The organism is Lichenihabitans sp. Uapishka_5 (genome assembly GCF_033947565.1).
GTDB lineage: Bacteria > Pseudomonadota > Alphaproteobacteria > Rhizobiales > Beijerinckiaceae > Lichenihabitans.
Genome location: NZ_JARPVX010000003.1, coordinates 1 through 57671 on the forward strand (window position 1 = coordinate 1; position 57671 = coordinate 57671).

The following is a 57671-nucleotide window of genomic DNA, read 5'->3' on the forward strand; positions in this document are numbered from 1 at the left end:
ACCCTGGCCCGCGAGGCCGCGGGCCAGGGTGACGCCCGGCAGAATGCGACGCGGCTTGCCTGCCGCCACCGCGGCCGCAGGGACTGGCGAAGGCAGACCCTGCAGGGCGGCCCGCACGACATCGGCCGTGAAGGGCGGGGCACGGAACCGGATGCCGGTCGCGTCGAAGATCGCGTTGGCGATGGCGGCGGCGCTCGGCACAGCCGCCGATTCGCCCACCCCGAGGGGCGGATCATGCGGCCGCGGCATCGACACCACGTCGATGGCCGGCACCTGGGCGAAAGACAGGATCGGGTAGCTGCCCCAGTCCCGGCTCGCCACCCCGCCGTCGTCGAACTCGACCCGCTCGGCTAGGACGCGACCAGTGGATTGCAGCACGTTGCCGTGGATCTGGTGCTCGACCCCGGCCGGGTTGACGACGGCGCCCTGGTCCTGCCCCACCACGACGCGCTCGACCGCCACCTCGCCTGTGATGCGGTTGACCGCCACATCGGCCACCCAGGCCGACCAGGCGGCTGCGGTGCCCGGGAAGGTGCCGTGGACGTAGAGCGCATAGGCGAAGCCCCGCCCCCGCAGCCAGTCGCCATCGGGCGCCATCGTCTGCGGCACCGTATGGGGTTGCCAACCGGCCCGCTCCGCGACGGCGCGGATCATGTCGGCGGCGCGCGGGTCGTCGAGGTGACGCAAGCGATATTCGATCGGGTCGACGCCGGCTTCGGTGGCGAGCTCGTCGATAAAGCTTTCGTGGGCAAAGGAATTGGGCAGCGCCGACACGCCGCGAAACCACGAAGCCCGCACGATCGGCGGCATGTCGTGCACGGTGACGCGGGCATCGGCGTAGCGGTAGGGCGGCACCGCGGTGCGGTCGCCCATGGCGAAGACCTGCGGATCGGGCGCCACGATGCCGGTGAGCAGCAGCGCGAGCGTCGGCGCCCCGTTCGAGGGGTAGCGGGTCTCGAAACCGTAGCCGGCAGGGGCGCCCTCAGCGGTCAGGCCGCCCGCGACATCCATCACCTGACCGGCGCCCTTCGGCTCCCACACATGCTCCTGGGCGCGTGTCAGCTGCACCCGCACCGGGCGCCCGCAGGCGCGCGACAACAAGACGGCGTCGGCCCCGACATCGTCGGCGCAGTTGCGGCCGTAACAGCCCGCCGCCTCGTGGCGCAGCACCGCGACGCTCGCCTCCGGCACCCCGAGCAGGCGCGCCACGTCGGTTCGCATCATCAGCGGGTTCTGGGTGCCGGACCACAGCGTGACGCCGTCCGGCCGCACGTCGGCGACGGCGCAAGACGGGCCGATCGAGCCATGCAGCTGGTATGGCCAGACATAGCTGCGCCGCATCGGCGTGGCGGCTGAGGCGAGTGCCGCATCGAGATCGCCCCGATCGAGCAGACGCCGCGCCGTGGCGGGGTTCGCCCGGATGGCCCCTTCGGGCGCGTTGAGGCCCGGTGGACGGTCCCAGCCGCGCCAGTGCACCACCAGGGTGTCGGCCGCCAGCGCGGCATTCTCTTCCCGCTCGGCCACGACGCCGACGAAATCGCCCAAGGTCACCACCGCCACGAGGCCCGGGATATGGGCCACCGAGGCCTGATCGACACTGACGAGGCTGCGGCCCACGAAGGGGCCATGGTCGAGCCCGGCATAGGGTGGCCGCACCACCCGGCCGTGCAGCATGCCGGGCACCCGCACATCATGCACATAGGTGAAGCTGCCGTCCGCCTTGGCCGGGATGTCGGCGCGCGGCACCCGTTGGCCGACGACGCGATAATGCTCCACCGGCTTCACCGGCGTGGCGTCGTCGAGCGTCAGGCGGATGTGGCGGCCGCGCAGAAGATCGCCATACTGTCGCTGCTCGTTGCGGCGGCCGCAGCGGACGACGCCGTCCATAACCTCGAGTTCGTCCGGCGCGACGTCGAGTTCGACCGCCGCGAGCGCCACAAGGTGGTGGCGCGCCTGGGCGGCGGCACGGCGCAGCGGGATGGCTGTGACCTGGATGGTTTCACTGGCGATGGTGGCGCCCTGGTTGGGCACCAGCGCGCTGTGGCCCAGCACCACCGTCACCTGCTCGAAGGCGACGTCGAGCTCCTCGGCCACGATCTGGCCGAGCGCCGTGCCGATCCCGGTGCCGAGGTCGACGTGTCCGTTATAGGCCGTGACGCGCCCGTCCTGGTCGACCGCGATGAACAGTTCCAGCCCGTGGCCTTCCGGGTTCGGCGAGGCGGCGGCCGGTTCCTCGCGCGGGCCGCTGGCCGGATGAGCGCCGCGCAGCACCAGCAGGACGCCGTCCCGGCCGAGCTGGTCGCGCCAGTGCGAGCCGGGCCCTGGGGACAGGCTCACGACCGGGACTCCGGGCCGGCGCCTTGGCGCAGGGCGGCGGCCCGGCGAACGGCCCGCAGGATCTCGACATGGGTGCCGCAGCGACACAGGTTGCCTGACAATTCACGCCGGATCTCCGCCTCGTCGGGCGCCGGGTTGCGATCGAGCAGCGCCACCGTGGTCATGATCATGCCATTGAGGCAGTAGCCGCACTGGGCCGCCTGCTCGTCCACAAAGGCCTGCTGGACCGGATGGAGCGCGCCGGACGATCCAAGCCCCTCCAGCGTCACCACGTGGCGGCCGGCCGCCACCCGCAGCGGCACCACGCAGGCGCGCGCCGGCACCCCGTCGAGCAACACCGTGCAGGCGCCGCATTGCCCGAGGCCGCAGCCGTATTTGGGTCCGTTCAGCTCAAGGTCGTTGCGCAGCACGGTGAGCAGCGACACACTGCCGGGCAACACGAGGCTGACGGCGCGGCCGTTGACCGTCAGGTCGATCGGCCGTGGCGGCCCACTGGGGTGCGACGGTGATGCGGGGCGGGAAGCAACCAAGCCGGTCTCGATGCTGCAGGTCGTTCGTACACGAACACTAGACCATGGATCGCCGCGCCATAGAAGCGCTAAATCGAAGCCGAACCACAGTCTTGCAAAAGGCAAGCAACGTCCGATCGCATCGCTGCGGTTGCTACGCACTTAGCCATATAAGCAGGCGAGCGATGCCTAAACCATGGTCGATGTGCGCTCTTAATGACCAGATAGCGCTGAAACGACGAGCTGCTTTGGAAGTCTTCTTAAAAGCCGCTTGACAGTCGCCGCCCGAGGGCGCGATTTTGTTTGCGTACACACGATTTTGTCCCGACGCACGGGGGTTGCCATGTCGATGCCGGAAGCCGGGGCGACCACCGCCACCGACAAGATCCGCTGCGACGCCTGCCCGGTGATGTGCTACATCAAGCCCGGCCAGAAAGGCGCCTGCGACCGCTATGGCAACGACAACGGCGTCCTGGTGCGGGTCGATCCCCACATCGTGCTCGAGCACGCCCTTGAGGATGGCTCGGGCGTGGTGCCGTTCGGCGCCGGGACGCTCGACTGGGACGGCAACATCCTGCGCGAGCCGGCCACCTTCGTGACGGCGATCGGCGCCGGCACCACCTATCCGGACTATAAACCCGCGCCCTTCATCGTGGCCTCGGAGATCGCCGGCATCGACATGGTCACGGTGGTGACCGAGGGCATCTTCTCCTATTGCGGCGTCAAGGTGAAGATCGACACCGACCGCCACCTCGGCCCCGAACGGGCGCTGGCCCGGGTGGCGGGCGAACCCGTCGGCCATGTCACCACGGGCGAATACGGCTCGCAGATGTTGTCGCTCGGCGGTGTGCATCACCTCACGGGCGGCTCGAAGGCGGAGGGGCGCGTCACCTGCGATGCGTTGCTGAAGCTGTGCAACGGCGAGGCGGTGGAACTGGTGATCGACGAGGGCGCCACCGTGGTGGTGCAGTCGGGCCGCCCGCCGCAGGTCAACGGCGCCGTCGAGGAGCGCATGCGGGTCGGCTGCGGGTCGGCCACCATCGGCATGTTCGCCAAGCAATGGCTGGGGCTCGTCGACGAGGTGGTGGTGGTCGACGACCACATCACCGGCGTCCTCAGCGAGCATCAGGCAGGCAAGCTGCTCGGCATCCCGGATACCGGGCTGAAGATGAAGGGGCGGCGCTCGACCCCAGGACGCTACTTCCAGGTGGCCCAGCCCGGCACCGGCTGGGGCGGCACCGACATCGCCGACCCCTTGAACATCCTCGGCGCCTTCAACCCGAAGTCCGCACGCCCGGGCCTGACCCTGTTGATGGTGTCGACCACGGGCGAACATGCGGCTTATTTCGTGCTCGACGAGGCCCTGCGGCCGGTCGAGGCCACCATGCCGGACGCGCTGGCCCGCACCGTGGCGCTCATCAAGGAAAATTGCGAACCGGCGCTGTCGACCGTGTTGTTCATGGGCGGCGCAGGCGGCTCGCTCCGGGCTGGCGTCACCGACAATCCGGTGCGGCTGACCCGTTCGGTCAAGGATGCCCTGACGGTCGTGACCTGCGGTGGCGCCCCGACCTATGTGTGGCCGGGGGGCGGCATCACCTTCATGGTCGATGTGGCCAGGGTGCCGCCGAACGGCTTCGGCTCCGTGCCGACACCGGCGCTGGTTGCCCCGATCGAATTCACGCTGCGGCTCGACGACTACCGGAAGCTCGGCGGCCATATGGACCAGGTGCGCCCCCTGTCGGAGTTTCGTGGGTCCGACGAGCGTCGCCGCCAGGTGCCGCACCGCGCCGACAATCCTTGGCCGTTGTTGCCCGACGCCGTCCGGGCGTTACGCCGATGAGCCGGATGCCGCAGGCGCGCCTGCTGCCCGACGGACGCCGCTTGCACCTGCAGGACGGGCCGATCGACCTGGTGATCGGCGCCTTCGGGGGCCCGCATGCGGTCGAGGATGCCTACAGGGCGGCCCTAAGGGCGCTGACGGGGCTGCTCGACCGGCTTTGCGGCGAGCTCCCTGCCCTGCGTCAGCCGGCCGGCCCAACCGCGCCACCGCTGCACGGCACTGTGGCGCGCCGCATGGCGGCCGCCGTGGCGCTTTATGGGGCAGACACCTTCATCACCCCGATGGCGGCGGTGGCAGGCGCCGTCGCGGAAACGGTGCTGGCCGCCATGGTGGAAGCCGCCGACCTCGACCGCGCTTATGTCAACAACGGCGGCGACATCGCGCTCCATTGCGCGTCCGGCCCCGCCTTTACGCTCGGCCTCATCGACCGGCCGGATCGGCCGCACCTGTTCGGCCGGGTGGAGATCGGCCCCGCCGACGCCGTCCGGGGCGTCGCCACCAGCGGCTGGCGCGGGCGCTCGTTCTCGCTCGGCATCGCCGACAGCGTCACGGTGCTGGCCCGTACGGCCGCGGCGGCTGATGCGGCCGCCACCGTGATCGCCAATGCGGTAGACCTGCCGGGCCATCCGGCGGTGCGCCGCGTCCCAGCCCACGACCTGCAGCCCGACAGCGATCTCGGCGGCCGGCTCGTCACCCGAAACGTTGCCCCGTTGCCGCCCGACGCGATCGCCACGGCGTTGCGGGCGGGCCGCGCTTGCGCCGAGACCCTGCTCGGGCATGGCCTCATCGAGGGCGTCGCGCTGCAGCTGCAAGGCCGTGTCGCCACACTCGGCACGGCCACCCTCGGGGGTCCCGCGCCGCATCCCCTCGCCGTCCCGGCCGCGCCGGTCCCGGAGTTCGCCCACCATGCCTGACGTCCTTCTCCGCAAGCAGATCGTTTCCATCGAGGAGATCTTCCACGAAGGCGGTCCGGTGGCGGCCAAGCCGCCGCGGCGCGGCACCGTGCTGGCCGTCATCCGCAATCCCTTTGCGGGCCGCTACGTCGCCGATATCCAGCCGTTCATGAAGGACCTCGAGCCGCTTGGCGCCGCGATGGCGCAGGCTCTGGTGACGGCGCTCGGCGGCGACCCGGCGGCCATCGAAGGCTACGGCAAGGGCGCCATCGTGGGTGAGGCGGGAGAACTCGAGCACGGGGCCCTATGGCACCAGCCGGGCGGCTACGCCATGCGGGGGATCCTCAACGACGCCAAGGCCATCGTGCCCTCCACCAAGAAGGTCGGAGGCCCAGGCACACGGCTCGACGTGCCGGTGACGCACATCAACGCTTCCTATGTGCGCAGCCACTTCGATGCGATCGAGGTGGGGGTCACGGATGGCCCTCGCGCCGACGAGATCGTGCTGGCCCTGGTGATGACCACGGGCGCCCGCGTGCACAACCGGGCGGGCGGGCTTGCGGCCGCCGCCATCAAGGGCGAGGATGGCCTCCGATGAACGCGCAGATCCGCAAGATCGTCACCGTGGTCGAGGAGGTGGTGAGCGAGATGGGGCAGCCCGTGTCGCCACCGACGCGCCGCGCCGCCGCCATGGCGGTGATCGCCAACCCATTCGCCGGCACCTACGTCGAAGACCTGACGCCGCTGATCGACACCGGTGCGGAACTCGGCGCCCTCCTGGCCGCACGAGCCCTGGCGGCCCTCGGCGTTCCGGGTGACGCTGTGCAGAGCTACGGCAAGGCGGCGCTGGTGGGCGAGAACGGCGAACTCGAACATGCGGCGGCGCTGCTGCATCCGAAGCTCGGCGCGCCCTTGCGGGAGGCGCTTGGCGGTGGCGCGGCCCTGGTGCCGTCGTCGAAGAAGCGCGGCGGCCTTGGCACCGTTCTGGACATCCCGCTCGGGCACAAGGACGCGGCCTTCGTGCGCAGCCATTTCGACGGCATGGAGGTGCGGATCAACGACGCGCCACGCCGCGATGAGATCGTGGTGGCGGTGGCGTTGACCACCGGCGGCCGGCCGCTGCCGCGCGTGGGCGGCTTGGCGGTGGCCGACATCAAGGGCCAGGACGGGTTGCGCTGACGATGGCGAGGGGAAACCGCATGGATCGAAAAGTGGTGGCGCTCGGCGCCGGGTTGTTGGCGCTGGGCCTGCCGGGTGCCGCACGGGCGCTCGACGGCGAAGTGAAGATCGGCGAGATCAACTCATATTCGGCCCTGCCGTCCTTCACCGAACCCTACCGTAAGGGTTGGCAGCTCGCGGTCGAGGACATCAACGCCCATGGCGGCATCGACGGCAAGACCCTGGTGGTCGTCTCGAAGGACGACACCGGCAAGCCGGCCCAGGCCATCACGGCCGCCAACGAGCTCGTGTCGCGCGACGGGGTCGCGCTGCTGGCGGGTGGCTTCTTTTCGAACATCGGCTTGGCGCTCGCGGATTTCGCCAAGCAGAAGCACGTCCTCTACCTCGCCGGCGAGCCGCTGACCGACGCGCTCGTCTGGTCGTCCGGCAACGCCGAAACCTTCCGTCTGCGCCCGTCCAACTACATGCAGGCCGCCATCCTGGCCGACGCCGCCGCGAAGCTGCCGGCCAAGCGCTGGGCCACGATCGCGCCGAACTACGAATATGGTCAGTCGGCCGTGGCCGTGTTCAAGACGCTCCTGTCGGCCAAGCGCCCCGACATCCAATGGGTGGCCGAGCAATGGCCGCCGCAGGGCAAGATCGACGCCGGCCCCGTGACTCAGGCCATCGCGGCCGCCAATCCCGAAGCCATCCTGAATGTCGAATTCGGTCCCGACCTCGTCAAGCTGGTGCGCGAAGGCAATACGCGCGGATTGTTCAAGGACCGCAGCGTCGTCAGCTTCCTGACCGGCGAACCCGAATACCTCGATCCGCTGAAAGACGAGGCGCCGCAGGGCTGGATCGTCACCGGCTACCCCTGGTATGACCTCCACACACCAGCCCATGACGCCTTTCTGAAGAGCTATCAGGCCAAGTACGGCGACCATCCGCGGCTCGGCTCGGTTGTGGGCTACACGCTGATCGAGGCCGCGGCCGACATCCTGCGCAAGGCGAAGTCGACCGACACCGACGCCCTCATCAAGGCCGCCGAAGGCATCAATTTCGATACGCCCTTCGGCCCAGCGAGTTTCCGCACGCTCGATCACCAATCCACCATGGGCGCCTTCGTCGGCACCACGGCCGTCAAGGACGGCGCGGGCGTGATGACCGACAGCCATTACGTCGATGGCGCAAGCGTGCTGCCGACCGACGACGCTGTGCGGAAACTGCGACCGCAGCCGTGAGGGGAGCGGAACCATCCACGGCCGCAAGACCCTCATTCCGGGGCGGCGCAGCCGAACCTGGAATCGGCGGGCTCCGACCTCGATCGCCCGGGCTCCCCGGTTCCGGATCTCCGCTCCGCTGCGTCCGGAATGAGGGGGATCGGGTCGTTCATCGCGGGATGCCATAATGGGCTTTTATCTCGCACAAGCGCTGACGGGCCTCGCCCAGGCGTCGTCGCTGTTCCTCATCGCCTCGGGATTGTCGATCATCTTCGGCGTCACCCGGGTCGTGAATTTCGCCCACGGGGCCTTCACGATGCTCGGGGCCTACGTGGCCTACACGTTGGTCACGCACCTCGATGGGCCGTTCGGGTTCTGGGGCGGTCTCGTCGTCGCGAGCCTCGTGGTGGCGGCGCTGGGCGCCCTGTTGGAGATGACGCTGTTGCGCCGGCTGTATCGCGCGCCGGAGTTGTTCCAGCTGCTCGCCACCTTCGGGGTGACCCTTGTGGTCGAAGACCTCGCGGTGCTGATCTGGGGGCCCGACGACCTGCTCGGGCCCCGCGCGCCGGGCTTCAAGGGAGCCGTCACGCTGCTCGGCCAAGCCGTGCCGAGCTACGATCTGTTTCTGGTCGGCTTGGCGCCGGTCGTCTTCGGCCTGTTGACCTTGGTGTTTCATCGCACGCGCTTCGGCGTCCTGGTGCGGGCCGCCACACAGGACCGCGAGATGGTGGCGGCGCTCGGCGTCGACCAACGCTGGCTGTTCACGGCCGTCTTCGCGCTCGGCACTTTCCTGGCGGCGCTCGGTGGCGCGCTGCAGATTCCGCGCGACGCCGTCAATCACACGATGGACCTTAGGATCATCGTTGATGTCTTCGTGGTGGTGGTGATCGGCGGCCTCGGCAGCATCGGCGGCGCCCTGGTGGCCGCAATCGTGGTGGCGGAACTCAATGCCTTCGGCATCCTGGCCTTTCCGGCCGTCTCGATCGTGTTGGTCTTCCTGGTCATGGCGCTGGTGCTGACGGTCCGTCCGCATGGGCTGTTTGGCCGGGCGCAGCCGCCGGTCCGCAGCCTGCCGGCGCCGACCTCGCGCCCTTGGGCGCCTTTCGGCTGGCCCGCGCGCACCGTCGCAGCGGTCCTCGCGATCGTCGCGGCCTTGTTGCCGTTCTGGGCCGGCCCTTATGGCCTCGCAGTTGGGGCCGAGATCGCGGTGGCGGTGATCTTTGCGGCCAGCCTGCAATTGTTGATGTCGCCCGCCGGCCTCGTCAGCTTCGGCCATGCGGCTTATTTTGGCCTCGGAGTTTATGGTGCCGCCCTGGCGGTGAAGCTCGGCGGTCTGTCGATGGGTCCCGCCATCGGCTGCGGCGTGGCGCTCGGCCTTGGCGGCGCGGCGCTGTTCGGCTGGCTTTGCGTGCGGTTGTCGGGCGTTTACTTTGCCATGCTGACCCTGGCCTTTGCCCAGATCGTCTGGTCGGTTGCGTTCCAATGGACCGACGTGACGGGCGGCGACAACGGCCTGTTGGGCATCTGGCCAGCGCCCTGGGCCGCGACGCCACGGGCCTTCTACTGGCTCTGCGTCGCGGTGGCGGTCACCGTGGCGGGCCTGATCCGCGTCGTCACCTTCTCGCCCTTCGGCTTCGGGCTCAGGGCCGTGCGCGATGCGACGGGCCGCGCCGAGGCGCTCGGCTTCAGCCGCGCACGGCTGCAATGGGGTGCCTTCACGCTGGCGGGCGGGCTTGCGGCGCTGGCGGGGGGCCTCTTCGCCTTCCTGAAAGGCAGCGTCTTTCCGGACAGCTTTGGGGTCGGCACCTCGGTCGATGGACTGGTGACGGTGTTGCTCGGCGGGGTCGGCACGATCTCGGGCAGCGTCGCCGGAGCGATCCTCTACAAGGGCCTGTCGATCTGGCTCGTCAGCCAGACCGATTATTCGAAGCTCGTGCTTGGGATCGTCATCGTGGCCCTCTGCGTGGCCCTGCCGCGCGGCCTCGGCGGCCTTGCGACGTTGTTGAGCCCCCGCGGCACCAGGCACGATCGGGTGCCGGCCACACCCGGCACGCCCCGCCTCGAGGGCGCCGAATGACCCCGCCCCTCCTGGCCGTTTCGGGCCTGCGCAAGAGCTATGGCGGCGTCGAGGCCGTCCGGGACGTCTCGTTCACGCTCGCGGCCGGCGAGGTGCTGGCCCTGATCGGGCCGAACGGCGCCGGCAAGAGCACCTGCTTCAACATGTTGAACGGGCAGATCCGGCCCGATGCCGGCGAGATCGTGCTGAACGGCACCGCGGTGACGGGCCTTCGGCCGCGCCTCATGGCCCGGCGCGGTGTCGCCCGGACGTTCCAGATCACCGCCGCTTTTGCGTCCATGACGGCGCGCGAAAACGTGCAGGTTGCCTGTGTGGCGCAAGCCGGCCTCGCGTCGCGCCTTGTAGGCCGCACCGACCGCCGCTTCGTGGCCATAGCCGATGGCTGGCTCGACAAGGTCGGGTTGCTGGCCGAGGCCGACCGCCCCGCCGGGGAACTCGCCTATGGCGACCTGAAGCGCCTCGAGCTCGCCATGGTGCTGACCGGCCACCCCACCCTGTTGCTGATGGACGAGCCGACGGCCGGCATGGCGCCCCGGGAGCGCCACGCCCTGATGGATTTCGTCGTGGCCTTTGCCCGGAAGGAGGCGATCGGCCTCCTGTTCACCGAACACGACATGGATATCGTCTTCGCCCATGCGGACCGCGTGCTGGTGCTGAGCCGCGGCGCCGTGATCGCCGCCGGACCGCCTGACGCCGTGCGCCGCGACCCCCAGGTGCGGGCCAGCTACCTCGGCGAAGGCCTCGCCTATGCGAAGCAAGGAGAGCCGGCTTGATGCTCGAAGCGCGGGCGCTGACCGGCTGGTATGGCCGGGCTCAGATCCTCTTCGACATCGACCTTGCGGTGGGCACCGGCGAGGTCGTGTCGCTGCTCGGTCGCAACGGCGCCGGCAAGTCGACCACGTTCCGAGCCCTGGCGGGCCTGCTCGACCGTCGCGGCGGCGATGTCCGGTTCGACGGCGCCGACGTGTCGCGCGAGCCCGCCCATCTGCGGGCGCGCCGCGGCCTCGCTTATGTGCCGGAAGACCGGCGCATCTTTGGGGATCTGACGGTCGACGAGAATTTGGCGGTGGGCCGACAAGCGGCACGCGACGGGGCGCCGCGCTGGACGCCGGCAAGGGTGTTCGCGCTGTTCCCGAGCCTCGGCGCCATGCGGACCCGGCGCGGCGGCGCGATGAGCGGCGGCGAGCAGCAGATGTTGACCGTCGCCCGCGCCCTGATGGGCAACCCGCGCCTCGTGCTGCTCGACGAACCGTCCGAGGGCCTCGCCCCCAAGGTGGTCGAGGACATGGCCCATGCGATCCTGGCCATGAAGCGCGAGGGCCTCAGCATCCTGCTCTCCGAACAGAATCTGCATTTCGCCCGCCTCATCGCCGACCGTGCGGTTGTGCTTGACCGTGGCCACGTGCGCTTTTCCGGCACCATGGCCGCGTTAGCGGCCGACCCGGCGCTGTGCGACGCCTATCTGTCGGTGTAGAGGCCGTATCGGCCCGCGAGGCCGGCAGCGCGACGAAACTTACCGAAGCACCGTCGCCTTTACCCACCAATCGGGATGCTGGGCCCGAATGATCTGCATGGCCTGCGCTGCCGCGCGGCAGGTGTCGAACAGGCCAAAGCATGTGGCGCCCGATCCCGACATGCGGGCCAGACGGCAGCCGCGCGCGCCACCCAGCACCGCCAGCACGTCACCGATCACCGGGGCCAGGACACCGGCCGCGCCTTCCATGTCGTTGCGGCCGCGTCGCAGCAGCGGCATCAGGGCGTTAGGCGTAAGGTCGGGACCGACCTCCGGATGCGACGAACCGGCATTCGTTTCGCCGTTTCGCAACCCGATGCGGTGAAACACGCTCTTGGTTTCGAGCTTGACGCCGGGATTGATCAACAGCGCCACGAGCGGGGGCAGGCGCAGCGGCGCCCCGAGGCGCTCGCCGATGCCGCTCATCATCCGGGCGCGCGGGTCGAGACAGACCGGCACGTCGGCCCCGGTGGCCTGGGCGGCTTCGACGAGGCGTGGATCGTGGTGCGAGAGCGCATTGGCATCGGCCAGCAACCGCAACGCCGCCGCCGCATCGGATGAGCCGCCGCCAACCCCGGCCGCGACCGGCAGCCGCTTCACCAGCTTGAACGCGCCGAGCCGAAGCGCCGGAACCCGATCCCGCAAGGCGCGCGCGGCACGCAGCACGAGGTTGTCTCCAGACTCGCCGGCCGCGACCGCGGTCGGACCGACGACCTCCAGGGACAGATCGTCGCCGGGATCGAAGTGCAGCACGTCGCCGGCCCCGGTAAAGGCGACAAGACTTTCAAGCTCGTGGTAGCCATCCGCACGCCGACCCCGGATGTGGAGCGTCAGGTTGATCTTGGCGGGTGCACGCGTCACGAAACTCATGGCCGCACCTCAACCCCAGGGCAAGCCGAGGGTCAAGGCAAGGATGCAGATCGAAGACGCGTCTCGATGGGCCAATTGCGATTGCGTGCTGAACAGTAAATCAGGCCGGACGCCTGCGGCATGCGCGGCGTTGCGAGCGGCCCAGGATGGAAATGCAAGGTCTTGTCAGCCATGATCCCGGCTGGGGGAACCAAACACTTTGCCGTTTACATTTCGCGATGGAAGGGCTTGATAAGCTGCAGCCAGGCATGGTGGCCTGACTTGTCGAGGTTGTGACGATGGTCATCGGCCAGCAGACGGGGGATTGCATCGACGTGCAACGGCTGTTCGACCATGTCGTTTGATGGGGCTTTGCCGGCCGACCAGGCGTTATCGGTTAAATTCTGGGGAACGCGTGGCTCGCTTCCGCGCTGCGGTGCCGAATACCAGCGCTATGGCGGCAATACCACTTGCGTCGAAGTGCGGGTCGGCCGTCGCTTGTTCCTGATCGACGCCGGGTCGGGCATCGCAGACGCCGGCAAATCCATGATGGATGATGGTCCGCAAGGCTTCGACATCCTGTTGAGCCATCTGCATCACGACCACATATCCGGGCTACCCTTCTTCATTCCCGCTCTCAAGACACGGTGCGAGATCCGCCTGCATTGCGGCAACCTCGACGGCGTCAGCCCGCAGGCCGCCTTCGATCTGATGTTCGCGCCGCCCTTGTTCCCGGTAAGGCTGGAGGTGTTTCCCGGCCAGTTCAGCTATCACGGCTTCCATGCCGGGGCAGCGCTCGACTTCGGCGACGGGATCGTGGTCCGGACCTGCGCACTCGACCATCCTGGCGGCGCGACGGCTTACCGGTTCGATCACAAAGGCCGCAGCCTTTGCTACATTTCGGATGTCGAGCATCGGCCTGGCATCATCGACGACGCATTGGTGAGCTTCTGCCGCGACGCCGATCTGGTGGTCTACGACACGATGTTCAACGAAGCGGAGTTCCAGGATTGCCGTGGCTGGGGCCACTCGACCTGGGGGGCCGGTGTCGCCCTTTGCCGCGCCGCCAACGCCAAGCGCCTCGGTGCCACGCATCATCACATGCGTCATACGGACGACATGCTGGATGGCGTGGCGGCCCAGGTCGAGGCAGCCCTGCCGGGTTCGTTCGTGGCGCGCGAAGGACAAACCATCCGGCTCGAAGCCCGCGTGCTGGAAACGGCCGCCTGATCGGCGTCTCGCGGGTCCGCTGAAGCCGCGGCCACGCGCCGCGTTTCGATAGCGGGCCGCGATCACGCCTCGACCGAAAGGGCCTGTTTGTCCAGCGTTCGGCTGCATCTCTCGAAGGCCACCCTGCCGGCAGCCTTGCGGCGCTTCGTTCGCAGCCGCGCCAGCGGGCTCGTGCTGGTGGCCGTGCTGATCGGTCTCGTCGGTGGCCTGCTGGTCGTGGCACTGTCGGCGACGGTGCAGTTCCTGCACGAAACCCTGTTCGGGCTGGCGCGTAACCAGCACCTCAGTGCGATGCCGGCCCTGACGCCATGGCGCGGCATCCTGGTTCCCTGCATCGGTGGCGGGGTCCTGGCCCTGCTGACCGCCACCGCGCGTCCGCTCGCGGGTCGGCTTGCGGATGCGATCGAGGCCAACGCGCTTTATGGCGGTCACCTATCCATGAAGGGCAGCCTCTTCGTCACCATGCAGACCGTGCTGTCGAGCGGATGCGGAGGATCGGTCGGGCTTGAGGCCGGCTATACGCAGATCTGTGCCGCGGTCTCGTCGCGGGTCGGCATCGTCCTGGCGGCCCGGCGTGCCGACATGCGGCTGCTGGTCGCCTGCGGCGGGGCGGCCGCCATCGCGGGGGCCTTCAACGCGCCGCTCGCAGGCGCCTTCTACGGATTCGAGGTGGTGCTCGGCACCTATACGGTCGGGGCGCTGTCGCCCGTGGCGGCCAGCGCGCTCGCGGCCTGTCTCGTCACGCGCCAGTTCGTCGATCACCCCTACCTCGTGCCGCCGGGGGCCATCGGAGCCATGCATGGCGGCGAAATCGCCCATGTGGCGATGATCAGCCTCGTGGCGGCGCTGCTTGGCATCGGCCTGATGCAGGCCGTAGGCACCTGCGAAGGCTTGTTTTCGCGCTTTCGGATCGACCTGCGGCTCCGTCCGATCATCGGCGGCCTGCTGATCGGCCTGCTCAGCCTTGCCACCCCGCAGGTGCTTGGCGCCGGCCATGGGGCCCTCAGCATCGACCTGGCCGTCCCCCTGCTGCCGGCCACCCTTGCGGCGCTGTTCCTGTTGAAGGGCCTCGCCTCCGCCATCTCGCTCGGCTCCGGGTTTCGCGGCGGGCTGTTTTATGCCTCCCTGCTGCTCGGCGCGCTGGTGGGCCGGTGTTATGCGGGTGTGGCGGCAGCCTGGATGCCCAGCTTGGCGCCGGATCCCGGGCTCGCGGCATTGGCCGGCATCGCAGCCTTTGGCACCGGAGTAATCGGCGCTCCGGTGACCATGACGGCGTTGACGCTTGAGGCCACGGGCAGCTTCACGGTCGCGATCGTGTCGCTGATCGCGGCGAGCATCGCGTCGCTCGTGGTGCGCGACCTGTTCGGCTATTCTTTTGCGACATGGCGCTTTCACCTGCGGGGCGAGGCCATCCGTGGGCCGCATGATGTCGGTTGGCTACGCGACCTCACCGTGCGCAAGCTGATGCGGGCCGATGTGCGGACCGCCCCGTCGCACTGGACGGTGGACGAGGCGCGGGCGGCTTTCGCACTGGGGTCGCTAAAAAACTTCGCCCTCGCGGACGCGGCCGGTCGCTACGCCGGCCTCGTTCTGCTGGATGACCTCTACACCACCGCGTCGGAGCCCGATGAGTCCATCCTCTGTCTGGCCCGACACCGCGACGCGGTGCTGCTGCCCGGTATGGCGGTGCGTACGGCCCTCGACCTGTTCGAAGCTTCCGAAGCGGACGTCATGATCGTGGTGGACCGCGCGACGGACGGTACGATCGTCGGCGTCTTGAGCGAATCGAGCGCCCTCAGGGCCTATGGACGCGAGTTGGAGCGCCAAAGCCCCGACAACGTGACGACCATGCAGGCGAAGGGCGCCACCCTGCACTGAGCCCCGCGGCATCAGCCCTTGCCAGCGGGAGAACCCTACCTAGGTGCCGTAGCATTCCCTTTTCTGAAAAGATGATGCCGCCATGGCCCTCGACCCCTTGTTTCAACCCTTCGCGCTCGGCGATCTGACGCTGAAGAACCGTATCGTGATGGCGCCCCTGACGCGGAGCCGCGCCAGTGCCGGCACCGATGCGCCGAACGACCTCAACGTCGACTACTACCGTCAGCGCGCCGGCGCCGGCCTGATCATCGCCGAGGCCACCCAGATCTCCCAGCAGGGTCAGGGTTACGTCGCGACGCCAGGGATCTACACGAGCGAGCAGGTCGAGGGCTGGCGCAAGGTGACGAAAGCCGTGCACCAGGAAGGCGGTCGCATCTTCCTGCAGCTATGGCATGTCGGACGCATCTCCCACACCTCGCTGCAGCCCAATGGCGGCGCGCCAGTCGCGCCTTCGGCCATCAAGGCCAAGGGGCAGACCTACACCAAGCAGGGCCGGGTGGATTTTTCGATGCCGCGGGCCCTCGAGGCCGAAGAGATTCCCGGCATCATCCGCGGCTATCTGAATGCCGCGGAGAACGCCGAGAGGGCGGGGTTCGACGGGGTGGAGTTGCACGCCGCCAATGGCTATTTGCTCGACCAATTCCTGCGCGACGGCGCCAACAAGCGGCAGGATGCCTATGGCGGTTCGGTCGACAACCGCACCCGGTTGACCATCGAGGCCTTGCTGACGCTCTGCCGCGTCTTCCCGAAGGAACGAGTCGGCATCCGGCTGTCGCCTGTCAGCCATGCCAACGATCTCGAGGACAGCAATCCGACCGCCCTCTACGATTATCTGGTACGCGAACTCGACGCCCTGAAGATCGCCTACATGCATGTGATCGAAGGCGAAACCCAGGGGCCGCGCGACCCGCAGGGCTTCGACTTCGGAGCCATGCGCAAGAGCTTCCACGGTGCCTATATGGCCAACAACGGCTATGACGGCGCGCTGGCGGCCGAAGCCGTGTCCGAAGGGCGGGCCGACTTCGTGGCTTTCGGGCGCGCCTTTATATCGAATCCCGACCTGCCCGAGCGTTTGCGCCAGGGCGCACCCCTGACGCCCGACGACAAGGACACCTGGTACGGCGGAGGGGCCGAGGGCTACACCACCTATCCGACCTTGGAACAGGCAAAGGCCTGAAGCCCACGCGAAAAAGGCTCCAGTCCTTGGGACTGGAGCCTTTTTCGATTGAGTCGAAGCCCGGAGGCCTCAGTCTTATACGGCTTCCTTGGTCCGGTCGGCGCGCTTGCGCTCGTTCGGATCGAGCTTCACCTTCCGTAGGCGGATCGACTTCGGCGTCACTTCGACGAGTTCGTCGTTCTCGATGTAGGCCAGGGCCCGCTCGAGCGTCATGCGGATCGGCGGGGTGAGGCGCACCGCTTCGTCCTTGCCGGCGGCGCGGACGTTGGTGAGCTTCTTGCCCTTGAGCACGTTCACCTCGAGGTCGTTCTCGCGGGTGTGCTCGCCGATGATCATGCCCTGATACACCTTCCAGCCGGGCTCGATCATCATCGGGCCACGATCCTCGAGGTTCCACATGGCATAGGCCACGGCCTCGCCGGAATCGGTCGACAACAGCACGCCGTTGCGGCGGCCCTGGATTTCGCCCTTCCACGGCGAATAGGCGTGGAACAGCCGGTTCATGATCGCCGTGCCCTTGGTGTCGGTCATCAGTTCGCCCTGATAGCCGATGAGCCCGCGGGTCGGGGCGTGGAAGACGAGGCGCAGGCGATTGCCGCCCGACGGCCGCATCTCCATCATGTCAGCCTTGCGCTCCGACATCTTCTGCACGACGACGCCCGAGTGCTCCTCATCGACGTCGATCACCACCTCTTCGATCGGCTCGAGGCGATCGCCCGAAGCCTCGTCGGTCTGGAACACCACGCGCGGCCGCGACACGCTGAGCTCGAATCCCTCGCGCCGCATCGTCTCAATCAGGATGGCGAGTTGCAATTCACCACGACCCGCCACCACATAGGCGTCGGTGCCGGGCGACTCCGTGATCTTCAGCGCGACGTTGCCTTCGGCTTCCTTGAACAGGCGGTCGCGGATGACGCGGCTCGTCACCTTGTCGCCCTCGGTGCCGGCGAGCGGGCTGTCATTGACCAGAAAGGTCATCGACAGGGTCGGCGGATCGATCGGCTGCGCGTGCAGGGCCTCGGTCACCTCGGGGGCGCACACGGTGTCGGCCACGTTGAACTTCGACAAGCCCGCGATGGCCACGATGTCGCCTGCCTCGGCGATCTCGATCGGGGTGCGCTCGATACCGCGGAACGCCATGATCTTCGAAATGCGCCCGCTCTCGATCAGATTACCGGAATTATCCAGAACCTTCACGGTCTGGTTCGGCTTGATCGAGCCCGATTGCACGCGTCCGGTGATCATGCGACCGAGGTATGGGTTGGCTTCGAGCAGCGTCCCGAGCATGCGGAACGGCCCTTCCTCGACCTTCGGCGCCGGCACGTGCTTCATCACGAGCTCGAACAAAGGCGTCATGCCCTCCTGCGGCCCGTCGGGCGCATCGGCCATCCAGCCGTTCCTGCCCGACCCGTAGAGGATGGGAAAGTCGAGCTGGTCGTCGTTGGCGTCGAGGGCTGCGAAGAGGTCGAACACCTCGTTGACGACCTCGGTAATGCGGGCGTCGGGGCGGTCCACCTTGTTGATGGCGACGATCGGCTTCAGGCCGATCTTCAGCGCCTTGCCGACCACAAACTTGGTCTGGGGCATCGGGCCCTCGGCCGCGTCCACCAGCACGATCACGCCATCGACCATCGACAGGATGCGCTCGACCTCACCGCCGAAATCGGCGTGGCCAGGCGTATCGACGATGTTGATGCGGGTGTCGTTCCACACCACCGACGTGGCCTTGGCCAGGATGGTGATGCCGCGCTCCTTTTCGAGGTCGTTCGAGTCCATCACGCGCTCGGCGACCCGCTGGTTCTCGCGGAAGGCACCCGATTGCTGAAGGAGTTTGTCGACGAGCGTCGTCTTGCCGTGGTCGACGTGCGCGATGATGGCGATGTTGCGAAGGTCCATGAGCCGAACGGTAAAGGGGAAGACGGAGGCCTTCCTGACACGGGAACGATATGTGCGCGAGTGAAAGCGCACCGGCGCCCTACATCGGCTCCGGCACGCTCATTTCGCAACTGCGAAACGATTACAACAAAATGCTGGACTTGGGAATGGCACCAATCAGCCCCGGAAGCGCCGCCGATCGCTATCGGGATCGATTAGGACCCTTGCACGCAGTTCGACAGCCGATCGTGCAGAAAAATGCCCCGTGCGGGGCGGGTCGGAGGTGTCACTTGGCAGCCCGTAGAACCTGGGCCGCCTCCCAATCGCGGATCGCCCGGCCGCCGGAAGCGCCGATCGCAAAGCTCATCCTGATCGTCCGGGCCTGGTCCACCATGATGGGCACGTCGATCCACTGATCCACCGCCAATAGCGCCAGATCCCGTTCGGCGCTCTCGGCAACATCCGAAAGAACCATATCGAGCACGGCGGGCGGCGATGGATCGGATCGGCCCAGGAACGGATCCGGCAAGGCATGCGCGTCCTTGCGCAGTCCGGGTGCCTCGAGCGCCAGGATATGACGAAAGGGACTGCTGCCGCCATGCAGCATCCGCACCGTGAGGTGCAGCGACGGCGCCCGTCCGCTTTCCGTCCGGCTGATGCGGAAGCTGAGGGTGCCGGCATCGTCGTCGAGGCTCACGGCGGCGACAAGGTCGATGGAAGCGGGGGTATCGCTCGTGCCGGTAATGCGCTGCACGGACCATGTCGCATGGCCCCCATAGGAGGTGACCGCAGTGCCCGCCTCGTCGACCAAGGCCGCGATCTCGTGGGGCGCATTTGGATCGAGGCTGCCGGGCGGCGGTCCGACCGGCACCGGCTTGAGCTCCGTCGCAAAGACCGCACGGGGTGCGAGGTCCTCGTCATCGCCACTTGCGGTTGCCAACCGGGTGGCGGCGAGCTCGTCCGGCGTCAGCCACGACATACCGGCTGCGGGCGCGGCCCGGAGCAAGGGCATCAGCCCGGCACCAATGCCCATGCGCGTGTAATAGGAGGCGGTGTCGCCATAACTCGAGCGGGTTTGCACCGTCACGGCGGTGTCGGGCAGCGGCCTTTCGGACACGAGCGTGCGGCTGACCTCCTGGCGCACCCCATTCATCGTGCGGGTGACGATACGGTAGGTCCGCATCACCTTCACCTTGCGGGCGAAGCTCAGATATTCGTGAACGCCGACATGTGCCTGAGGGGACACGAAGCGCCGGGTGCCGGCCGCCAGGATCAGTGGGCACGCGGATGCGCAGAGAGCTTGCCGCGGGTCGGGCCGGCCCGAGGCGATGCCGTTCGGCAGCAGGGTCCCGCATGCGTCGCGATCGGCCGGGCACAAAGTCAGGATCGTCCGCGCCACGACGACATCGAGGTGCCGCTCGCGCACCATCCTGCCGATCGCCATGGCTTCGCTCACGAGGCCGCCCGGCGAATCGATGAGGACGGCGTGAGGCGCCCGGCCGGCGAGGCGCGCTATCCGGGCGAAGGCCGCCGCCGATCCCGGCCCGATCGGCCCTTCCACGGCGATCCATTCGGCGCAGCGATCCGGCGCGCAACGCGGGTCGCTGCTCCGCACGAGGCGCACGGCAACGGGCCGGTTCACTTTCGAGAGGATCTGGGCGCCGGGCTGAGCAAGCCTGGATGAAGCTTGCGCAACGGGCGCCCCGATGCCGAGGCCGCAGACGAGTCCCGCGGCCAACCATCCCGACCGCCATCGGCGCCGGCGGTCCTGAGCTACCGAAACCGCTGAAACCATCGGGCCGCGCTCAACGAGGGAGACGCTACGATAGCCGAGCCAACCCCCTTGTAAACATGCGGATGGGCGCGGCATCCGACGCGTACCCGACGCGGCGACACAGACGCGGACGGACGTCCGCTCAGCGGGCCTGCACGAGTGTCGGCCGATCCTGCGGCAGCGTTGCGGCATCGGGCATCCGGAGGGCATCGCGACGGTCCCGCACGGCACCACGCACCTGGTCGAAGGCGAGGCGCAGCGTCGCCACACAACGCTCGTCGAGGCCGCGCGCGAAGGACCGGTCGAGCGAGGCCGCCAGCAGGGTGTCGGTTTCCCCTTCCAGGTCTTGGACGGCCGCGAGGGTCGGCGCCTGACGCACCAGCTTGAAGATCTCGACGAGGCGCTCGATACTGCGCTCGGCCTCCTGCAGCCCTTGGGCGTTCAAGCGGCTGAACAAGGCGCCCGCACCGGAGGCCAGTACACCGAAGAACATCGCCGCGAGATAAATGTAGTCGCTGTAGGCGTCGAGGAATGATTCTTCTTCGTCGTCGATATAGGCCGCGGTGCCCGGGTGGGCCGGCAACGGCGATCCCTTGTCGGTCGAGGGCGCCTCGATACGCTGCGCCAGAGGATCGAGCGCCACGAGGGCGCTTCGCTCGGCGAGAAAGAACCGGGTCACGTCCGCCACCGTGCGTTCGGAAAGTTCCGAGCTGGCGACCAGTCGGTGCGTGACGCTGAGCGTATCGAATTCTTCGCTCGGCAGCGGCGGCGAGCCCCGGAACGCCCCTTTCACGACCTCGAAGGAATCGTAGGCCGGCGAGCGCTGCGCCACCGCAGCCGCTTCGGGCACGCCGATGAAGGTCGGCGGGCCGCCGCCCGCCTTGGCGACCGCCCGCACGGTGTCCTGAACGGGCGCCGACGACAGGATGCCGATGATCAGCACGGCATCGACCTTCCGGTCGGCGACAGCCTGCGCCACCTCGTCCCGGTTGAGGCGGATACGCTTCACCGCCGTGGCGAGGATGTCGTACTGGCCGAGGATCGTATCGAGCAGATCCTGGTTCTCGATCGCGCCGACGATTCCGACCGTGTGGCCCGGCAGGGCCGTCACCTCGGCGATCTCGCCGCCATGCGGCACCATCAGGATCGCAGCATCCCTGTGCAGGATCACCACACTTTGTCCGTCGGCCGGCATCGGGGCGTCGGTCCGCACCACCGCCATATCGACCTTGCCACCATCGAGGGCCGTCGAGGCCGCCTGGGCGTCAGGCGTGTCGACGAGCTTGAACCGGATCGGATGGTGGTTGTGGCGCACCACCTTGCTGGCAGCCGACAGCAGGGCGTAATCGCCGTGGTTCTCGCTCGGCACCGCGACACGGACGATCGTCGGGCGCTCGACAAAAAACAGGCCACCCCCACCCAGACAGGCCACAGCCACAATGCTGCAGGCCCCGGCCAGGATCATGGATCGACGCATGCCGCCCTCCCGGTCCAGGTGCCGCCATGCGACCCCGGATCTGTGATCAGTGCGTCATTCTGGGTCGAGGATTCGGGCGGGGCAATGACCTCATCCCGGTTTCCTCAATTGGCGAAGCGGAAATGCAGCACATCGCCATCGGCCACGATGTACTCCTTGCCTTCGAGGCGGAACTTGCCCGCCTCGCGGGCGCCCGCTTCGCCCCGGCTCGCCACGTAATCCGCATAGGCGACGGTTTCGGCCCGGATAAAGCCCTTTTCGAAATCCGAATGGATGACGGCGGCGGCCTGCGGGGCCCGGGTGCCGGTGGTGATGGTCCAGGCCCGGGCCTCCTTGGGGCCGACCGTGAAATAGGTGATGAGCCCGAGCAGGGCGTAGCCCGACCGGATGACGCGGTTGAGGCCCGGCTCCGTCAGGCCGACGGCATCGAGGTAGTCGCGCTGCTCGGCCTGCGGCAACACGGCGATTTCGCTCTCGATCTTGGCCGACACCACCACGGCTTGAGCGCCCTCGCGCGTCGCATGGGCGGCCACCAGGCCGGAAAAGTCATTGCCGTTCTCGGCGGCCGATTCCTCGACGTTGCAGACGTAGAGCACGGGCTTCGACGACAACAGCCCGAGACCCACGAAGGCCTTGCGCTCTTCGGGCTTCACCTCGACGAGCCGCGCCGGCCGCCCTTCGCGCAGCAGCACGAGGCAGCGGGACATCAGGTCGAAGAGTTCCTTCGCTTCCTTGTCGTTGTTCTTCGCGCGCTTCTCGAGCGCGGTCGCGCGCTTCTCGAGCGAGTCGAGGTCGGCCAGCATCAGCTCGGTCTCGATCGTCTCGATATCGGCCGTCGGGTTGATGGCGCCTTCGACATGGGTGATGTCGCCATCCTCGAAACAGCGCACCACGTGGGCGATGGCGTCGCATTCGCGGATGTTGGCCAAAAACTGGTTGCCGAGCCCCTCCCCCTTCGAGGCGCCCCGGACGAGGCCCGCGATATCAACGAAGGTCAGGCGGGTCGGGATGATCTCCTTCGAGCCCGCGATGGGCGCCAGCACGTCGAGACGCTCGTCCGGCACCGCCACATCGCCGACGTTGGGCTCGATGGTGCAGAACGGGTAGTTGGCCGCTTGGGCGGCGGCCGTCTGCGTCAGGGCGTTAAAGAGCGTCGACTTGCCGACGTTGGGCAAGCCGACGATGCCGCATTTGAATCCCATCGTATCCTCGATCGTGTTGCCGGGCCTCAGCCCGGCGGAAGGTCGGCTTCGGTGGCGCGAAACACCTTGTTCTGGAACGCGGCGTCCTGTTGGCTCACCAGCAGGTCCGCTTCTGCCGCGACCGCGCTGCACAGGCTTTCGACCCACGGGCGTTCGGATTTGGCAAAGTCGCTCAACACATAAGCGTGAACCAGCGTCTTGTCGCCAGGATGGCCGATGCCGAGCCGTACCCGTCGGTAATCGTTGCCGCAAAGCGCCGTGATGGAGCGAAGCCCGTTGTGGCCGGCGTTGCCGCCGCCGAGCTTCACCCGGAGCCGCCCGGCCGCCAGGTCGAGCTCGTCGTGCAACACGGTGATGTCGGCGAGCGCCACCTTGTAGAAGCGCATCGCTTCGCCCACGGAGCGACCGCTGTCGTTCATATAGGTGGATGGCTTCAGCAGGACGGCGCGTTCGCCCCCGACCGTGCCCTCGGACGCAAGCCCCTGGAACTTCGAGCGGAAGGCGGGGAACCCATGCCGACGCGCCAGCGCATCGATGGCCATGAACCCGATATTGTGTCGATTGTTCGCATATTGCGAACCGGGATTGCCGAGGCCGGCAAGGATCAGCATGGAATGGTCACACGCAGGCCGGCGCCGCGGCGCTTCGATCGATCGTACCGCCGAGACGGAATGAAGACGGCTTTCACAGAAGCCGCTTTTGGCCAGGCGCGGACCACGGCCGAGCCGCGATCCGCGCCGAGGTGTATTACTTCTTGCCCGCGGGGGCAGCGCCCTTTGCAGGTGCGGCAGCCTTGGCCGGTGCCGCGCCCTTGGCGGGCGCCGCACCACCCTTGGCCGGGGCAGCGCCCTTGGCCGGTGCGCCGGCCTTGCCGGCCGCCGGAGCCGCAGCGGCGTCGGCCGTCTCCGCAGTGCCTTCTTCTTCGGCGGTCAGCGTGGTCGGCGCCACGACGGTGACGATCGTGAAGTCGCGATCACGGATGATCGGCTTGCAGCCTTCCGGCAGGGCCACGGCCGAGATGTGCAGCGAATCGTTGATGTCGAGACCAGCGAGATCGATCGTGATGCTTTCCGGGATGTCGTTGGCCGGAACCATCAGATCAACCGTGTGCTGCACCACGTTGAGGGTGCCGCCGCGCTTGATGCCGGGAGCCGTTTCACCGTTTATGAAGTGCACCGGCACGGCGACCTTCAGCTTCGACCCGGCGCGCAGGCGCAGGAAGTCGACGTGCATCGGCGTGTCCTTGACGACGTCGAGCTGGTAGTCGCGCGGAATCACGCGCTCCTTGCGGCCCTCGATATCGAGCTCGAAGATCGTGGTCAGGAAGTGACCGGCATAGATGAGCTTATGGGTCTCGTTGTACTCGAGCGAGATCGGCTCGGGCGCTTCGCCCCCGCCGTAAATCACACCCGGTACTCGACCTCCGCGACGAACGCTGCGAGCGGCCCCCTTGCCTGTCCCGCTGCGCACCGCGGCGGCGAGCGTCTTGATCGCGGCCATGGTGTTTCTCCAATGAAAACGGCCGCTGAACGCGGCCGGACGGCATTCGGTGAATGCCAGGATGTGCGCCCTCGCCTCCAGGGGTGTCGGAAACGGGCGCGGGAGCCTCATAGGCGCTCGCGGCCACGAAGACAAGCATCTGTTTCCCGGAACACGCCCACCGGAGGCGAGCGTCGACCGCAGCTTGTATTTCAAAGCCGCACACCGATATCGGGATTCAAGGGTGCGCGAGCGGCCGCGTCGTGGCCGTAAAGCAAAAATCACCCATGAAACGATAAGGCATGGTGGGCATTACCGTGCGGCTCAGTTCACGCTATAGTCTGTGCCGGAATTCCCGTCAGTGTCGAAGCGGGCGTGCTTCGAAAAGGATGTCGATATGAGTGCTGAGGACGCCGCGCCAGTGGGCTCGCAGACCGCGAACGGGCGCGCAACGCCGGCTCCCAAGGATGCGGCAGCCGAGCGCAGCCTCAAGCAGGATATGTTGTCTACCATTCCGAGCCTGAGGGCCTTCGCTTTTTCGCTTTGCGGCAACGCCGATCGGGCGGATGACCTCGTGCAGGAAACTTTGATGAAGGCCTGGATCAACCAGAACTCCTTCACCCAGGGGACCAGCATGTCGGCGTGGCTGTTCACGATCCTTCGCAACGTCTTCTACTCGGAATACCGCAAGCGGCGGCGTGAAGTCGAGGATGCCGAGGGCACGATGGCGGCACGCCTCGTGTCGGTCCCCGAGCAGAACGGCCACATGGACCTGCAGGACCTTCGATCCGCCCTGCAAAAGCTGCCTGCCGAACAGCGGGAAGCCTTGATCCTCGTGGGAGGTTCGGGCTTTGCCTACGAGGAAGCAGCGCAGATCTGCGGTTGTGCGCTCGGCACCTTGAAAAGCCGCGTCAATCGCGCCCGCAACGCCATCGCGACACTTCTGGCGCTCGACAATTCCGGCGACGTGGGCCGGCCAGACTGGCAGACCACGGGCGACTTCGGCAGCATGCTGATGTGGGAACGCAACTGAGCCGCGACCTGCGGCCCTGACGCTGTCGCGGCGGAGGCGATGCTCCCTCCGCCGCTGTAAACACAGGCTGCGGCGATCGGCTCAGCCCGCGTCAGCGACCATCAGTCCTGCGAAGTCGACTCGGCCTTCTTGGTAGTCACGAGCTTGGCATTCGGCTTCAAGGCCGCGCCGCTGAACCGATCGGTCGCCAGGTCCGAGGCCTTGGAGCCAAAGCTCGATGCGTCCTGTGCGGCCGCGAAACTGCTGGACGAAGCCCGGGCTGCGGCCCGGATACCGACCACCGACGATCCCATGGCTGAGCGGGGTACGCTTTTCTCCGATTTGGCGCCCGAGGTGAGGCTGCGAAAATTCGAGCGGTCGAGGCGCGCCGATACGAGGTCGGTTGGACGTGGCACCGGCATGGGCACCGGCGATGGCCCATCCCCCGATACCGGCGACCCGGCCGGTCCCGCATAAGCCAACACCGCGGGCGGCACCCCAGGCCGCACGCCGCGCGACGTGCCTTGCGTGATGACGGACGGCAATTGGCTCCGCGTTGTCAGAAGCGCGTTGATGCCGTCGGCACGATTCAAGCGTGCCGTCTGCTGGGCCGTGGGAGCGGGCGCTTCGATGGGCCTCGTCAGTTCGGACGGACGTGTCGGCGGGAGAGGCATGTCGAACGCGGCATCGGCCAGCTCCGTCGGGCGGTTGGGCGGCAATGGCACGGCCAACCCTGAGGCCGCCAGGGTGGCGGCCGGCACGGCCAGCGTCGGCACAGGATCCAAAGGTGGCGCGGCCGACGCGGCCGCTGGCGCCGGGGCCGTCTCGTAGGGCTGCGGTGCTTCAGCCTGCTGCATCGACATGGCGAGCGCCAACCGGGCATCGGGGGCCGGCGCGGGTTGCACCGGCGCAGGCGCGGCGGCCTGTTGAGACGCCGCCAGGGTTGCGGCCCGGACGCCTTCGCTTCGGGAAAACGCCATGGCGTCGCCGCTCTTGCCGGCGGTGGCCATCGGTGCGCCCTGGGCAACCGCAGCCGGGGCGCTGGCCACCCTCTGCTGCGGCACGGGGGCACCCCGGCCATGCGTGTCGTCACGCGACGCGGCGGCGTCGTCCTGCTCGTCGTCCCCCGACCCGAACAGCCAGGCGAAGAAGCCCTTCGACTTCACCTCGGTCGCGGTTGGATATGAGCCGTCGCCACGCGCCTCGAGTTCGGCACGCGCTTCCTCGTAGCCCGGCAGCGGCTGCCCGTTCGAGGGGATGTGGACCGTCTTGCCGTCTGGGAACAAGCGGGACAGTTGGTCGTAGCTCATACGGGGCCAATGCCGCACACCGCCCACATCCATGTGGACGAACGGCGTTCCGGCTGTCGGATAAAAGCCGACGCCGCCGCGCTGCAGCCGCATCGCGATCTCGCGGATCTTCGACATGGGCACATCGAAATAGTGCTGGTCCATGGCCTTGCCGAGAATGTGCTGGGAATGCTCCGCCACGCCGCGTGTGCGTCGCCGCAGCATGGCGTTGGTTTCGGGCGAGCGATAGGCCGACATCACCTCGATCGGCTGGTGAGAGCCCGATTCGCGGTAAACCTCCCAGATCGTGTCGAACAGGCGAGGGTCCATCTTGGTGGGTTCGTCACGCCGCCAATCCCGCAGAAACCAGTTCAGCTTCTCAAGCACCGCCTGGTCGTAGGCGCCATTCACCAGATAGGTGGCGGTAATCGATTCCTTGGTATGCACATGGTAGAGCTGGATGGTGCGCGTGTCGCCATTGGCGACCGCATCCTCCGTCTCGCCCGGCATCACCAGGGCGCCGCAGACGATCGCCAAGCCCAGCCCGACCTGAAGGATATGGCTGCGGCCAAAGTTGCCGCGAAGATGCCGTCGCTTCAATGCGCTACCCACTCTAGGGACAAACGTAGCTGTTTGAGCACAAGCAACGGTCGCCGCGAAGTTTTGCCGAAAAGCGTTAACGATCTGTTTCCAGCCTGCTGCCGTACGACGACATCGCTTCCTAGCGGCGCCTTGGCCGAAAGGAAACCCGTCGCGTCCCGTCGTCCAAGGCTGCATTAGCGAGGCAGCATTCAGGCTGTTTGATGGCCTGCTCGGCGGCCGATCAGGTCGGATCGCGCGTTCCGGGGGCTCAGCCGCGCAGACCGAGGGCCGATTTCACCTTGTCGGAATAGCCATAAAGGTCGTCGCGCAACTGCAAGCCGCCCCCGTCGTCCACATAGGCCGTGAAGTAGACGATGTGGATCGGCATCGGAACCGGCAGGTTGATGGTGCGCTCATCCCCGCCGACGAGTTTCTGGATTCGCTTCTCGGTCCAGCCATGGTCGGGCCCAAGCACCGCCTCGGCGAGCTTGAAAGGCTGGTCCACCCGCACGCAGCCGTGGCTGAAGGCACGCTTGTCCTTGCCGAACAAGGCGCGGGCATTGGTGTCGTGCAGGTAGACGGCATGCTGGTTGGGGAACATGAACTTGATGCGGCCAAGCGCATTGTCCTCGCCCGGCGGCTGCCGCACCACCGTGACGCCGTCGCGTTCCACCACCTCGTAGCCGTGGTTGGCGAAGTAGTTCGGGTCCTGGGCGAGTTTCGGCAGCATCTCCTTCTTGATGATGGACAGCGGCACGTTCCAATACGGGTTCACGATGATGAACCGCATGGCATCCGAGAAGATCGGCGTCTGGTGGTCGGGCTTGCCGACCACCACGCGGGCATGATGCGTGCTGATGTTGTTCCGCACGAGATCCAGGCTGTAGTCGGGCACGTTGACGGTGATGTGGTCAGGACCGAGGTCGCGCGGCAGCCAGCGCCAACGCTCCATATTGGCCACAAGCTCGTTCTCGAGCCGGGCCGGGTCGCCGCCCGACAACATCGTCACGGTGCGCGGCGTCAAGGTGCCGGAAGCCGGCAACCCGTGCCCGCGCTGATAATCCGCCACCGCATCCGCCACCTTGATGTCGTAGACAAGGGGTTCGCCCGACGGATCGGCCACGGCGGCGTCGAGGCCGAAGCGCGATCGGATGAGCGGTACCCGGGCGTCCCGCATGCCGAGCTTCAAGGTGGGCCCGAGCGGGATGCCCTGACGGGCCACAGGCGCCGCTTGGCGCAATTCGGCCAGCTTGGCCCTGAGGGCCGCATAGCCGGGCTGCGGTGGATTATAGGACCGTAGTGCCGCTCCCGCATCGGGGGCCGACAACACGGTCGCCAGAATCTCGGCCGGTTCGGGGATCGTCCGCTTCGCCGTGATGAGCCGGTTGATCTGCAACGGATCGATGCGCGAGCCGCCGGCCTGCCGGGCATAGGCCACCACGGCCTCGCTCAAGGCCAGATCCGCCGCCGCGAGCTGGCGCGCGTCGGGGTCGCGCAACACCGGCACCACCATGGTCCGCAAGTTGAGGCCGTCTTCTGCAGCCCGTTCGATGCGGGACATCGCGGTGCGGGCCGCGGCGGAAAACCGGGCGCCGTCGAGCCACAGGGCTGCATTCCCGTGCGCCGCGTAATAGGCCACGATGCCGTCCCGAACGGCCTGGCGCTGCTTACCCTGCTCGGAGGGCGCTGTACCAAGAGGCAAAGCCGTGGCTTCGCGCCAGTCGGCGAGCGCCAGGGCCATATCCTGCACCGTCAGGACTGACGGCGTCCCTTCCGTCAGCACCGGCTGCGGTAGTGCCGGTGGCGCGATGCCGAGCTCGGGGATGCCTTGCGGTGGAGCGAGGGCGGCATCCGGCGTCAGCCCGGCCGCCGTCGGGATCGTGCCGGTCACATCGGAACCGTGGACCCCCTGGGATTCGGTCGGCACAAAGGCGGCCGGCGCCGCGAAGGGCCCGGAACGCGATAGACCTTCCGTGGCCCAGCCGCCACCGGATGCCGCCAGGCTGGTGGCCCCCAGCAGGGCAACGCCCAGGCCGAAGCGCGTCGCGCGCTGCCGAAGGGTCGCGTTCACTCGCAATGTCTGCCGCATGGGTGGCGTGTGTCCTGAAGCCCTGGCGTTGCACAGGGATATGCCGCAGCGCAGCAGCGGCGTCCCGCGCCGCGGCCATCTGGATCGTCATTGACCAAGGTCGTGGCGCCCTGGTCACATCGGCACGCCTGCGCGGTGCGCGGTCGTCGGCGCGACAGGACCGTCGCCACCGACCCCGAGGCCGCTCAACCAAGGCGTCGACGAGCGCTTGTTCGGCCCCGCGTAGGGCCGGACCGATCGCTAGGCCGCCACGTCGTCCTGATCGTCGCCGTGCAGCCCGTATTCCTTCATCTTCCGATAAAGGGTCGAGCGGCCGATGCCGAGCTTGCGGGCCATCTCCGACATCTGGCCCCGGTAATAGTCGGTGGCGAAGCGGATCAGCGCCCGCTCCACGTCGTCGAGCTTGCGCACCTCCCCGCCTTCGTCGAGGAGCGGCATGCTGTGCGGGTCGCGGCCCTGGATGGCGGTATGGTCGGCATCGAGCCAGGAGCGGACCGCGAGCGGCTCGACGGTCGGCGGCGCGGCAGGCAGCCGGACGTCGAACCCATCGACTTGGGCGGCGATCTGCGGGAACTCCGCCACCGTCAGTTCGTCGCCATCGGCCAGCACCACGGCGCGGAACAGGGCGTTCTCGAGCTGCCGCACGTTGCCGGGCCAACCGTAGGTCGACAGCAACGCCAACGCCTCGGCCGTGATGCCACGCAGGCGCTTGCCTTCCTCGGCCGCGAATCGGGCACAAAACCGCCGGGCGAGGTCGGGAATGTCGGCACGGCGGTTGCGCAGCGGCGGAATGGTGATCGGGAACACGTTGAGCCGGTAGAACAGGTCTTCCCGGAAGCGGCCGGCCTTCACCAGTTCGATCAGGTTCTGGTTGGTGGCCGAGATCAGGCGGATGTCGACCCGCACCGAGCGCCGGGCCCCCACGGGATCGACCTCGCCTTCCTGCAAGGCGCGCAGCAGCTTCACCTGGGTTTCGAGCGGCAGTTCGCCGATCTCGTCGAGAAACAGCGTGCCGCCGTTCGCCTCGACGAATTTACCGGCGTGCTTCTCGGTGGCGCCCGTGAAGGCGCCCTTCTCGTGGCCGAACAGGATCGACTCGACGAGGTTCTCCGGCAGGGCGCCGCAGTTGACCACCACGAAGGGCTTGCCCTTGCGGTCGGACGAACCCTGGATGGCCCGCGCCATCAGCTCCTTGCCGACGCCCGACTCACCCTCGATCAGCACCGGGATGGAGGATTTGGCGGCCCGCTCGCCGAGCCGGATCACCCGGCCCATGTCCTCGCTCTTGGTGACGATGTCCTTGAAGGTCAGCGATCCCGCGGCACGACGCGTCATCCGCCGCATCTCGACCTCGAGGGCATCGAAGCGCAACGCGTTCTTGATCGACACCGACAGCCGCTCTGCCCCGACCGGCTTGACGACGAAATCGATGGCGCCGGCCCGCATGGCGGCGATCACGGTCTCGATCGAGCCATGGGCGGTCTGCACGATGGCCGGCAAGGCGATCTTGCGCTCGCGCATCCGGGCCAGCACATCCATGCCGCCGGTTCCCGGCATCATCAGATCGAGAATCAGAAGATCGATGCCGTGGGTGTCGCTGGCGCCGAGACGGGCCAGGGCGGCCTCGCCGCCATCCACGCATTCCACATCGTAGCCGAAGCGGCGAACCATGGCCTCGAGCAGGCGACGCTGGACCGGGTCGTCATCGGCGATGAGGATGGTGAAAGACATGCGGCCTCGAAGAGGCGGAATCGGGCCCGCCAGTGTCCCCATGCTGGGCCAGCAGGGTAAACGTGGCCTTAAGACCCCCCGAGGCTCACGGATCTGTGTTGGTCGGTTCCCGCCTGCGGGATGCGTCGCGGATGCAGGTGATCCCGTGCCGATCCTGCGTTATGACGAAGCCCGATGGCCCGAGGCGCCGTGGGCGCTCGCGTGTGTTGGAGGCAGTCGCCGATGAACCGGTTCCCGAACGTCCCGCGAAGCCCTGCGGCTCCCGTCGCCGCCGCGACGGACGCCGATATCGGCTCGCTTCCCACCTGGGACCTGCGCGACCTGTATGCCGGGATGGGATCGCCGGACTACCGGGCCGACCTCGACGCCACCGCGACCGCCGCCCGGCAGTTCGCCGAAACCTATCGGGGTCGGCTCGCGGCCATGGCGGAGGCGCCCGACGCTGCGGCGCAGCTCGGCGTCGCCGTGGCCTCCTATGAGGCCATCGACGACACGCTCGGCCGCATCATCTCATTCGCCAGCCTGCTTTACGCCGGCGACACCGCCGATCCGCAGCGAGCCAAGTTCTTCGGCGATGCGCAGGAGCACGTGACGACGGTGTCGTCCGATCTCCTGTTCTTCACGCTGGAGCTCAACCGCATCGACGATGCCCTGATCGACCGTGCGGCCCTCGAGACGCCGTTGGCGCGCTACCGCCCATGGCTGGACGACCTTCGCCGTGACAAACCCTTCCAGCTCGAAGACCGGGTGGAACAGTTGTTCCATGAAAAGGCCGCCACCGGGCGGGCCGCCTGGATCCGCTTGTTCGACGAAACCATCACGGCGCTGCGCTTCACCGTGAATGGCGAGGACCTGTCCCTCGAACCGACCCTCAATCTGATGCAAGACCCCGATCAGGGCCGCCGCCGTGCCGCCGCGGAGGCGCTCGGCACCACCCTCAAGGCGCACGAGCGCACCTTCGCGCTCGTCACCAACACGCTGTCGAAAGATCGCGACATCGGCGACCGCTGGCGCGGTTTCACCGATGTGGCGGACGGGCGCCACCTCGCCAACCGGGTCGAGCGCGATGTCGTCGATGCCTTGTTGCAAGCCGTACAGGCCGCCTATCCGCGCCTGTCGCATCGATATTATGCCATGAAGGCGCGCTGGTTCGGCGTCGAGCAGCTCGACTATTGGGACCGCAACGCGCCGCTACCGCAGGCCCCCGATGCGATCGCGCCCTGGGGCGAGGCGCGCGACACGATCCTTGACGCTTATCGCGGCTTCTCGCCCGCCATGGCCGACATTGCCGCGAAGTTCTTCGAGGGCGGCTGGATCGACGCACCGATCCGCCCCGGCAAGGCACCGGGCGCCTTCTCGCACCCCACCACCCCCTCGGCTCACCCCTATATTCTGGTGAACTACCAGGGCCGACCCCGCGACGTGATGATCCTGGCCCACGAACTCGGCCACGGCGTGCACCAGGTGCTGGCCGGGCCGAACGGCGCCTTGATGGCGCCGACGCCGCTGACACTCGCCGAAACCGCCTCGGTGTTCGGCGAGATGCTGACCTTCCGCTCGCTGCGAGCCAAGACCACCGATCCGCGCGCACGGTTCTCGCTGCTGGCCTCGAAGGTCGAGGACATGCTGAACACCGTTGTGCGCCAGATCGCCTTCTACAGCTTCGAGCGCAAGCTGCACGAGGAACGGCGCACGGGCGAACTGACGGTCGACCGCATCGGCGAGCTCTGGATGTCGGTACAGGCCGAGAGCCTCGGACCGGCGATCCGCTTCGGGCCGGGCTACGAGACCTTCTGGTCCTACGTGCCGCACTTCATCCATTCGCCCTTCTACGTGTACGCCTATGCGTTCGGAGATTGTTTGGTGAACTCGCTCTACGGCGTCTTCGAGCGCACGCCCGAGGGCTTCGCCGAACGCTATCTTGCGATGCTGTCGGCGGGCGGCAGCAAGACCTATACGGAGTTGTTGACGCCGTTCGGGCTCGATGCCCACGACCCCGGCTTCTGGACCATCGGCCTCGATCTTATCGCCGGCATGATCGACGAACTCGAGGCGATGGGCTCGGTGCCGTAACGCCCGCGACCCGTGGTGCGGTGCAGTGTGCCGCACGCGCAAACCATCGCCCGCGCTCGACAAACCAGGGTCACCACCCAATGTCGGTTGGGCAATCCCGAACCGGTGGCCCGCGTCATGCCGAGTGAAGACAACCGATTTACGGCCCGTGCGGCCCGCTATGCCCGTGTTGGCGCCAATGTCGGTGGCGTCGCGGCCCGCATGGCGGGCGCGCGCCTGCTTGGCGGCAACGACGAGGCCGCCAATGCGGCGGCGCTCGGCAAGGCGCTCGGGGGCCTCAAGGGCCCGATCATGAAGATGGCGCAGCTGTTCGCCACCATTCCGGACGCTTTGCCGCCGGAATATGCCGAAGCCTTGCAGAAGCTGCAGAGCGACGCGCCGCCGATGGGCGCCGCCTTCGTCAAGCGGCGCATGCAGGCCGAGCTCGGGCCCGAATGGCAATCGCGCTTCGGCAGTTTCGATCTGCAGCCCGCCGCCGCAGCCTCGCTCGGGCAGGTGCATCGGGCCGCCACCCACACGGGGCAGCCGCTGGCCTGCAAGCTGCAATATCCGGATATGGCATCGGCCGTCGAAGCCGATATCCGCCAGCTCGACATGTTGTTTTCCGTGCATCGGCGCATGTCGCCGGCGGTCGACACCCGTGAGATCATCAAGGAGGTGTCCGAACGGGTTCGCGAGGAGTTGCACTACCGGCAGGAAGCCCAGCACACGGCGCTTTACCGCCTGATGCTGGCCGATGTGCCAGAAGTGCGGGTGCCCGACGTGCTTGATGAGCTGTCGACCGACCGCCTGCTGACTATGAGCTGGCTCGAAGGCCGCAAGCTGCTCGACTTCAAGACCGAAACGCTCGCGGTCCGCAACCAGATCGCGGTGGCGATGTTCAAGGCTTGGTGGGTGCCGTTCACCCGCTACGGCGTCATCCATGGCGACCCCCACCTCGGCAATTACGCGGTCCGGGAGGAGAATGGTGCCGTAGCAGGCGTCAACCTGCTGGATTTCGGTTGCATCCGGGTGTTTCCGCCGGCCTTCGTGGGTGGCGTGGTGGACCTTTACCAGGGGTTGCTGCAAGGCGATGAGGCCCGCGTGGCCCGGGCCTATGACGCTTGGGGGTTCCGAGGCCTGAAGCCCGAGCTGATCGACACGCTGAACCTATGGGCCAAGTTCATCTACGGGCCGATCCTCGACGACCGGGTGCGCACCGTCGGCGACGGCATCGAGCCCGGCAAGTACGGCCGACGCGAAGCCTTCGAAGTCCACAAGATACTGAAGGAAAAGGGCCCGATCCTGATCCCGCGCGAGTTCGTATTCATGGACCGGGCCGCCGTGGGGCTTGGCTCGGTGTTCCTGCACCTGAATGCCGAGATGAACTTTGCACGGCTGTTCCAGGACATGATCGCGGATTTCGATGTCGCAGCCGTGACGGAGCGCCAACGCGAGGCCCTGGCCAGGGTGGGCTTGAAACCGGTTGTCCACGACGTGACGGCAGGGACCGCCAGCCTTTAAGGGTGCCGTAACCCACATCCTTCACCCTTCGCCAACCATGTCGCCCGGCCGCATGCCGTGGCCACCCGGAATGGATTTGTGCCGACCCTCATCCGCTTCCTCGTGGTGCTCTGCTGCCTGGCGGCCCTGGCGTTCGGGATCGTCTACGCTTTGGCGACCCTCGTCACAGTGACGCCACGCCCGATGGAGCAGATCGTGCCGCCGGCCCGCCTGAATCGCTGAGGCACCGTGCCCCCATCCACCGCGCGCCTGATCGAGCTGTATCTCGACGCCATCACGGTTGAGCGCGGCGCGGCCGTCAACACGATCGCGGCCTATCGTCGAGACCTTTCGGACTACCGGGCCTTTATCGAGGCGCAGGGCTCGACGCCGCTCACGATCGACGGCAAGGCGATCCGGGCCTATCTGGTCGACCTCGAGGCGCGCGGCCTGAAGGCCAGTTCGGCGGCGCGGCGCTTGTCGGCGGTACGTCAGTTCCACCGCTTTCTGTTCGCCGACGGCCACCGGGCCGACAACCCGACGATCGTGCTCGAAGGGCCGAAGCGCGGACGACCGTTGCCCAAGGTGCTCGGCGTCGACGAGGTCGACCGCATGTTGGCAACGGCGGCCGCCACCCTGGAGCGCACCGACCTGCCGCCGGCGGAGCAGCGTCGCGCCGCCCGGCTGCATTGCCTGCTGGAGGTACTTTACGCGACCGGCCTGCGCGTTTCGGAGCTGATGGCCTTGCCGAGCGCGTCGGCCCGGCTTGCCGAAGCCGACGACACGGCCCTGCTGACCATCAAGGGCAAGGGCGGACGCGAGCGGCTGGTGCCCTTGTCGGACCCCGCCATGCGGGCCATGCGGCGGCAGCGAACCGTCGAGGGCGAAGCCGGACGTGGCCGCTCACCCTGGCTGTTCCCCGCCATCAGCGAAAGCGGCCACATGACCCGACAGGCCTTTGCGCGCGACCTGAAGGGTCTGGCCGCCGCGGCCGGCATCCAGCCCGGTCGCGTCAGCCCGCACGTGCTGCGCCACGCGTTCGCGAGCCACCTGCTGCAGAACGGCGCCGATCTGCGCATCGTGCAGGAGTTGCTCGGCCATGCCGATATCGCTACGACGCAAATCTACACCCACGTGCTCGACGACCGCATGAAGGCCATGGTGCGCGACCTACACCCGCTCAACGATGGCCAGTGATCCAGCCGCCAGGATGGACAAGCCCGGCGGCGATCTGCGATAGCGGCTGCGGAACGACCGAGGGCTTCATGGACCGGCTCAAGCTTGTCAGCGACGACGGCACCGACATCGACGCGGTGATGCACGCCCTGGGGGTCGCGGCGCGCGCCGCCCAACAAGCGGTCGCCACGATGCCGGGCGCCGCCCGCCAAGCCGCCTTGGAGGCTGCCGGGCGGTTGCTGCGGCAGGATACGGCCACGATCCTGGCCGCCAATGCGCGCGACATGGCCGAGGGCGAGCGCCGCGGTCTGAGCCACGCCGCGCTCGATCGACTTAAGCTGGATGCCGGGCGGATCGAAGCGATGGCCCGGAGCATCGCGGAGATCGCCGCCTTGCCGGACCCGGTGGGACGCAGGCTGGCGCGAATCGAGCGCCCGAACGGCCTCGTGATCGACCGCGTGGCGACGCCGCTCGGCGTGATCGGCATCATCTACGAAAGCCGCCCCAACGTCACGGCCGATGCCGGCGCCCTTTGCCTCAAGGCCGGCAATGCCTGCATCCTGCGCGGCGGATCGGAAAGCTTTCATTCGAGCGCGGCTATCCACGCCTGCCTAGTGCGCGGGCTCGACGAGGCCGGGTTGCCGGCGGCTGCCATCAGCCTCGTGCCGACGCGCGACCGCGCCGCCGTGGGCGCCATGCTGGCCGGGCTCGGCGGCAACCTGGACGTGCTGGTGCCGCGCGGCGGCAAGGCCCTGGTGGCCCGGGTCAAGGCCGAAGCGCGCGTTCCGGTCTTCGCCCACCTCGAAGGGCTCGTTCACATCTTTGTCGATCGCGCGGCCGATCTCGACAAGGCGCGCGCCATCGTCCTCAATTCGAAGCTGCGCCGTACCGGCGTCTGCGGCGCAGCCGAAACGCTGCTGGTCGATGCGGCCGTGGCCGCCACCCACCTTGGGCCGCTGGTGCAGATGCTGCTCGACGCGAACTGCGAAGTGCGGGGCGATGCCGCCACCCAGGCGACCGACGCACGCGTACGACCGGCGTCGGAAGACGACTGGCACACCGAATACCTCGATAGCATCATCAGTTGCCGAGTGGTCGACGGGCTCGACGCCGCCATCGCCCATATCGGCCGCTATGGATCGCACCACACCGACGGCATCGTGACCGAGAACGCCGCCGCCGCGGAAGCCTTTTTGGCCCGCGTCGATTCCGCCATCGTGGTGCACAACGCCTCGACCCAGTTCGCCGACGGGGGCGAGTTCGGCTTCGGGGGCGAGATCGGCATCTCGACCGGGCGCATGCACGCCCGCGGCCCGGTGGGCGTCGAGCAATTGACCTCCTTCAACTATCGCATCCGAGGCACGGGCCAAACCCGCCCGTGACGGAGGCCACGACGGAGGCCCGGCCCGGCTGGCCGGACCGCCTGCCGTCCCGCCATGGCCCCGGGCTGCGGATCGGCCTCTTCGGCGGGTCCTTCAATCCAGCCCATGAAGGACATCGGCTGGCCAGCCTCATCGCCCTGCGCCGCCTGCGCCTCGACCGGGTGTGGTGGCTGGTGTCGCCCGGCAATCCCTTGAAGGACCCGCATGACCTGCAACGACTCGACGCACGGCTCGACCGGGCCCGGGCGATCGCCCGCCATCCCCAGATCGACGTCACGGCCATCGAGGCAACGCTCGGGCTACGCTACACGGCCGACATCCTGCGCGTCCTGACGCAGCGCTGCCCCGGCGTGCGCTTCGTCTGGATCATGGGGGCCGACAACCTGCGGAGCTTCCCGCGCTGGCATCGCTGGACCGACATCCTCCGCACGGTGCCGATCGCCGTGGTGGACCGGCCGGGAGACACGATTCGCGGCCGCCAGGGGCAGGCCTGGTCGATGCTGCAGCGCTGGCGCATCCCGGAACATGCGGCTCGCAGTCTCGCGGCGCTCGCCCCTCCTGCCATCGTGACGCTGCATGGACCGCGTTCACCGCAATCCTCGACCGCCCTGCGGCGCGCCGCCCTCAGGCGCGATGGTAGGGGTGGCCCGCCAGGATCGTCGTGATGCGGTACAGTTGCTCGGCCACCAGCACCCGGACGATCTGGTGCGGGAAGGTGACGCCCCCGAAGGCGATCAGGTCATGCCCGGCCATGAAGTCCGGCGCAAAACCATCTGGCCCACCGACCGCGAAGCAGAACGCGGGGCAGCCCCCATCGCGCGCCGTCCCGACCGCCTTGGCAAGCTCAAGGCTCGTGGCCGCACGGCCTCGTTCGTCGAGCAACAGCACCTTTGCGCCGGCCGGGATCTTTGTCGCCAGAACCGCAGCCTCGGCGGCCTTGCGCTCCGGCGCGGTGCGGGCGCGGCTTTCCTCGATCTCGATGTCGGACACCGCCGCAAGCCCGACCCCACGGGCCCCCGCCTGCGCCCGATCGACGTAGCGCTTCAACAGGTCCCGTTCAGGCCCGGCCTTCATGCGGCCGACCGCCAGCAACAGCAGCCGCACGTGGCCTCAGCCGACGCGACGCTCGTCCGGGCGATCGACGCCCCACATCTTTTCAAGGTTGTAAAACTGCCGCACCTCGGGCCGGAAGATGTGGACAATCATGTCGCCCGCATCGATCAACACCCAATCGCACTGCGGCATGCCTTCCGTCCGGGCCTGGGCTCCGGCGGCCTTGCAGGCCTTCAGCACACGGTCCGCGATGGCATTGACATGGGTGTTGGATCGACCGGTCGCGATCACCATCGTGTCGGCGATGGAGGTCTTATCGCCGAGGTCGATGCTCAGAACATCCTCGGCCTTGGCATCGTCGAGGCTTTCGCGAATGTTGCGCGACAAGGCATCGACGTGCTGGTCGACGGTCGGGGGCGTCGAGGGAGCGGCGGTGTCGTCAAGGGTCTGGGTCAGCGGAGCGGGCTCTCGGGTCGGGTGGCAATGCCGTCAAAGGTGATGGCTGGTGGTTGCGGAATCAATACTTGGCTTTGCGGCCGCACACAAATGCCGGGCGCCTACACAAGGGGATTGCATTGCGCTCGCCGGACGCCGGTGCTGTCCGAACGGAAGCCGTAACCATCCCCTGGACCGCTCCAGACAAGCCACCGCCTTGCCCTGCGGTCCCGCTCGACTTCGCCGGGGAGACCCGCCATGCTGCGGCTGCGATGAAACGACGATGGGCGAAAGGTGATCCGGGGTTTGCGAGTCTGGACGCGCTGGGCAGCCCGCGGCGTCGTGGTCCTGATCCTGATGGTTGTGGGAGCCGTCCTTTACGACTCGGTCCGGCCGCCAGTGTCCACCCTGATGTTCGGCCGCATGCTGACCGGCCAGACCGTCGATCGCCGCCCCGTTGCCTTGTCGGCGATCGCCAACACCCTCGTCGCCGCCGTGGTGATGTCCGAGGACGGCCAGTTCTGCAAACATCGGGGCGTCGATTGGTCAAGCCTGAACGAGGTCGTCTCGGACCCGGACGGCCCGTCGCGCGGTGCCTCCACCCTCACCATGCAACTGGCCAAGAACCTGTTTCTCTGGCCCGGGCGTTCCTACCTGCGCAAGGCGCTCGAAATCCCGACCGCGCTGCTGATCGAAGTCATCTGGAGCAAACGCCGCATCCTGCAGGCCTATCTCAATGTCGCCGAATGGGGTCCTGGCGTCTTCGGGGCAGAGGCGGCGGCGCAGCAGCACTTCCACAAGCCGGCGAGCCAGCTGAGCCGTCGCGAGGCTGCCTTGTTGGCCACCTCGCTGCCCAATCCGATCTTGCGCGATGCCGCGCGTCCGACACGCCACCAGCGCACGCTGGCCGCCACCGTGCAGGCCCGCATGGCCTCGGCAGAGCCTTGGCTGACCTGCCTACGCTAAACGACCGCCAATCCCTCCATTCATAGGCATAGGCTTTAATCCCCGTTGGCCATGTTTGGGGTTCCGCCTTGTGCGGACCGGCGCGGCGCGGTTTCGTGGTGCGATCTATTTTGCGGATGGGCGTCATGGGATCCAACACGGGCGTGGTGGTGATCGGGGCCGGGCCTTACGGCCTCTCGGTTGCGGCGCATCTCACCAAGGCCGGGCTGAAGCCTCGGGTGTTTGGGCGTGCCATGGACACGTGGCGCGCGTTCATGCCGAACGGCATGGTGCTGAAGTCGGAAGGCTTCGCCATGAACCTGTCCGATCCGGATCGCGCCTATCCGCTCGAGGCGTTCTGCGCCGAGCGCGGCATCCCCTACCGTCGCACCGGATGGCCGGTCCCGGTCGAAGTCTTCGCCGCTTACGGCGAGGCATTTCAGAAACGCTTCGTGCCGCAACTCGAGGATCAGGACGTCGTGGGGGTGGCCCGCCGGGATGGCGGCTTCCAGATCACGCTGCGGTCGGGCGCCAGTCTTCTGGCCAGCCAGGTCGTGTTGGCGATGGGCATTCGCGCCTTCGCCCGTCCGGCCCCGGTGCTGGCTGCTCTGCCGGCTGACCGCGTCACACACAGCGCCGACCAGGGCGACACCGAGTGGTTCCGAGGCCAGCGTGTGGCGGTGCTCGGCGGTGGAGCCTCGGCCATGGATGTCGCTGCGGCGCTGCACCGCCGCGGCGCCGAGGCGGTGGCCATCACGCATCGCGCCGCCGTGCGGTTTTATCCACCGAATCCTCTGCGGGATCGCATGCTGTCCCCCCTGACGCCGCTCGGGCCGGGCTGGAAGAAGCAGCTCTGCGTCAAGTTGCCGGACCTGTTCCACATCCTGCCGCAGCGGCTGCGCCGACACCTCGTATCGACTTATCTGGGGCCTGCCCCGGCCTGGTCGGTGCGCGAGATCGTCGAGGCCCATACCGACCTCCGCCTTTGCACCGAGGTCATGCGGGCCGGCATGGTGGGCGGCCGCGTGGCGCTGACGCTTAGCGGCCCGGAAGGCGTCGAGGTCTTGCTGGTCGACCACGTCATCGCCGCGACCGGCTACGAGATCGACATCGACCGCCTTGCGATTCTCGACGCGCCGCTACGTGCCGCATTGCGTCAGGCCGGCGCCGACCTGGCGCTGAGCTCGAGCTTTGAAACGCGCATACCGGGCTTGTTCATGGTCGGCACGCCGGCCGCCACGAGCTTCGGGCCGCTGCTGCGTTTCGTCTGTGGCACCGATTTCGCGGCGCGCCGCACGGCCGGCCGCGTGATGCGAAGCCAGGCCTTTCTGGATTGCGAGACGACACGGCGCGAACGGGCCGGCGCCGTCATGCCGCTATTCAAGGCCTGAGGCCGTGGCGCAGTCGCTCCGCATCCTTTGCGTGTCATTGACCGACGATGTCGGAACGGATCGCCTCGTCAGCGACCTGGCTCAGAACGGCGCCGTCTGCGCGGTGCTGGCCCCCCCGGGCGCCATCGCGGCCCAAAACCTTGGCATCGACAGGCATTTCACGATGCCGCGCCGCGGTGGCGCCCTGGTAGCGCCGTTCCTGCTGCCCAAGCGCCTGTCCGCCGCAGTGGCGTGCTGGCGGCCCGACAGGGTCGTGCCGCTCGACGACCTTGCCGCCACCCTGCTGCGCAACATGGCCCTCAAGCCGACCTCCCGAGCCGTCGGCGACCTGCTTCGCCGCTCCTTTGGCGATCCTGCGGGTTACGAGGCTGCCTGCGGTCGCGTCGCCTTGATGCGCGTGGCACAGGATTGCGGCGTGCGCCTGCCGACCTTCTGGGATGATCGCAACGCCGGTGCCGCCGTGTTGCCCGTCATGGTGAAGCGCGACCAGTCGTCCGGCTCCGGCGGCGTGATCCGGGCCGATACCCGAGGCCAGCTCGCATCGGCCATCCGCACGGCGCAGCTGAAGGGCATGGCGAAACGCATGGTGGCGCGGCTGGCCGGCCTGGCTCGGCCCCGCACGCCAATGTTGCTGCAGAGCATGGTCGAGGGGCGCCTCGCCATGTACACGGCCGTCACCCGCGATGGCGCCGTGATCGACGGCGTCGGCTTCGAAGCCGTGCGACACCACCCGACGAAAGGGTCTAGCACGATCCTGCGTCACCAGCCGTCTGCCGAAATGGCCGAAGCCGCGCAACGTCTCGTGGCGGCGCTGAAATGTTCCGGCTTCGTCAGCTTCGATTTCATCCTCGACCGCCAGGGCCGCGCTTTTCTGATCGAGATGAATCCGAGACCGATCGGCAGTGCCCATCTCGGCCGTCGCTTCGGCCACGACCTGACGCACGCCTATCTGACCGGAACACGCCTGAGCGAGGCGGCAGCCACGTCCGACGACGCAATCGCCTTGTTCCCGAAGGAGCTCGAACGCGACCCGACAGGGGTTGGCCTCGAAGATCCTGGCGTGTTCCACGATCTGCCGCGACACGAACCGGCCGTGCTGGCCGCCTATCTCGCATGGTTGCAGGCCGAGCATCCGCAGCAGGCCGGTGCTTTGGCACGCTGCTGCGGCGTGGCGGCAGCTGAACAGCCGACCGCGACGCCGATCCTCGTGGCGGAACCTTGTTGACGACCTGAAGCCTGCCGGGCATGCGACTTGCTTGAATCCGCCGCGAGAACGCGCAACACGCTGCGCGGATCATCGAGCGGAGAAGCATGCATGCTGATGCGGACAAGCTGGCTGGGCGTTGCCGCCATTTTAAGCACGGCCGGGCCGGCCATGGCGCTCGACAAGGTCAGCTTCGGCACCAACTGGCTGGCCGAAGCCGAGCATGGTGGCTTCTACCAGGCGGTGGTGGACGGCACCTATGCCAAATACGGCCTCGACGTCACCATCGTGCCGGGGGGTCCGCAGGCCAATAACGGGCTGCTGTTGCCGGCCGGCAAAATCGACTTCTACATGGGCGGCAACATGATCTCCGCCTTTGCTGCGGTGGAACAGAACATCCCGACCCTGGTGGTGGCCGCCTTCTTCCAAAAAGACCCGCAATGCGTGCTGTCGCATCCAGGCGTCGGCCATGACACATTCGCGTCGCTGAAGGGCGCCCCGATCTTTCTCGGCAAGGAGGCCCTTGCCTCCTTCTACGCCTGGATGGTGTCGGCCTACGGGTTCTCCGAAAACGACGTGAAGCCCTATACATACAACACGGCCCCGTTCATCGCCGACAAAACCGCCGTGCAGCAAGGTTACGCGACCTCCGAGCCCTATGCGGTGGAGCAGCAGGCCAGCTTCAAGCCGAACGTCTTCTTGCTGGCCGACCAGGGCTTCTCGACCTATGCCACCACCATCGAGGCGCGGCTCGACACCGTGACGCAGCACCCCGACCTCGTGCAGCGCTTCATCGATGCCTCGGCGGTGGGCTGGTACCACTACCTTTACGGCGACAACCATGCCGCCAATGCGGCCATCAAGAAGGACAATCCCGACATCACCGATGCCGAGATCGCCTTCGCGATCGAGACGATGAAGCACTACGGCATCGTCGATTCCGGCGACACCAAATCGCTTGGCATCGGCGCCATGACGGACGGCCGGCAGAAGGATTTTTACGACGAAATGGCCAAGGCCGGTGCCGTTCCGGCCGGGCTCGACTATAAAAAGGCCTACACGCTGCAATTCGTGAACAAGAAGGTCGGCCTCGACCTGCTGCCGAAACCCTGAAACCAATGGGGTCGCCAGCACCATGCCGCCCATGACCGATGCCGCCGTCGAGGTCCGACATCGTCCCGCACCGGTGCTGGTGTCGCTGCGCGGCGTTTCCAAGACGTTCCCGAACGGCACGGTGGCGCTGAGCCGCCTCGACCTCACCGTGCAGGCGGGCGAGTTCCTGTCGCTGATCGGCCCTTCGGGCTGCGGCAAGTCGACGGCACTGCGCATGCTGGCGGGGCTGACCGAGCCCTCAACCGGCGCGATCAGCTGGACGGGCACCCGCCCGGAGATCGGCTTCGTGTTTCAGGAGCCGACGCTGATGCCCTGGGCCAGCGTCTTCAACAACGTGTGGCTGCCGCTTCGCCTCCGCGGCATCGGCAAGGCGGAGGCGCGCCCCCGCATCGAAGACGCGCTGGCCATGGTGGGGCTCGAGTCCTTTGCGGCGTCCTACCCGCGCGAACTGTCGGGCGGCATGAAGATGCGCGTTTCGATCGCCAGGGCGCTGGTGCTGCGCCCGCCGCTGTTGCTGATGGACGAGCCCTTTGCGGCGCTCGACGAGATCACCCGGTCCCGCCTCAACGACGACCTGATGCGGCTCGCCGCGGAACTCGGCACGACCGTCGTGTTCGTGACCCACTCGGTCTATGAAAGCGTTTATCTGTCGAGCCGCATCGTCGTCATGGCGGCCCGTCCGGGGCGAGCCGTGGCCGAACTGGCCGTCGAAGCGCCACGCGAGCGCGACGAGGACTTCCGCACCACGCCCGTTTATGCCGAGACATGCCGCCGCGCCTCGCGGGCGTTGCATGCCGCCATGTCAGGGCAGGACGCGCTATGACGGTGCTCAGCGCCCCCGAACCGCTGGTGGAGGCGGAGATCCCGGCCGAACCCTTGGGCTTCAGGACCCGACGCCTGCTGCCCCATCGCGCCTCCGAAGTGTTGCTGCCCGCGGCCGTGTTCCTGCTGGCTCTCCTCGGCTGGGAGGCCATCGTGCGGCTGCGCGGCATCCCACCCTATATCCTGCCGGCGCCCAGCCTCATCGTGGCCACGCTCGTGAAGGACTGGGGCGTGCTGTCGGCCGCGCTGCTGGTGACGCTCGGAACAACGGTCGAAGCCCTGGGGCTTGCGATTGCCGGAAGCCTCGTACTGGCGATGCTGTTCGCCCAGTCTAAATGGATCGAGCGCGCATTCTTCCCCTTCGCCGTGGTGCTGCAGGTGACCCCTGTGGTGGCGATCGCACCGCTGCTGCTGATTTACCTCGACGGCCATACGGCGGTTCTGGTTTGCGCCTTTCTGGTGGCCTTCTTTCCGATCCTGTCCAACACCGCCCTCGGGCTCGCCTCGACCGACCACAACCTCGTGGAGCTGATGGAGCTGTACCGGGCCCCGCGCTGGCGGCAGATCCTGCTGCTCCGGCTGCCAGCCGCGATGCCGTATTTCCTTGGCGGATTGCGGATCGGCGGCGGTCTCGCGCTGATCGGCGCCATCGTGGCCGAGATCGCGGCCGGTTCGGCCGGCCAAGGCTCGGGTCTCGCCTTCCGGATCGTCGAGAGCGGGTTCAGGCTCAACATCCCGCGCATGTTCGCCGCCTTGACGTTGATCTCCTTCACCGGAATCGTGATCTACCTCGCCTTCGGGGCGCTTGGCCACCTGGTGCTGCATCGCTGGCACGACAGTGCCAGGTCGCGCGGACAATGACGGAACCACGCGGCATGATCGAAGCCATCCGCCCGCCAAGGCACCTGCGCCATTGGTGGCTGAAGGACATCCGGGTGCCGGCCTGCCTGATCGCGGTTCCCGACGCCGTCAGCGACGCCGAAGGCTTGACGCGGGTCGACCTCGAGGTGGTGGACGACACCATCGCGACGCTGCGACCGGCAAGCTGGGATCGGCCCGAAGCGGCGATCTTTCACGAGCCTGGACTGCTGCTTCCGGCGTTCGTCGATGCCCACACCCATCTCGACAAGGGCCACATCGCGCCCCGCGCGCCCAATCTGAGCGGCACTTTCGCGGGGGCGCTCGAGGCGGTGCCGCGAGACCGTGAGGCGCATTGGACGGCTTCCGATGTCAGCGCCCGCATGCACTTCGCGCTCGCGAGTGCCTATGCACACGGCACGCACGCCATCCGCACCCATCTCGACTGCAAGGACCAGCAGACCCGCATCTCCTACGAGGCCTTCGGGGCCGCCAGGGACGCATGGCGCGGCAAGGTCGAACTGCAGGCAAGCCCGCTGTTTCCCATCGATCTAGCGCTCGACGATGTGCACATGCGGTCGGTCGGCGAGATGGTCTCGACGTTTGGCGATTGCCTCGGCGCCGTGACATTCCCCGGGCCGGCCTTGCAGCCGGGGCTCGACCGGCTGTTCCGCCTCGCCGGCGACAAGGGTTGGCGCCTCGATTTCCACGCCGACGAGACCGACGACCCCGGCGTCAATACCCTGGCCGCGATCGCCCAGACGGCGCTCGACCACCGCTTCGATGGCCCTATCCTGGTCGGCCATTGCTGCAGCTTGAGCCTGTTTCCCGACGAAGAGCGCAAGCGCACGATCGACCTCGTAGCCCGGGCCGGCATCAGCATCGTGTCGCTGCCACTCTGCAACATGTACCTGCAGGATCGCTACCCGGGTCGCACGCCGCATTGGCGTGGCATCACGGCCCTGCACGAACTCAAGGCGGCCGGCGTGCCGGTGCTGATCGCCAGCGACAACACGCGCGATCCCTTCTACGCCTATGGCGACCTCGACATGGCCGAGGTGTGGCGTTTGGGGACCCGGATTGCGCAGTTCGACCACCCGTTCGGCGTCTGGGCCGGTACCGTCTTCACCACGCCGGCCGAGGCGCTCGGCTTGCCCGACGCACGGCTGCGGGCCGGATCACCGGCCGATTTCCTCGTCGTGCCGGCGCGCTCGCTTTCGGAATTCATGGCCCGCCCGGCCCTGCCCCGCACCGTCATTCGCGGCGGCGTGGCAATCGACGCCACCTTGCCCGGCTACGAGCGGCTCGACCAACTGGAAGGACTGCGGCCATGAGCCGACCCTACGACATCGTCGGCCTGAAGGCTGCGCTCGAAGGGCTGCGGCTCGAGGACAATCCGGCCCTGGTGAAGCAGAAGAGCCGCGACTTCTTCTGGTATTCCCCGATCCTGAAAAGCCAGCTCGACGCGGTGGTGGGCGACCTTGTGGTGACGCCGCGCAACACGGCCGAAGTGGTGCGCATCGTCGAGGCCTGCCACCGCCTCGGTATCCCGGTCACGCCGCGCGGTTCCGGCACCGGCAACTACGGCCAGGCCATGCCGCTGTCGGGCGGCGTCGTGCTGAACATGGCCGAGATGCGGGACATCACGCAGATCGGTCCCGGGCGGGTGGTCTGCGGGCCCGGTGCCATCATGGCCGAGATCGATGCCGCCACCCGGGCGCATTCCGGCCAGGAATTGCGGATGCATCCTTCCACTTACGCGACCGCATCGATCGGTGGCTTTCTGGCGGGCGGCTCGGGCGGCGTCGGCTCGATCAACTGGGGCGGCCTGCGCGACCTCGGCAACGTGTTGTCGGTCGAGGTCGTCACCATGGAGGCGAGCCCGCGCGTGCTGCGTCTCACGGGTGCCGACCTCGCCAAGGTGATGCATGCCTATGGCACCAACGGCATCATCACCGAGGTCGAGATGCCGCTGACGGCCGCCTATGATTGGGTCGACATCATCGTCGGCTTTCGGGACTTCGCGGCGGCGGCTCGCTTCGGCAATGCGCTCGGCGAACAGGACGGCATCCTGACCAAGCTGATCACCCCCATCGCGGCGCCGGTGCCACAACGCTACTTCCTGCGCCATCGCGCTCTGGTGCCCGACGGTGCTTCGGTCGTGCTGGTGATGCTGGCGCCGCACGCCCGTGATGCCTTCGCGCTGTTCTGCAAGCGTTTCGGTGGCGCCGAGATCCTGTTCGATGCGGGTGCCGTCCCGACCGTCGACCGCGCCGGCCTGCCCAGCAACGTGGAACTATCTTGGAACCACACGACGCTGCGGGCCCTGCGGGTCGATCCCGCCATCACCTACCTGCAGGTGCTCTACCCGTTCCCGGACCAGCTTGCGCTTGTTGATGCCATCCACAAGCGCTTCCCAGACGACGAGGTGATGGGCCATTTGGAATTCGTGCGCTTCGATGGCCGCATCACCTGCTTCGGCCTGCCGCTCATTCGCTTCACCGATGCGGCACGTCTCAACGCCATCATCCGCATCCATGAGGATATGGGTGCGCCGATCTTCAATCCGCATCGTTACACGCTCGAGGAAGGCGGCATGAAGCAGACCGACGACGTGCAACTCGCCTTCAAGCGCGAAGCGGACCCGCAGGGGCTGCTGAATCCGGGCAAGATGGTGGCGTGGGACAATCCCGACTTCGATTTCGCCTCGGGTAAAACTTACCTGTATCCCAGCCTCGAGCCCAGCCGAGCGTGAGAATCCTGGTCGTCTCGGCACATCCGGTCGAGACCAGCTTCGTGGCCTCGCTACATCACCACAGCGTGTCGGTGCTGCGGCGGGCCGGTCACGACGTGGACGACTGCGATCTTTACGCCGAAGGCTTCGATCCGGTCATGCGGCGGGCGGAGCGCCTCGCCTACCACGATGTGGCGTCCGATCGCGCCGAGATCGACGGCTACCTTGGCCGGATCCGCGACGCGCAGGCGCTCCTGTTCGTGCATCCCGTCTGGAATTTCGGCATGCCGGCGATCTTGAAGGGATTTCTCGACCGGCTGTTCGTTCCCGGTGTGGCCTTTGCGATCGACGAGTCGGGCCGATTGGCACCGAAGCTCGATCATCTGGTCCGCTATGGCGCGGTTTGCACCTATGGTGCGTCGTCGCTCGTCGCCACCCTAATGGGCAATCCGCCAAAACGGTTTATGCAGCGCGGCATGCGGGGCTATGTCGGACGCGCCTGCCCCTGTAGCTACCTCGCTTGCCACGACATGAACCGCACGACCCCGGAGAGCCGCGCGGTCTTCATCCGCAAGGTGGAGGCGGAGCTGACCCGCTGGTAGCCGGGCCAGCCTGCCGTCAGTGAACGCGCGCCTTGAGGCCGTCGATCTCGCGCTGCAGCAGAGCCGAGGCCCCGCTGCCCTGCGGATCGTCCCGCAGCACCGTGCGCGCCGCCTTGACGGCGGCATCGGCCGCGGCAGCCCGGACGTCGGCGGCCGCCTGCGTTTCCGCAAGGGCAATCTTCTGCTCGGCCTGCTTGGTACGACGCGTCACGAAATCCGCCATGCGCACTTCGGCATCTTTGGCCATGGCTTCGGCATCGAGCCTGGCCTGCGCCACGATCGCAGCAGCTTCGTGCTCGGCTTCGGCCGCCTTGCGCTTGAAGCTGTCCAGCACGGCGGCGGCCTCATCGCGCAGGCGTTTGGCCTCGGCGAGCTCGTTCGACACCCGCTTCGAGCGATCGTCGAGCGTCGTGGTCAGCCGGCTATGGACGCCCACATAAGCCAGCAGGATCAGAAAGACGACAAAGCCGAGGGCAACCCAGAATTCTGCGTCGAAATGCATGGTCCTGGTCCTCAGCTTGCCTTGGCGACGGCGGCGCTGACCTGTTGGCGGTCTGGCGCGCGGCCGGTCAGGTGATCGACGATCGCAGCGGCGGCGTCCTCGGCGATGGTGGCGACGTTGCTCATGGCACGGGTCCGGGTTTCCTGGATCTGCGCTTCGGCCGTCGCCAGCTTGGCATTCAGGTCGGCCTCGACCGCGTGCCGCTTCGCCTCGGACGTCGCATGAAGCTTATCATGCTGTTCCTGAGCGAGGGTCTGCGACCGAACCCGCGCGTCGGCCAGGGTCTTGTCGTAGGTTTCACCCGCCGCCTTGGCTTGCGCCTGCATGGCCGCGGCTTCACCGAGATCCTTCGCCAGCCGATGCTTACGGGCTTCGAGGATGCCCTCGACGCGCGGCAAGGCCACGCGGGACATCAGCCAATAGAGCGCCCCGAAGATGAGCACCAGCCAGATGATCTGAGGCAGGAAGGCGTGCGAGTCGAAGGGCGGAAATACGCCCGCCTGATGGGTGGCGTCGCCAGCGATCTCGGTTTTCACGACGGCGGCTTCCGCTGCTTGTTCGGGAGTGGCCATAAGGCGGGAACACAATCAACACAGGAGTTCGAAAGGAGGCAGCCGGACGCGGAACGCATCCGGCTGCCGGCCGAATCACTTCACGAAGAGCAGCAGGATCGCCACGAGGAACGCGAAGATCCCGAGGCCTTCCGCCAGGGCCGCGCCGATGAAGGCGCGACCGAACTGGCCGTCGGCGGCCGACGGGTTGCGCAGAGCGCCGGTGAGGAAGTTGCCGAAGATGGTGCCGACGCCGATGGCGGCCGCACCCATGCCGATGGCCGCGAGGCCGGCGCCGATGAACTTGGCAGCGTCCATGTAGGCCGCGGCCATCTCACGAGCAGCTTGGGGATCCATTGATAAACTCCTGAAGTGAAGGGGGCCGACGTTTGTTGTTGAGATCTTTATCAGTGGCCCGGATGGATTGCGTCATTGAGGTAGACGCAAGTGAGGATGGCGAACACATAGGCCTGCAGCACGGCGACCAGCAGTTCGAAGGCCGTCAGGATGACGATGCCGATGAATGGCAAAGGCGCCAGCAAAGCCGTCGCGACACCGCCGCCAAGCAGCAGAACGATGAAGCCGCCGAAGACTTTTAGAGTGATGTGGCCCGCCAGCATGTTGGCAAACAATCGAACCGACAACGAAATCGGCCGTGCCACGAAGGAGATCACCTCGATCAAGATGATGAACGGCAGGATCAAAGGCGATACGCCCGACGGCGCAAAGAGATGCAGAAAGCCCGCGCCGTGCTTTGCGATGCCGTAGATGATCACCACCGCGATGACGAGCGCCGCCAGCGCAAAGGTCACCACGATCTGGCTGGTCACCGTGTAACTGAAGGGCAAGAGGCCCAGCACGTTGGCGAAGAACACGAACATGAAGAGGCTGAACACGAGCGGCATGAACCGCATGCCGTCCTGACCCGCCGTGCCGCGCACCGTGTCGGCGACGAATTCGTAGGTCATCTCGGCAGCGGACTGCAGGCGGCCCGGCACGAGCGAGCGGCGCGACGTGCCATAGATCATCAACAAGGACGCAAGCCCGAGGATGATCACCATCAGCAGCGACGCATTGGTGAAGGACGCATCGTAACCGAACGGATGAAGGTTGAAGATCCGCTCGACGTTGAACTGATGGATCGGGTCGATTGCGTTTTCCGGCACGCCGATTTCCTCATCTCCCTACCGCCCCGCTCTGGGGCGCGCTGGCTCGAAATGCGGCACAGGCGTGCCGCTTCCGTGGCCACGGCGGGTCTTGGATCGGCTCTTACCGGCTTTGTTTCGGCCTGTGAACCGGAAAAGCAGCCCGGTAACGCGGCGCTGCCAAGTTTCTGTGGGCGGCCGTCAGCGGGGGCCGAGACCCTGGGTCGGCTTGGTGGCGATGCGGTACACCGTCCAGAACCCTGCCGCGGTTCCAAGCATCAGCAACAAGATCAGCAGAATCGGCGACGTGCCGAACCACTTGTCGCATTGCCAGCCGATCAACCCACCGACCGCGACCGCCGCAACGAATTCCGACATTACCCGAAAGCCGGTGCTCATGGCGCCACCGAGGCTGTTCGGGCCGGACAGCGGCGTAGCGGCGGGTGCCGACGGGATGGCATTACGCGCCTCGAGTTCGTTCGACAGCTTGGCGAGCCGGTCGCGCATGTCGTCGTGGTTGTCGTCGCTCATCCGCGCCTCCCGCTTGCGTGCCGGCTTCGCAGCCTCCACAATCGCTGTGCGGCACTGGCGACGATGCCCGTCCGGGATGCATCCCGTGGTCTGGGGTGACGTTAGGAAGCCCTGTTTCGGCCTGTCAAGCGCAGTGCTGTCCGAGCAGGGCTCCGCAAAGTCCGCAGCCCCTTGCTTTCGAGGCCCTCATGTTGACATGCCGCCCAAGGCGTTTCGCGGTGCTGTTGCTCATCGGGCTGGTGGCTGGGCCGGCCTCGCCCGCTTGGGCCGAAGGCCTGCGGTCGGCCGTCGTGTCGCTTGCGCTTTGGAGCGACGGCAGCGTGTTCCGCTCCGAGGCCAACGGTGCCGCCCGGGTGGTGGCTGATCGTTATGGCCATGGTGGCCCGGTGATCGTCCGCGCCAACACCAGGAAGTCTTTCGCGGCCGGTCCGCGCGGCATGGTGCAGGCGATGGCCCGGGCCGAGCGCGGCATGGACACGGCGCATGACGTGCTGTTTCTGATTCTGTCGTCGCATGGCGCGCCGCAAGGCATCGCCGAGAAGGGCGGCCGCATCGCCGGCCTGCTGGCTCCCGAGGCGCTCGGGGCCATTCTTCGGCACAGCGCCTATCGGCATAAAGTCCTCATCGTCTCCGCCTGTTACGCCGGGATCTTCACGACGCTGGCGAACGATACGACGCTTGTGCTGACCGCGGCCGATGCGACCCATCCCTCCTTCGGCTGCGAGGAAGGACGGACCTGGACTTATTTCGGCGATGCCTTCTTCAACACGGCTCTGCGGCAAGCCGGGCCCCTGCCGGAGCGCTTCGAGGCCGCCAAGGCTCTCATCCGCAGTCGGGAAGAAGCGCAGGGCTTCGATCCTTCCAATCCGCAGATCGCCGGCGGGGCTGCCGTATTGCCCTTGCTGGACGGCGAGTGACTCTGCGTTGCATGGATGGCGACGCGTTCAGGCCTAACGTTCTGTCAGCTTGAGCCTTTCGCCGGTCGCCTCGTAGAATGGCGTTCCAGACCCCATCTATGCTAGATGAACGAAAGCGTTGCGGCAGGACACGCCCACGCTCTTGCGGTCCCGCCCGCGTCGGCAACCGCCCGAACAGGAAAGACCATCGACAATATGGCTGAAACGCCTTCGCCGTCGGAAGCGCCCGCTCCCAATGCTTATAGCGCCGATTCGATCAAGGTCCTGCGCGGCCTCGACGCTGTTCGCAAGCGCCCCGGCATGTATATCGGCGACACCGACGACGGGTCGGGCCTGCACCACATGGTGTATGAGGTGGTCGACAACGCCATCGACGAAGCACTCGGCGGTCATGCCACGCTGGTAACGGTGACGTTGAATGCCGATGGCTCCGTTTCGGTGACCGACAACGGCCGCGGCATTCCGACCGGCATCCACAAGGAAGAAGGCGTCTCGGCCGCCGAGGTCATCATGACCCAGCTGCACGCCGGCGGTAAATTCGACCAGAACTCCTACAAGGTGTCGGGCGGCCTGCACGGTGTCGGCGTTTCGGTGGTGAATGCCCTTTCGACCAAGCTGACGCTGCGTATCTGGCGGGATGGCAACGAACACGAGGTCGAGTTCGCGCATGGCGACGCCGTGGCGCCGCTCCGGGTGGTGGGACCGGCCGGCGAGATCGACGGCCAACCCAAGCGCGGCACGGCGGTGACGTTCTGGCCATCGCCCGAAACTTTTACGATGATCGATTTCGACTACGGCACCATCGAGCACCGGTTGCGCGAACTCGCCTTCCTGAATTCCGGCGTCCGCATCATCCTGACCGACCGTCGCTCGGCGGAACCGAAGCAGGAGGAGTTGTTCTACGAGGGCGGCCTCGAGGCCTTCGTCCGCTACCTCGACCGCACCAAGGCGCCGCTCCTCGACAAGCCGATCCTGATGCGCGGCGAGAAGGACGGCATGACGGTGGAATGCGCGCTCTGGTGGAACGACAGCTACCACGAGAATGTGCTGCCCTTCACCAACAACATTCCGCAACGCGACGGTGGCACCCATATGGCCGGGTTCCGGGCTGCGTTGACCCGGCAGGTGACCGGCTATGCCGATCGCTCCGGGACGAGCAAGAAGGAGAAGGTCGACGTCACGGGCGACGATTGCCGCGAGGGCTTGAGCTGCGTGCTGTCGGTCAAGGTGCCGGACCCGAAGTTCTCGTCGCAAACCAAGGACAAGCTGGTTTCGTCCGAAGTGCGCCCCGTGGTCGAAAGCATCGTCAACGAGACCCTCGGCCAATGGTTCGAGGAACACCCGGCCGAGGCCAAGACCGTGATCGCCAAGGTGGTGGAAGCGTCTGCGGCCCGCGAGGCGGCCCGCAAGGCCCGTGAGCTGACGCGCCGCAAGGGCGCGCTCGACGTCGCCAACCTGCCCGGCAAGCTCGCCGATTGCCAGGAGCGCGATCCGGCCCTGGCCGAGCTGTTCCTGGTGGAGGGCGACTCAGCCGGCGGCTCCGCCAAGCAGGGCCGCAACCGGGAATATCAGGCCGTGCTGCCCCTGCGCGGCAAGATCCTGAACGTGGAGCGCGCCCGCTTCGATCGCATGCTGTCGAGCCAGGAGATCGGCACCCTGATCACGGCGCTTGGCACCGGCATCGGCCGGGATGACTTCAACCCGGACAAGTTGCGCTACCACAAGATCATCATCATGACGGACGCTGACGTCGACGGCTCCCATATTCGCACGTTGCTGCTCACCTTCTTCTTCAGGCAGATGACGCAACTCATTGATCGCGGACACATCTACATCGCCCAACCGCCGCTCTACAAAGTGCGCCGCGGTTCGTCCGAACAATATCTGAAGGACGAGCGGGCCCGTGAGGACTACCTAATCGGCAACGGGCTCGACGGCGCCGTGCTGCGGGTGGCAACGGGCGAAGAGCGGGCCGGCGCCGATCTGCGTGGCGCCATCGACGAAGCCCGGCTGGTGCAGGCGGTGCTGGCGCAGCTGCATTCGCGCTACAACCGGGGCGTCGTCGAACAGGCCGCCATCGCGGGGGCGCTGGTGCCGCTGCACAGCTTCGCGGACGAAGACGCGGATGCCATGGCGCATCGGGTGGCCGAGCGCCTGAATGCCCTGGCGGACGAAACCGAACGCACCTGGCAGGGTCGCATCGAGAATGGCGGCTACGTGTTGAGCCGCATGGTCCGCGGCGTGCCGGAAGCCCAGGTGCTGGATGCCGGGCTGCTGGCGTCCGCCGATGCACGACGGTTGGCCGAACATGGCGTCGGTCTGAACGATACCTATGCCAAGCCGGCCACTTTCGTGCGCAAGACCGACCAGACCACGATTGCCGGCCCAACGGCGCTGATCGAGGCCGTGATGGCGGCCGGTGGCAAGGGCATCAGCCAGATGCAACGCTACAAGGGCCTCGGCGAGATGAATCCCGAACAGCTTTGGGAAACCACGCTCGACCGCAACGCCCGCTCGTTGCTGCAGGTGAGGGTCAAGGAGGTCGATGAGGCAGACGACATGTTCGTCAAGCTGATGGGCGATGTGGTCGAGCCGCGTCGCGAGTTCATCCAGGAGAATGCCCTCAACGTCGCCAATCTCGACGTCTGAGCAGGCGCGTTCAACCGTGGTGAGCGGATCGGCTCCCCGCATCCGCTTCGACGCGGTACGGCGATGGTTGTTCGATGCCGCTTGGCCATTCTGGGCCCAGCATGGCGTCGACCGGCTGCATGGCGGCTTCGTCGAGCACCTCGACCTTACAGGGCGCGACGCGGGCGTCGGCTTCAAGCGTATGCGCAGCCAAACGCGGCAGACGTTCTGCTTCACCCAGGCGGCGCTTCTCGGCTGGGAGCCGGGACGCGCGGTCGCCGATCATGGCTGGGCGTTTCTGCAGACGCACGGGCGTCGGCCCGATGGCGGCTGGGTGCGGCGCATGGGCCGGGACGGCGGCAGGCTCGACGAAACCTTCGACGCCTATGAGGTGGCGTTCGTGTTGTTTCTGCACGCGTGGCGCTACCGGTTGACGCCCGAGCCGGCGCTCGTAGAAGCGGCGATCGGCATCGTGGCGATGTTGGATCGCCATCTTGGCCGACCTGACCAGCAGGGCTGGCTGGCCCAGGAGGGCTGCGCGACGCCGCTCCAACAAAACCCCCACATGCATCTGATGGAAGCGGCGGTCGAACTGGCGCTTGCGACCGGTGACCCGCGCTTCGCGACCTTGACGCGCCGGGTCGCCGACCTCGCGCTCGACCGCATGATCGACCCCGAAACCGGAGCGCTGCGGGAGTTCTTCGACGCAACCTGGCAGCCGCTACCGGGCGATGAAGGGCGGGTGGTGGAACCAGGCCACCAGTTCGAATGGGTGTGGCTGCTGCTGCGCGCCGAGCCGGTGCTGGGCAAGGCGGTGGCGGGGCCGGCCACCTTGTTGTTCGATTCGGCGCAACGCCATGGTGTCCACCCAGAGACAGGGCTCGTTTACGACAGGGTGGATGTTGACGGCCGACTTCTCGATCCACATCATCGGCTTTGGGCCCAGACCGAGGCGCTGAAAGCCTGCTTGGCCATGCTGGAGCATCTCGGCCACGACACCCGGCCCCGCATTGCGGCCTGTGTCGACGTTCTGCTGGACCGCTACCTGCACCCTGCCGAGCCGACCGGCACCTGGATCGATCATCTCGCCGCTGACGGCGCACCAATGGTGGACAAGATCCCGGCCACGACGCTCTACCACATCCAGCTCGCCTTCGCGGAACTGCTGCGGCTTCAGCCCCGGCTTGAGGCGGCTTGAACCAACGCGTCCAACCGGCGTGGCAAATCGGAACGGCGCACCGGCTCGCACCCGGCGCACGCCGATGCGGTCTCGTCGTCCCGTCTTAGCAGCAGCCGATGCGGCACGCCTGCGGCCGCCGCCGCCTGCATGTCGGAGCCTCGGTCGCCGACCATCACGGCTTCGGGCAACCCGATCGCCAGCCTGGCTGCCACCGCCTGCAGCATACCGGGCTGCGGCTTTCGCCAAACATGGTCCTGGCGATAGGCGGAAAGCGGTGCCTCGGGATGGTGCGGACAGGCCAGCACAAAGACGAGGCGGCATCCAAGGCGCGCCAGGGCCGCATCGATCACGGCCTGCACGGCCGCAAACGCGTCCCAGCCGAACAGACCGCGGCCGACCCCAGACTGGTTGCTGACGATACCGGCCGTGCAACCATCGCGGCAGGCGGCCGCCACGGCCACAAGGCTTTCGGGGATCAAACGAACCTCGTCGGGCCGGTGCGGATACCCCGTATCCTCGATCAGCACGCCATCACGGTCGAGAAACAGGCATGGTCGGCCGGCGGCTGTGGACACGCGGTAGTCGGCCCAGCATCCGTCCGCCATGATCACGCTTGGCCGTCCCGATCCTGGCACCTCGGAGAGAATCGGCTATCTGTCGATTGCATTCGCCTGAAGGGATAAAGATGAATCGCAGACTCCTGTTTATCCTGCTGATCGTGCTGCTCGTCGTCGTGCTGGCCTGGGCGCTCGATCACGTGTTGTTCCCGACCCTGCCGGTGCCGGCCGGCGTACCGTCCATCACGAAGTAGCGGTGCCGAGCGGGCCTGGACGCAGGCGGGCGAGGTCGAAGGCCGCCATGTCGCGGATCAGCTCGACGAAGGCCGCCGCTCCGTAGTCGGCCGCCTGCTCGCCCTTTTCGACAGTTGCCGCGGCGGCATTGCCCATGGCGCCGCTTGGGGAATTGTCCTGTGCGGTCCAGCCGAACCCGACCGGCTGCGTTACCCGCAACCATTTGAACTCCCGCTCGATCGCCATGCTGTCGGGCCGAAAATCCTCGGACTTGTCGCGCCGAACCAGATCCGGCCGGAATGCCAACATCAACGACGTCTCGACCTCGCCGGCATGGATGCCATGCGTCCGCTCGACCGGGCCCGCGACGGTTTCCGGATAGCCGAACCGATGCCACGACGCGGTGGCGACCAGCATACCGTGGCTGACCCGCAGGTCGCGCGCCACGATATCGAGGCTGGTGACATTGCCGCCGTGGGAGTTGAGCAGCAGCAGTTTGCGGATGCCGGCGCGATGTACGCTTTCGCCGATTTCGGTCCAGGCCCGGATCACGGTGGCGGCCGACAAGGTCAGCGTCCCCGGAAAGGCGACATGCTCGTTGGATTTGCCGATCGGCTGCACCGGCAGGAACAGCACGGGCAAATCGTCCGGCATGGTGGCCGCGACGCGGCGCAGATACCCCTCCATGATGAAGGTATCGACCCCCACCGGCAGATGCGGCCCGTGCTGCTCGACGGCCGCCACCGGCAACACCGCAATCGTGTTGCCTAGGTCGGCGGCAGCGAAATCGGGCCAAGCCCAATCCATCCAGAACTTCGACGCGACCATCGCCCTGCCCTTCAAACCCGCGCCGCCATGGCTTCGATCTCCACCATGAACTCCATGCGGGCAAAACCCGACACGATCATCAGGGTGGAGGCCGGCGGCGGATGGTCGGCGAAATAGCGGTCGCGCACCGCCAT

53 protein-coding genes (1 of these 53 running past the window's edge) are annotated in these 57671 nt (G+C 67.3%); 31 read left to right on the forward strand and 22 right to left on the reverse strand.

The window, feature by feature from the left end; all coding sequences use genetic code 11:
• Together P7D22_RS01975 and P7D22_RS01980 are read right to left on the reverse strand one after the other, a co-directional pair.
• On the reverse strand, window positions 1-2193 hold a 2193-nt coding region (locus P7D22_RS01975; RefSeq protein WP_442916011.1), incomplete at its 3' end, for a molybdopterin cofactor-binding domain-containing protein.
• Between the two features lie 140 nt (window positions 2194-2333).
• A complete protein-coding gene (locus P7D22_RS01980; RefSeq protein ID WP_442916006.1) occupies window positions 2334-2867 on the reverse strand; it encodes a (2Fe-2S)-binding protein in 534 nt (177 codons plus the stop codon).
• A gap of 328 nt (window positions 2868-3195) precedes the next feature.
• Here P7D22_RS01980 and P7D22_RS01985 point away from each other — a divergent pair, with 328 nt between their 5' ends.
• From P7D22_RS01985 to P7D22_RS02020, 8 genes are all read left to right on the forward strand, one after another.
• On the forward strand, window positions 3196-4686 hold the full coding sequence (locus tag P7D22_RS01985) for a 6-hydroxynicotinate reductase (RefSeq protein WP_442916012.1): 1491 nt from the start codon (window positions 3196-3198) through the stop codon (window positions 4684-4686).
• Window positions 4683-5600, forward strand: a complete 918-nt coding sequence (locus tag P7D22_RS01990) for a UPF0280 family protein (RefSeq protein WP_319932528.1) — start codon at window positions 4683-4685, stop codon at window positions 5598-5600. Before P7D22_RS01985 ends, P7D22_RS01990 begins: the two co-directional genes overlap by 4 nt.
• Entirely contained in the window at window positions 5593-6177 is a 585-nt protein-coding gene (locus P7D22_RS01995; RefSeq protein WP_319932529.1) for an amino acid synthesis family protein, read from the forward strand. The genes P7D22_RS01990 and P7D22_RS01995 overlap by 8 nt, the downstream gene beginning before the upstream one ends.
• Complete coding sequence (locus P7D22_RS02000; RefSeq protein ID WP_319932530.1) at window positions 6174-6758, forward strand: amino acid synthesis family protein; 585 nt, start codon at window positions 6174-6176, stop codon at window positions 6756-6758. Before P7D22_RS01995 ends, P7D22_RS02000 begins: the two co-directional genes overlap by 4 nt.
• A gap of 20 nt (window positions 6759-6778) precedes the next feature.
• Window positions 6779-7981, forward strand: coding sequence for an ABC transporter substrate-binding protein (locus tag P7D22_RS02005; protein ID WP_319932531.1), 1203 nt, complete (start codon window positions 6779-6781; stop codon window positions 7979-7981).
• Window positions 7982-8147: 166 nt separating this feature from the next.
• A complete protein-coding gene (locus tag P7D22_RS02010) occupies window positions 8148-10037 on the forward strand; it encodes an ABC transporter permease (RefSeq protein WP_319932532.1) in 1890 nt (629 codons plus the stop codon).
• Complete coding sequence (locus P7D22_RS02015) at window positions 10034-10810, forward strand: ABC transporter ATP-binding protein (protein ID WP_319932533.1); 777 nt, start codon at window positions 10034-10036, stop codon at window positions 10808-10810. Before P7D22_RS02010 ends, P7D22_RS02015 begins: the two co-directional genes overlap by 4 nt.
• Window positions 10807-11511: an ABC transporter ATP-binding protein gene (locus P7D22_RS02020; protein ID WP_442916007.1), complete on the forward strand. Its 705-nt coding sequence runs from the start codon at window positions 10807-10809 to the stop codon at window positions 11509-11511. The genes P7D22_RS02015 and P7D22_RS02020 overlap by 4 nt, the downstream gene beginning before the upstream one ends.
• A gap of 39 nt (window positions 11512-11550) precedes the next feature.
• Here P7D22_RS02020 and P7D22_RS02025 read toward each other — a convergent pair whose 3' ends face one another.
• On the reverse strand, window positions 11551-12420 hold the full coding sequence (locus P7D22_RS02025) for a 4-(cytidine 5'-diphospho)-2-C-methyl-D-erythritol kinase (protein WP_319932534.1): 870 nt from the start codon (window positions 12418-12420) through the stop codon (window positions 11551-11553).
• 333 nt (window positions 12421-12753) lie between these two features.
• Here P7D22_RS02025 and P7D22_RS02030 point away from each other — a divergent pair, with 333 nt between their 5' ends.
• The 3 genes from P7D22_RS02030 (at window position 12754) to P7D22_RS02040 (ending at window position 16684) form a co-directional block, all read left to right on the forward strand.
• Window positions 12754-13629, forward strand: a complete 876-nt coding sequence (locus tag P7D22_RS02030) for an MBL fold metallo-hydrolase (protein ID WP_319932535.1) — start codon at window positions 12754-12756, stop codon at window positions 13627-13629.
• 87 nt (window positions 13630-13716) lie between these two features.
• Window positions 13717-15507, forward strand: a complete 1791-nt coding sequence (locus P7D22_RS02035) for a chloride channel protein (protein ID WP_319932536.1) — start codon at window positions 13717-13719, stop codon at window positions 15505-15507.
• 82 nt (window positions 15508-15589) lie between these two features.
• Window positions 15590-16684: an alkene reductase gene (locus tag P7D22_RS02040; RefSeq protein WP_319932537.1), complete on the forward strand. Its 1095-nt coding sequence runs from the start codon at window positions 15590-15592 to the stop codon at window positions 16682-16684.
• Between the two features lie 75 nt (window positions 16685-16759).
• Here P7D22_RS02040 and typA read toward each other — a convergent pair whose 3' ends face one another.
• From typA to P7D22_RS02070, 6 genes are all read right to left on the reverse strand, one after another.
• Entirely contained in the window at window positions 16760-18580 is a 1821-nt protein-coding gene (gene typA, locus P7D22_RS02045) for a translational GTPase TypA (protein ID WP_319932538.1), read from the reverse strand.
• A gap of 265 nt (window positions 18581-18845) precedes the next feature.
• Window positions 18846-20201 carry a hypothetical protein gene (locus tag P7D22_RS02050; protein WP_319932539.1) on the reverse strand — a complete coding sequence of 452 codons (1356 nt, stop codon included), beginning with the start codon at window positions 20199-20201 and terminating at the stop codon, window positions 18846-18848.
• Window positions 20202-20475: 274 nt separating this feature from the next.
• The gene (locus tag P7D22_RS02055; protein ID WP_319932540.1) at window positions 20476-21810 is read right to left on the reverse strand and encodes a TAXI family TRAP transporter solute-binding subunit; all 1335 of its coding nucleotides are present in this window, start codon (window positions 21808-21810) and stop codon (window positions 20476-20478) included.
• A 104-nt stretch (window positions 21811-21914) separates the two neighbouring features.
• The gene (ychF, locus tag P7D22_RS02060; RefSeq protein WP_319932541.1) at window positions 21915-23012 is read right to left on the reverse strand and encodes a redox-regulated ATPase YchF; all 1098 of its coding nucleotides are present in this window, start codon (window positions 23010-23012) and stop codon (window positions 21915-21917) included.
• A gap of 26 nt (window positions 23013-23038) precedes the next feature.
• The gene (pth, locus tag P7D22_RS02065; RefSeq protein ID WP_319932542.1) at window positions 23039-23623 is read right to left on the reverse strand and encodes an aminoacyl-tRNA hydrolase; all 585 of its coding nucleotides are present in this window, start codon (window positions 23621-23623) and stop codon (window positions 23039-23041) included.
• Window positions 23624-23759: 136 nt separating this feature from the next.
• Window positions 23760-24512 (reverse strand): 50S ribosomal protein L25/general stress protein Ctc, encoded by a 753-nt coding sequence (locus P7D22_RS02070; protein WP_319932543.1) that lies wholly within the window; start codon window positions 24510-24512, stop codon window positions 23760-23762.
• Between the two features lie 376 nt (window positions 24513-24888).
• Here P7D22_RS02070 and P7D22_RS02075 point away from each other — a divergent pair, with 376 nt between their 5' ends.
• Window positions 24889-25524, forward strand: coding sequence for a sigma-70 family RNA polymerase sigma factor (locus tag P7D22_RS02075; protein WP_319932544.1), 636 nt, complete (start codon window positions 24889-24891; stop codon window positions 25522-25524).
• Window positions 25525-25625: 101 nt separating this feature from the next.
• Here P7D22_RS02075 and P7D22_RS02080 read toward each other — a convergent pair whose 3' ends face one another.
• From P7D22_RS02080 to P7D22_RS02090, 3 genes are all read right to left on the reverse strand, one after another.
• Window positions 25626-27329, reverse strand: coding sequence for a DUF882 domain-containing protein (locus P7D22_RS02080; RefSeq protein WP_319932545.1), 1704 nt, complete (start codon window positions 27327-27329; stop codon window positions 25626-25628).
• A gap of 313 nt (window positions 27330-27642) precedes the next feature.
• Window positions 27643-29463 (reverse strand): L,D-transpeptidase family protein, encoded by a 1821-nt coding sequence (locus P7D22_RS02085; RefSeq protein WP_319932546.1) that lies wholly within the window; start codon window positions 29461-29463, stop codon window positions 27643-27645.
• Between the two features lie 240 nt (window positions 29464-29703).
• Window positions 29704-31194 (reverse strand): sigma-54-dependent transcriptional regulator, encoded by a 1491-nt coding sequence (locus P7D22_RS02090; RefSeq protein WP_319932547.1) that lies wholly within the window; start codon window positions 31192-31194, stop codon window positions 29704-29706.
• 222 nt (window positions 31195-31416) lie between these two features.
• Here P7D22_RS02090 and P7D22_RS02095 point away from each other — a divergent pair, with 222 nt between their 5' ends.
• The 6 genes from P7D22_RS02095 (at window position 31417) to P7D22_RS02120 (ending at window position 37972) form a co-directional block, all read left to right on the forward strand.
• A complete protein-coding gene (locus P7D22_RS02095) occupies window positions 31417-33267 on the forward strand; it encodes a M3 family oligoendopeptidase (protein ID WP_319932548.1) in 1851 nt (616 codons plus the stop codon).
• A 117-nt stretch (window positions 33268-33384) separates the two neighbouring features.
• On the forward strand, window positions 33385-34770 hold the full coding sequence (locus P7D22_RS02100) for an ABC1 kinase family protein (RefSeq protein WP_319932549.1): 1386 nt from the start codon (window positions 33385-33387) through the stop codon (window positions 34768-34770).
• A gap of 78 nt (window positions 34771-34848) precedes the next feature.
• A complete protein-coding gene (locus tag P7D22_RS02105) occupies window positions 34849-34992 on the forward strand; it encodes a histidine kinase (protein WP_319932550.1) in 144 nt (47 codons plus the stop codon).
• 6 nt (window positions 34993-34998) lie between these two features.
• Window positions 34999-35946: a site-specific tyrosine recombinase XerD gene (locus P7D22_RS02110; RefSeq protein ID WP_319932551.1), complete on the forward strand. Its 948-nt coding sequence runs from the start codon at window positions 34999-35001 to the stop codon at window positions 35944-35946.
• A gap of 68 nt (window positions 35947-36014) precedes the next feature.
• Window positions 36015-37307 (forward strand): glutamate-5-semialdehyde dehydrogenase, encoded by a 1293-nt coding sequence (locus P7D22_RS02115; RefSeq protein ID WP_319932552.1) that lies wholly within the window; start codon window positions 36015-36017, stop codon window positions 37305-37307.
• Window positions 37304-37972: a nicotinate-nucleotide adenylyltransferase gene (locus P7D22_RS02120; protein WP_442916008.1), complete on the forward strand. Its 669-nt coding sequence runs from the start codon at window positions 37304-37306 to the stop codon at window positions 37970-37972. The genes P7D22_RS02115 and P7D22_RS02120 overlap by 4 nt, the downstream gene beginning before the upstream one ends.
• Here the strand turns inward: P7D22_RS02120 and rlmH are convergent.
• Window positions 37932-38411, reverse strand: a complete 480-nt coding sequence (gene rlmH / locus P7D22_RS02125; protein ID WP_319932553.1) for a 23S rRNA (pseudouridine(1915)-N(3))-methyltransferase RlmH — start codon at window positions 38409-38411, stop codon at window positions 37932-37934. The genes P7D22_RS02120 and rlmH overlap by 41 nt on opposite strands.
• A 6-nt stretch (window positions 38412-38417) precedes the next feature.
• Complete coding sequence (rsfS, locus tag P7D22_RS02130) at window positions 38418-38747, reverse strand: ribosome silencing factor (protein WP_319932554.1); 330 nt, start codon at window positions 38745-38747, stop codon at window positions 38418-38420.
• Between the two features lie 354 nt (window positions 38748-39101).
• Here rsfS and mtgA point away from each other — a divergent pair, with 354 nt between their 5' ends.
• The 9 genes from mtgA to P7D22_RS02175 all read left to right on the forward strand — a co-directional run bounded on the left by mtgA (window position 39102) and on the right by P7D22_RS02175 (window position 48464).
• The gene (gene mtgA / locus P7D22_RS02135; RefSeq protein WP_319932555.1) at window positions 39102-39761 is read left to right on the forward strand and encodes a monofunctional biosynthetic peptidoglycan transglycosylase; all 660 of its coding nucleotides are present in this window, start codon (window positions 39102-39104) and stop codon (window positions 39759-39761) included.
• 125 nt (window positions 39762-39886) lie between these two features.
• Window positions 39887-41131, forward strand: a complete 1245-nt coding sequence (locus P7D22_RS02140; RefSeq protein WP_319932556.1) for an NAD(P)-binding domain-containing protein — start codon at window positions 39887-39889, stop codon at window positions 41129-41131.
• A gap of 4 nt (window positions 41132-41135) precedes the next feature.
• Window positions 41136-42356, forward strand: a complete 1221-nt coding sequence (locus P7D22_RS02145) for an ATP-grasp domain-containing protein (RefSeq protein ID WP_319932557.1) — start codon at window positions 41136-41138, stop codon at window positions 42354-42356.
• 96 nt (window positions 42357-42452) lie between these two features.
• Complete coding sequence (locus P7D22_RS02150; protein ID WP_442916013.1) at window positions 42453-43448, forward strand: ABC transporter substrate-binding protein; 996 nt, start codon at window positions 42453-42455, stop codon at window positions 43446-43448.
• A 31-nt stretch (window positions 43449-43479) separates the two neighbouring features.
• On the forward strand, window positions 43480-44271 hold the full coding sequence (locus P7D22_RS02155) for an ABC transporter ATP-binding protein (RefSeq protein WP_319932559.1): 792 nt from the start codon (window positions 43480-43482) through the stop codon (window positions 44269-44271).
• The gene (locus P7D22_RS02160; RefSeq protein ID WP_319932560.1) at window positions 44268-45131 is read left to right on the forward strand and encodes an ABC transporter permease; all 864 of its coding nucleotides are present in this window, start codon (window positions 44268-44270) and stop codon (window positions 45129-45131) included. The genes P7D22_RS02155 and P7D22_RS02160 overlap by 4 nt, the downstream gene beginning before the upstream one ends.
• Before the next feature lie 14 nt (window positions 45132-45145).
• Complete coding sequence (locus tag P7D22_RS02165; RefSeq protein ID WP_319932561.1) at window positions 45146-46462, forward strand: cytosine deaminase; 1317 nt, start codon at window positions 45146-45148, stop codon at window positions 46460-46462.
• The gene (locus tag P7D22_RS02170; protein WP_319932562.1) at window positions 46459-47883 is read left to right on the forward strand and encodes an FAD-binding oxidoreductase; all 1425 of its coding nucleotides are present in this window, start codon (window positions 46459-46461) and stop codon (window positions 47881-47883) included. Before P7D22_RS02165 ends, P7D22_RS02170 begins: the two co-directional genes overlap by 4 nt.
• Window positions 47880-48464 (forward strand): NAD(P)H-dependent oxidoreductase, encoded by a 585-nt coding sequence (locus tag P7D22_RS02175; protein ID WP_319932563.1) that lies wholly within the window; start codon window positions 47880-47882, stop codon window positions 48462-48464. Before P7D22_RS02170 ends, P7D22_RS02175 begins: the two co-directional genes overlap by 4 nt.
• A gap of 16 nt (window positions 48465-48480) precedes the next feature.
• Here P7D22_RS02175 and P7D22_RS02180 read toward each other — a convergent pair whose 3' ends face one another.
• The 5 genes from P7D22_RS02180 to P7D22_RS02200 form a co-directional block, all read right to left on the reverse strand.
• Window positions 48481-48966 (reverse strand): F0F1 ATP synthase subunit B family protein, encoded by a 486-nt coding sequence (locus tag P7D22_RS02180; RefSeq protein WP_319932564.1) that lies wholly within the window; start codon window positions 48964-48966, stop codon window positions 48481-48483.
• Between the two features lie 11 nt (window positions 48967-48977).
• Window positions 48978-49538: a F0F1 ATP synthase subunit B gene (locus tag P7D22_RS02185; RefSeq protein ID WP_319932565.1), complete on the reverse strand. Its 561-nt coding sequence runs from the start codon at window positions 49536-49538 to the stop codon at window positions 48978-48980.
• A 75-nt stretch (window positions 49539-49613) separates the two neighbouring features.
• Window positions 49614-49874 carry a F0F1 ATP synthase subunit C gene (locus P7D22_RS02190; RefSeq protein ID WP_442916009.1) on the reverse strand — a complete coding sequence of 87 codons (261 nt, stop codon included), beginning with the start codon at window positions 49872-49874 and terminating at the stop codon, window positions 49614-49616.
• Between the two features lie 50 nt (window positions 49875-49924).
• Entirely contained in the window at window positions 49925-50683 is a 759-nt protein-coding gene (locus tag P7D22_RS02195; RefSeq protein ID WP_319932566.1) for a F0F1 ATP synthase subunit A, read from the reverse strand.
• A gap of 180 nt (window positions 50684-50863) precedes the next feature.
• Entirely contained in the window at window positions 50864-51193 is a 330-nt protein-coding gene (locus tag P7D22_RS02200; protein WP_319932567.1) for an AtpZ/AtpI family protein, read from the reverse strand.
• A gap of 218 nt (window positions 51194-51411) precedes the next feature.
• Between P7D22_RS02200 and P7D22_RS02205 the strand changes: the two genes are divergently transcribed.
• From P7D22_RS02205 to P7D22_RS02215, 3 genes are all read left to right on the forward strand, one after another.
• On the forward strand, window positions 51412-52110 hold the full coding sequence (locus tag P7D22_RS02205; protein WP_319932568.1) for a C13 family peptidase: 699 nt from the start codon (window positions 51412-51414) through the stop codon (window positions 52108-52110).
• Window positions 52111-52305: 195 nt separating this feature from the next.
• On the forward strand, window positions 52306-54759 hold the full coding sequence (gene gyrB / locus P7D22_RS02210; RefSeq protein ID WP_319932569.1) for a DNA topoisomerase (ATP-hydrolyzing) subunit B: 2454 nt from the start codon (window positions 52306-52308) through the stop codon (window positions 54757-54759).
• 19 nt (window positions 54760-54778) lie between these two features.
• On the forward strand, window positions 54779-55936 hold the full coding sequence (locus P7D22_RS02215) for an AGE family epimerase/isomerase (RefSeq protein WP_319932570.1): 1158 nt from the start codon (window positions 54779-54781) through the stop codon (window positions 55934-55936).
• Here P7D22_RS02215 and P7D22_RS02220 read toward each other — a convergent pair.
• Complete coding sequence (locus P7D22_RS02220; protein WP_319932664.1) at window positions 55912-56523, reverse strand: D-glycero-alpha-D-manno-heptose-1,7-bisphosphate 7-phosphatase; 612 nt, start codon at window positions 56521-56523, stop codon at window positions 55912-55914. The two genes, P7D22_RS02215 and P7D22_RS02220, sit on opposite strands and share 25 nt — an antisense overlap.
• Window positions 56524-56603: 80 nt before the next feature.
• Here P7D22_RS02220 and P7D22_RS02225 point away from each other — a divergent pair, with 80 nt between their 5' ends.
• A complete protein-coding gene (locus tag P7D22_RS02225; protein WP_319932571.1) occupies window positions 56604-56729 on the forward strand; it encodes a hypothetical protein in 126 nt (41 codons plus the stop codon).
• On the opposite strand, the gene P7D22_RS02230 is transcribed toward P7D22_RS02225, so the two are convergent.
• Window positions 56719-57537 (reverse strand): creatininase family protein, encoded by an 819-nt coding sequence (locus tag P7D22_RS02230; protein WP_319932572.1) that lies wholly within the window; start codon window positions 57535-57537, stop codon window positions 56719-56721. The two genes, P7D22_RS02225 and P7D22_RS02230, sit on opposite strands and share 11 nt — an antisense overlap.
• An 11-nt stretch (window positions 57538-57548) precedes the next feature.
• Window positions 57549-57671 carry the 3' portion of a RidA family protein gene (locus P7D22_RS02235; protein ID WP_319932573.1) on the reverse strand. It continues 267 nt past the right edge of the window, so 123 of the gene's 390 nt are visible here — the last part of the coding sequence; the start codon falls outside the window, past its right edge — the gene reads right to left on this strand; its stop codon occupies window positions 57549-57551.

Excerpts from the sequence above, each read along its gene's own strand:
- P7D22_RS02155 (WP_319932559.1), top strand. The coding sequence starts at position 43,480 with ATGACCGATGCCGCCGTCGAGGTCCGACATCGTCCCGCACCGGTGCTG.
- P7D22_RS02225 (WP_319932571.1), top strand. The coding sequence starts at position 56,604 with ATGAATCGCAGACTCCTGTTTATCCTGCTGATCGTGCTGCTCGTCGTC.
- P7D22_RS02200 (WP_319932567.1), bottom strand. The coding sequence starts at position 51,193 with ATGAGCGACGACAACCACGACGACATGCGCGACCGGCTCGCCAAGCTG.
- P7D22_RS02055 (WP_319932540.1), bottom strand. The coding sequence starts at position 21,810 with ATGCGTCGATCCATGATCCTGGCCGGGGCCTGCAGCATTGTGGCTGTG.
- P7D22_RS02160 (WP_319932560.1), top strand. The coding sequence starts at position 44,268 with ATGACGGTGCTCAGCGCCCCCGAACCGCTGGTGGAGGCGGAGATCCCG.
- P7D22_RS02230 (WP_319932572.1), bottom strand. The coding sequence starts at position 57,537 with ATGGTCGCGTCGAAGTTCTGGATGGATTGGGCTTGGCCCGATTTCGCT.
- P7D22_RS02185 (WP_319932565.1), bottom strand. The coding sequence starts at position 49,538 with ATGGCCACTCCCGAACAAGCAGCGGAAGCCGCCGTCGTGAAAACCGAG.
- typA (WP_319932538.1), bottom strand. The coding sequence starts at position 18,580 with ATGGACCTTCGCAACATCGCCATCATCGCGCACGTCGACCACGGCAAG.
- P7D22_RS02140 (WP_319932556.1), top strand. The coding sequence starts at position 39,887 with ATGGGATCCAACACGGGCGTGGTGGTGATCGGGGCCGGGCCTTACGGC.
- P7D22_RS02025 (WP_319932534.1), bottom strand. The coding sequence starts at position 12,420 with ATGAGTTTCGTGACGCGTGCACCCGCCAAGATCAACCTGACGCTCCAC.
- P7D22_RS02070 (WP_319932543.1), bottom strand. The coding sequence starts at position 24,512 with ATGGCCGCGATCAAGACGCTCGCCGCCGCGGTGCGCAGCGGGACAGGC.
- P7D22_RS02000 (WP_319932530.1), top strand. The coding sequence starts at position 6,174 with ATGAACGCGCAGATCCGCAAGATCGTCACCGTGGTCGAGGAGGTGGTG.
- P7D22_RS02190 (WP_442916009.1), bottom strand. The coding sequence starts at position 49,874 with ATGGATCCCCAAGCTGCTCGTGAGATGGCCGCGGCCTACATGGACGCT.
- P7D22_RS02170 (WP_319932562.1), top strand. The coding sequence starts at position 46,459 with ATGAGCCGACCCTACGACATCGTCGGCCTGAAGGCTGCGCTCGAAGGG.
- P7D22_RS02095 (WP_319932548.1), top strand. The coding sequence starts at position 31,417 with ATGAACCGGTTCCCGAACGTCCCGCGAAGCCCTGCGGCTCCCGTCGCC.
- pth (WP_319932542.1), bottom strand. The coding sequence starts at position 23,623 with ATGCTGATCCTTGCCGGCCTCGGCAATCCCGGTTCGCAATATGCGAAC.
- P7D22_RS01995 (WP_319932529.1), top strand. The coding sequence starts at position 5,593 with ATGCCTGACGTCCTTCTCCGCAAGCAGATCGTTTCCATCGAGGAGATC.
- ychF (WP_319932541.1), bottom strand. The coding sequence starts at position 23,012 with ATGGGATTCAAATGCGGCATCGTCGGCTTGCCCAACGTCGGCAAGTCG.
- P7D22_RS02115 (WP_319932552.1), top strand. The coding sequence starts at position 36,015 with ATGGACCGGCTCAAGCTTGTCAGCGACGACGGCACCGACATCGACGCG.
- P7D22_RS02220 (WP_319932664.1), bottom strand. The coding sequence starts at position 56,523 with ATGGCGGACGGATGCTGGGCCGACTACCGCGTGTCCACAGCCGCCGGC.
- P7D22_RS02030 (WP_319932535.1), top strand. The coding sequence starts at position 12,754 with ATGTCGTTTGATGGGGCTTTGCCGGCCGACCAGGCGTTATCGGTTAAA.
- P7D22_RS01990 (WP_319932528.1), top strand. The coding sequence starts at position 4,683 with ATGAGCCGGATGCCGCAGGCGCGCCTGCTGCCCGACGGACGCCGCTTG.
- P7D22_RS02085 (WP_319932546.1), bottom strand. The coding sequence starts at position 29,463 with ATGCGGCAGACATTGCGAGTGAACGCGACCCTTCGGCAGCGCGCGACG.
- P7D22_RS02165 (WP_319932561.1), top strand. The coding sequence starts at position 45,146 with ATGATCGAAGCCATCCGCCCGCCAAGGCACCTGCGCCATTGGTGGCTG.
- P7D22_RS02015 (WP_319932533.1), top strand. The coding sequence starts at position 10,034 with ATGACCCCGCCCCTCCTGGCCGTTTCGGGCCTGCGCAAGAGCTATGGC.
- P7D22_RS01985 (WP_442916012.1), top strand. The coding sequence starts at position 3,196 with ATGCCGGAAGCCGGGGCGACCACCGCCACCGACAAGATCCGCTGCGAC.
- P7D22_RS02150 (WP_442916013.1), top strand. The coding sequence starts at position 42,453 with ATGCGGACAAGCTGGCTGGGCGTTGCCGCCATTTTAAGCACGGCCGGG.
- P7D22_RS02040 (WP_319932537.1), top strand. The coding sequence starts at position 15,590 with ATGGCCCTCGACCCCTTGTTTCAACCCTTCGCGCTCGGCGATCTGACG.
- P7D22_RS02075 (WP_319932544.1), top strand. The coding sequence starts at position 24,889 with ATGAGTGCTGAGGACGCCGCGCCAGTGGGCTCGCAGACCGCGAACGGG.
- P7D22_RS02180 (WP_319932564.1), bottom strand. The coding sequence starts at position 48,966 with ATGCATTTCGACGCAGAATTCTGGGTTGCCCTCGGCTTTGTCGTCTTT.
- P7D22_RS02090 (WP_319932547.1), bottom strand. The coding sequence starts at position 31,194 with ATGTCTTTCACCATCCTCATCGCCGATGACGACCCGGTCCAGCGTCGC.
- gyrB (WP_319932569.1), top strand. The coding sequence starts at position 52,306 with ATGGCTGAAACGCCTTCGCCGTCGGAAGCGCCCGCTCCCAATGCTTAT.
- P7D22_RS02010 (WP_319932532.1), top strand. The coding sequence starts at position 8,148 with ATGGGCTTTTATCTCGCACAAGCGCTGACGGGCCTCGCCCAGGCGTCG.
- P7D22_RS02005 (WP_319932531.1), top strand. The coding sequence starts at position 6,779 with ATGGATCGAAAAGTGGTGGCGCTCGGCGCCGGGTTGTTGGCGCTGGGC.
- P7D22_RS02100 (WP_319932549.1), top strand. The coding sequence starts at position 33,385 with ATGCCGAGTGAAGACAACCGATTTACGGCCCGTGCGGCCCGCTATGCC.